Origin of the sequence: Buchnera aphidicola (Pemphigus immunis), assembly GCF_964059115.1 — a bacterium.
Classification (GTDB): domain Bacteria; phylum Pseudomonadota; class Gammaproteobacteria; order Enterobacterales; family Enterobacteriaceae; genus Buchnera_C; species Buchnera_C aphidicola_C.
In genome coordinates this window covers 519,044-576,714 of record NZ_OZ060408.1, presented here as the reverse complement: position 1 = coordinate 576,714, position 57,671 = coordinate 519,044, and the positions used below count along the sequence as shown (strand labels likewise).

Annotated in this window: 54 protein-coding genes and 4 tRNA genes (2 of these 58 running past the window's edge); 39 read left to right on the top strand and 19 right to left on the bottom strand. The window is 23.2% G+C overall.

The features are described 5' to 3' along the window. On the bottom strand, nt 1-140 hold the start of the coding sequence (gene cyaY / locus AB4W77_RS02570; RefSeq protein WP_367681694.1) for an iron donor protein CyaY. 178 nt of this gene lie to the left of the window's left edge; only the first 140 of its 318 coding nucleotides appear in the window; it begins with the start codon at nt 138-140; the stop codon falls past the left edge of the window. A gap of 185 nt (nt 141-325) precedes the next feature. Here cyaY and dapF point away from each other — a divergent pair, with 185 nt between their 5' ends. Next, nucleotides 326-1,153, top strand: coding sequence for a diaminopimelate epimerase (dapF, locus tag AB4W77_RS02565; RefSeq protein ID WP_367681693.1), 828 nt, complete (start codon nt 326-328; stop codon nt 1,151-1,153). Nucleotides 1,154-1,359: 206 nt separating this feature from the next. After that, nucleotides 1,360-2,694, top strand: a complete 1,335-nt coding sequence (locus AB4W77_RS02560) for an MFS transporter (RefSeq protein ID WP_367681435.1) — start codon at nt 1,360-1,362, stop codon at nt 2,692-2,694. Nucleotides 2,695-3,443: 749 nt separating this feature from the next. Here AB4W77_RS02560 and AB4W77_RS02555 read toward each other — a convergent pair. Beyond that, nucleotides 3,444-4,136 (bottom strand): class I SAM-dependent methyltransferase, encoded by a 693-nt coding sequence (locus AB4W77_RS02555; protein ID WP_367681692.1) that lies wholly within the window; start codon nt 4,134-4,136, stop codon nt 3,444-3,446. A gap of 429 nt (nt 4,137-4,565) precedes the next feature. On the opposite strand from AB4W77_RS02555, the gene AB4W77_RS02550 reads away from it, so the two are divergent. After that, nucleotides 4,566-5,786 (top strand): hypothetical protein, encoded by a 1,221-nt coding sequence (locus tag AB4W77_RS02550; protein WP_367681434.1) that lies wholly within the window; start codon nt 4,566-4,568, stop codon nt 5,784-5,786. Between the two features lie 244 nt (nt 5,787-6,030). Here the strand turns inward: AB4W77_RS02550 and AB4W77_RS02545 are convergent, their stop codons facing one another. The 3 genes from AB4W77_RS02545 to hslV all read right to left on the bottom strand — a co-directional run bounded on the left by AB4W77_RS02545 (nt 6,031) and on the right by hslV (nt 9,053). Next, nucleotides 6,031-6,777 (bottom strand): FAD-binding oxidoreductase, encoded by a 747-nt coding sequence (locus AB4W77_RS02545; RefSeq protein ID WP_367681433.1) that lies wholly within the window; start codon nt 6,775-6,777, stop codon nt 6,031-6,033. 399 nt (nt 6,778-7,176) lie between these two features. Further along, on the bottom strand, nt 7,177-8,511 hold the full coding sequence (gene hslU, locus AB4W77_RS02540) for an HslU--HslV peptidase ATPase subunit (protein ID WP_367681432.1): 1,335 nt from the start codon (nt 8,509-8,511) through the stop codon (nt 7,177-7,179). Nucleotides 8,512-8,522: 11 nt separating this feature from the next. Further along, the gene (gene hslV, locus AB4W77_RS02535; RefSeq protein WP_367681431.1) at nt 8,523-9,053 is read right to left on the bottom strand and encodes an ATP-dependent protease subunit HslV; all 531 of its coding nucleotides are present in this window, start codon (nt 9,051-9,053) and stop codon (nt 8,523-8,525) included. Between the two features lie 539 nt (nt 9,054-9,592). Here hslV and rpmE point away from each other — a divergent pair. After that, the gene (rpmE, locus tag AB4W77_RS02530) at nt 9,593-9,805 is read left to right on the top strand and encodes a 50S ribosomal protein L31 (RefSeq protein ID WP_367681430.1); all 213 of its coding nucleotides are present in this window, start codon (nt 9,593-9,595) and stop codon (nt 9,803-9,805) included. 584 nt (nt 9,806-10,389) lie between these two features. Here rpmE and AB4W77_RS02525 read toward each other — a convergent pair. Further along, nucleotides 10,390-10,462: transfer RNA gene (locus tag AB4W77_RS02525), tRNA-Gly, on the bottom strand. A gap of 118 nt (nt 10,463-10,580) precedes the next feature. Then, the gene (orn, locus tag AB4W77_RS02520) at nt 10,581-11,141 is read right to left on the bottom strand and encodes an oligoribonuclease (RefSeq protein WP_367681429.1); all 561 of its coding nucleotides are present in this window, start codon (nt 11,139-11,141) and stop codon (nt 10,581-10,583) included. Between the two features lie 656 nt (nt 11,142-11,797). Here orn and pgi point away from each other — a divergent pair. From pgi to dut, 11 genes are all read left to right on the top strand, one after another. Continuing rightward, a complete protein-coding gene (gene pgi, locus AB4W77_RS02515; RefSeq protein WP_367681428.1) occupies nt 11,798-13,468 on the top strand; it encodes a glucose-6-phosphate isomerase in 1,671 nt (556 codons plus the stop codon). Nucleotides 13,469-13,691: 223 nt separating this feature from the next. After that, nucleotides 13,692-15,452: a DNA mismatch repair endonuclease MutL gene (gene mutL / locus AB4W77_RS02510; protein WP_367681427.1), complete on the top strand. Its 1,761-nt coding sequence runs from the start codon at nt 13,692-13,694 to the stop codon at nt 15,450-15,452. Continuing rightward, nucleotides 15,449-16,408, top strand: coding sequence for a tRNA (adenosine(37)-N6)-dimethylallyltransferase MiaA (gene miaA / locus AB4W77_RS02505; RefSeq protein WP_367681426.1), 960 nt, complete (start codon nt 15,449-15,451; stop codon nt 16,406-16,408). Before mutL ends, miaA begins: the two co-directional genes overlap by 4 nt. Nucleotides 16,409-16,763: 355 nt before the next feature. Beyond that, nucleotides 16,764-17,708, top strand: coding sequence for an FtsH protease activity modulator HflK (gene hflK / locus AB4W77_RS02500; RefSeq protein ID WP_367681425.1), 945 nt, complete (start codon nt 16,764-16,766; stop codon nt 17,706-17,708). A gap of 266 nt (nt 17,709-17,974) precedes the next feature. Then, a complete protein-coding gene (hflC, locus tag AB4W77_RS02495; protein ID WP_367681424.1) occupies nt 17,975-18,946 on the top strand; it encodes a protease modulator HflC in 972 nt (323 codons plus the stop codon). 163 nt (nt 18,947-19,109) lie between these two features. Next, nucleotides 19,110-20,411 (top strand): adenylosuccinate synthase, encoded by a 1,302-nt coding sequence (locus AB4W77_RS02490; RefSeq protein WP_367681423.1) that lies wholly within the window; start codon nt 19,110-19,112, stop codon nt 20,409-20,411. 555 nt (nt 20,412-20,966) lie between these two features. After that, nucleotides 20,967-21,323: a 30S ribosomal protein S6 gene (rpsF, locus tag AB4W77_RS02485; protein ID WP_367681422.1), complete on the top strand. Its 357-nt coding sequence runs from the start codon at nt 20,967-20,969 to the stop codon at nt 21,321-21,323. Nucleotides 21,324-21,431: 108 nt separating this feature from the next. Beyond that, on the top strand, nt 21,432-21,659 hold the full coding sequence (rpsR, locus tag AB4W77_RS02480; protein WP_367681421.1) for a 30S ribosomal protein S18: 228 nt from the start codon (nt 21,432-21,434) through the stop codon (nt 21,657-21,659). 31 nt (nt 21,660-21,690) lie between these two features. Beyond that, nucleotides 21,691-22,143 (top strand): 50S ribosomal protein L9, encoded by a 453-nt coding sequence (gene rplI / locus AB4W77_RS02475; RefSeq protein WP_367681691.1) that lies wholly within the window; start codon nt 21,691-21,693, stop codon nt 22,141-22,143. Between the two features lie 62 nt (nt 22,144-22,205). After that, nucleotides 22,206-22,997, top strand: coding sequence for a 3'(2'),5'-bisphosphate nucleotidase CysQ (gene cysQ / locus AB4W77_RS02470; protein WP_367681420.1), 792 nt, complete (start codon nt 22,206-22,208; stop codon nt 22,995-22,997). Nucleotides 22,998-23,010: 13 nt separating this feature from the next. Further along, nucleotides 23,011-23,472, top strand: coding sequence for a dUTP diphosphatase (dut, locus tag AB4W77_RS02465; RefSeq protein WP_367681419.1), 462 nt, complete (start codon nt 23,011-23,013; stop codon nt 23,470-23,472). A gap of 8 nt (nt 23,473-23,480) precedes the next feature. On the opposite strand, the gene pyrE is transcribed toward dut, so the two are convergent. Both pyrE and AB4W77_RS02455 read right to left on the bottom strand, forming a co-directional pair. Further along, nucleotides 23,481-24,137, bottom strand: coding sequence for an orotate phosphoribosyltransferase (pyrE, locus tag AB4W77_RS02460; protein ID WP_367681418.1), 657 nt, complete (start codon nt 24,135-24,137; stop codon nt 23,481-23,483). Between the two features lie 154 nt (nt 24,138-24,291). Then, nucleotides 24,292-24,364, bottom strand: a tRNA-Ile gene (locus tag AB4W77_RS02455). A gap of 168 nt (nt 24,365-24,532) precedes the next feature. Between AB4W77_RS02455 and AB4W77_RS02450 the strand changes: the two genes are divergently transcribed. Both AB4W77_RS02450 and sbcB read left to right on the top strand, forming a co-directional pair. Further along, nucleotides 24,533-24,608: transfer RNA gene (locus AB4W77_RS02450), tRNA-Asn, on the top strand. A gap of 233 nt (nt 24,609-24,841) precedes the next feature. Then, nucleotides 24,842-26,281, top strand: a complete 1,440-nt coding sequence (gene sbcB / locus AB4W77_RS02445) for an exodeoxyribonuclease I (protein WP_367681417.1) — start codon at nt 24,842-24,844, stop codon at nt 26,279-26,281. A gap of 244 nt (nt 26,282-26,525) precedes the next feature. On the opposite strand, the gene AB4W77_RS02440 is transcribed toward sbcB, so the two are convergent. Then, nucleotides 26,526-26,762 carry an oxidative damage protection protein gene (locus AB4W77_RS02440; protein WP_367681416.1) on the bottom strand — a complete coding sequence of 79 codons (237 nt, stop codon included), beginning with the start codon at nt 26,760-26,762 and terminating at the stop codon, nt 26,526-26,528. A 3-nt stretch (nt 26,763-26,765) separates the two neighbouring features. Next, the gene (mutY, locus tag AB4W77_RS02435) at nt 26,766-27,824 is read right to left on the bottom strand and encodes an A/G-specific adenine glycosylase (protein ID WP_367681415.1); all 1,059 of its coding nucleotides are present in this window, start codon (nt 27,822-27,824) and stop codon (nt 26,766-26,768) included. A gap of 145 nt (nt 27,825-27,969) precedes the next feature. On the opposite strand from mutY, the gene trmB reads away from it, so the two are divergent. Beyond that, nucleotides 27,970-28,689 (top strand): tRNA (guanosine(46)-N7)-methyltransferase TrmB, encoded by a 720-nt coding sequence (trmB, locus tag AB4W77_RS02430; protein WP_367681414.1) that lies wholly within the window; start codon nt 27,970-27,972, stop codon nt 28,687-28,689. Nucleotides 28,690-28,691: 2 nt separating this feature from the next. On the opposite strand, the gene hemW is transcribed toward trmB, so the two are convergent. The 4 genes from hemW to dnaB form a co-directional block, all read right to left on the bottom strand. Continuing rightward, the gene (gene hemW, locus AB4W77_RS02425) at nt 28,692-29,828 is read right to left on the bottom strand and encodes a radical SAM family heme chaperone HemW (protein ID WP_367681413.1); all 1,137 of its coding nucleotides are present in this window, start codon (nt 29,826-29,828) and stop codon (nt 28,692-28,694) included. 91 nt (nt 29,829-29,919) lie between these two features. Beyond that, nucleotides 29,920-30,351 (bottom strand): Holliday junction resolvase RuvX, encoded by a 432-nt coding sequence (gene ruvX, locus AB4W77_RS02420; protein ID WP_367681412.1) that lies wholly within the window; start codon nt 30,349-30,351, stop codon nt 29,920-29,922. A 28-nt stretch (nt 30,352-30,379) separates the two neighbouring features. After that, nucleotides 30,380-31,354 carry a glutathione synthase gene (gene gshB / locus AB4W77_RS02415; RefSeq protein WP_367681411.1) on the bottom strand — a complete coding sequence of 325 codons (975 nt, stop codon included), beginning with the start codon at nt 31,352-31,354 and terminating at the stop codon, nt 30,380-30,382. 405 nt (nt 31,355-31,759) lie between these two features. Then, nucleotides 31,760-33,157: a replicative DNA helicase gene (gene dnaB / locus AB4W77_RS02410; RefSeq protein ID WP_367681410.1), complete on the bottom strand. Its 1,398-nt coding sequence runs from the start codon at nt 33,155-33,157 to the stop codon at nt 31,760-31,762. 1,161 nt (nt 33,158-34,318) lie between these two features. On the opposite strand from dnaB, the gene AB4W77_RS02405 reads away from it, so the two are divergent. Beyond that, nucleotides 34,319-34,843 carry a single-stranded DNA-binding protein gene (locus AB4W77_RS02405; RefSeq protein WP_367681409.1) on the top strand — a complete coding sequence of 175 codons (525 nt, stop codon included), beginning with the start codon at nt 34,319-34,321 and terminating at the stop codon, nt 34,841-34,843. Between the two features lie 125 nt (nt 34,844-34,968). On the opposite strand, the gene bioH is transcribed toward AB4W77_RS02405, so the two are convergent. Further along, nucleotides 34,969-35,739: a pimeloyl-ACP methyl ester esterase BioH gene (bioH, locus tag AB4W77_RS02400; RefSeq protein ID WP_367681408.1), complete on the bottom strand. Its 771-nt coding sequence runs from the start codon at nt 35,737-35,739 to the stop codon at nt 34,969-34,971. A 204-nt stretch (nt 35,740-35,943) separates the two neighbouring features. Here bioH and AB4W77_RS02395 point away from each other — a divergent pair, with 204 nt between their 5' ends. Continuing rightward, complete coding sequence (locus tag AB4W77_RS02395) at nt 35,944-36,519, top strand: NfuA family Fe-S biogenesis protein (RefSeq protein ID WP_367681407.1); 576 nt, start codon at nt 35,944-35,946, stop codon at nt 36,517-36,519. 92 nt (nt 36,520-36,611) lie between these two features. On the opposite strand, the gene ansA is transcribed toward AB4W77_RS02395, so the two are convergent. After that, entirely contained in the window at nt 36,612-37,628 is a 1,017-nt protein-coding gene (gene ansA, locus AB4W77_RS02390) for an asparaginase (RefSeq protein WP_367681406.1), read from the bottom strand. Between the two features lie 181 nt (nt 37,629-37,809). Here ansA and prfC point away from each other — a divergent pair, with 181 nt between their 5' ends. The 3 genes from prfC (at nt 37,810) to deoD (ending at nt 41,526) form a co-directional block, all read left to right on the top strand. Continuing rightward, a complete protein-coding gene (gene prfC / locus AB4W77_RS02385) occupies nt 37,810-39,417 on the top strand; it encodes a peptide chain release factor 3 (protein WP_367681405.1) in 1,608 nt (535 codons plus the stop codon). Between the two features lie 123 nt (nt 39,418-39,540). Further along, the gene (locus AB4W77_RS02380) at nt 39,541-40,764 is read left to right on the top strand and encodes a phosphopentomutase (protein WP_367681404.1); all 1,224 of its coding nucleotides are present in this window, start codon (nt 39,541-39,543) and stop codon (nt 40,762-40,764) included. A gap of 54 nt (nt 40,765-40,818) precedes the next feature. Further along, nucleotides 40,819-41,526, top strand: a complete 708-nt coding sequence (gene deoD / locus AB4W77_RS02375; RefSeq protein WP_367681403.1) for a purine-nucleoside phosphorylase — start codon at nt 40,819-40,821, stop codon at nt 41,524-41,526. A gap of 76 nt (nt 41,527-41,602) precedes the next feature. On the opposite strand, the gene AB4W77_RS02370 is transcribed toward deoD, so the two are convergent. Further along, nucleotides 41,603-41,688: transfer RNA gene (locus AB4W77_RS02370), tRNA-Ser, on the bottom strand. A gap of 868 nt (nt 41,689-42,556) precedes the next feature. On the opposite strand from AB4W77_RS02370, the gene aroK reads away from it, so the two are divergent. The 4 genes from aroK (at nt 42,557) to trpS (ending at nt 46,474) form a co-directional block, all read left to right on the top strand. Then, nucleotides 42,557-43,084, top strand: a complete 528-nt coding sequence (gene aroK / locus AB4W77_RS02365) for a shikimate kinase AroK (RefSeq protein WP_367681402.1) — start codon at nt 42,557-42,559, stop codon at nt 43,082-43,084. Nucleotides 43,085-43,115: 31 nt separating this feature from the next. Next, a complete protein-coding gene (aroB, locus tag AB4W77_RS02360; RefSeq protein WP_367681401.1) occupies nt 43,116-44,207 on the top strand; it encodes a 3-dehydroquinate synthase in 1,092 nt (363 codons plus the stop codon). 535 nt (nt 44,208-44,742) lie between these two features. Next, on the top strand, nt 44,743-45,429 hold the full coding sequence (rpe, locus tag AB4W77_RS02355; protein ID WP_367681400.1) for a ribulose-phosphate 3-epimerase: 687 nt from the start codon (nt 44,743-44,745) through the stop codon (nt 45,427-45,429). A gap of 40 nt (nt 45,430-45,469) precedes the next feature. Continuing rightward, complete coding sequence (trpS, locus tag AB4W77_RS02350; protein ID WP_367681399.1) at nt 45,470-46,474, top strand: tryptophan--tRNA ligase; 1,005 nt, start codon at nt 45,470-45,472, stop codon at nt 46,472-46,474. 52 nt (nt 46,475-46,526) lie between these two features. On the opposite strand, the gene tsgA is transcribed toward trpS, so the two are convergent. Continuing rightward, nucleotides 46,527-47,690 carry an MFS transporter TsgA gene (gene tsgA, locus AB4W77_RS02345; protein WP_367681398.1) on the bottom strand — a complete coding sequence of 388 codons (1,164 nt, stop codon included), beginning with the start codon at nt 47,688-47,690 and terminating at the stop codon, nt 46,527-46,529. 1,469 nt (nt 47,691-49,159) lie between these two features. Between tsgA and fkpA the strand changes: the two genes are divergently transcribed. From fkpA to rplW, 12 genes are all read left to right on the top strand, one after another. Further along, complete coding sequence (gene fkpA, locus AB4W77_RS02340) at nt 49,160-49,921, top strand: FKBP-type peptidyl-prolyl cis-trans isomerase (protein WP_367681397.1); 762 nt, start codon at nt 49,160-49,162, stop codon at nt 49,919-49,921. A gap of 112 nt (nt 49,922-50,033) precedes the next feature. Further along, nucleotides 50,034-50,420, top strand: a complete 387-nt coding sequence (gene tusD / locus AB4W77_RS02335) for a sulfurtransferase complex subunit TusD (RefSeq protein WP_367681396.1) — start codon at nt 50,034-50,036, stop codon at nt 50,418-50,420. A gap of 9 nt (nt 50,421-50,429) precedes the next feature. After that, a complete protein-coding gene (tusC, locus tag AB4W77_RS02330) occupies nt 50,430-50,789 on the top strand; it encodes a sulfurtransferase complex subunit TusC (RefSeq protein WP_367681395.1) in 360 nt (119 codons plus the stop codon). Nucleotides 50,790-50,801: 12 nt separating this feature from the next. After that, nucleotides 50,802-51,089, top strand: a complete 288-nt coding sequence (gene tusB, locus AB4W77_RS02325; RefSeq protein ID WP_367681394.1) for a sulfurtransferase complex subunit TusB — start codon at nt 50,802-50,804, stop codon at nt 51,087-51,089. A gap of 117 nt (nt 51,090-51,206) precedes the next feature. Continuing rightward, nucleotides 51,207-51,581, top strand: a complete 375-nt coding sequence (gene rpsL / locus AB4W77_RS02320; RefSeq protein WP_367681393.1) for a 30S ribosomal protein S12 — start codon at nt 51,207-51,209, stop codon at nt 51,579-51,581. Between the two features lie 46 nt (nt 51,582-51,627). Further along, nucleotides 51,628-52,098, top strand: coding sequence for a 30S ribosomal protein S7 (gene rpsG / locus AB4W77_RS02315; protein WP_367681392.1), 471 nt, complete (start codon nt 51,628-51,630; stop codon nt 52,096-52,098). A gap of 105 nt (nt 52,099-52,203) precedes the next feature. Beyond that, nucleotides 52,204-54,315 (top strand): elongation factor G, encoded by a 2,112-nt coding sequence (gene fusA, locus AB4W77_RS02310; RefSeq protein WP_367681391.1) that lies wholly within the window; start codon nt 52,204-52,206, stop codon nt 54,313-54,315. 38 nt (nt 54,316-54,353) lie between these two features. Further along, nucleotides 54,354-55,538: an elongation factor Tu gene (gene tuf / locus AB4W77_RS02305; protein ID WP_367681390.1), complete on the top strand. Its 1,185-nt coding sequence runs from the start codon at nt 54,354-54,356 to the stop codon at nt 55,536-55,538. Between the two features lie 512 nt (nt 55,539-56,050). Continuing rightward, on the top strand, nt 56,051-56,362 hold the full coding sequence (gene rpsJ / locus AB4W77_RS02300; protein ID WP_265196774.1) for a 30S ribosomal protein S10: 312 nt from the start codon (nt 56,051-56,053) through the stop codon (nt 56,360-56,362). Between the two features lie 31 nt (nt 56,363-56,393). Continuing rightward, nucleotides 56,394-57,023 (top strand): 50S ribosomal protein L3, encoded by a 630-nt coding sequence (gene rplC / locus AB4W77_RS02295; protein WP_367681389.1) that lies wholly within the window; start codon nt 56,394-56,396, stop codon nt 57,021-57,023. A 10-nt stretch (nt 57,024-57,033) separates the two neighbouring features. Next, the gene (gene rplD, locus AB4W77_RS02290; RefSeq protein ID WP_367681388.1) at nt 57,034-57,639 is read left to right on the top strand and encodes a 50S ribosomal protein L4; all 606 of its coding nucleotides are present in this window, start codon (nt 57,034-57,036) and stop codon (nt 57,637-57,639) included. Further along, on the top strand, nt 57,636-57,671 hold the beginning of the coding sequence (gene rplW / locus AB4W77_RS02285; RefSeq protein ID WP_367681387.1) for a 50S ribosomal protein L23. 267 nt of this gene lie beyond the right edge of the window; the window shows 36 of its 303 coding nt (coding positions 1-36); its start codon is at nt 57,636-57,638; its stop codon lies off the right edge, out of view. The genes rplD and rplW overlap by 4 nt, the downstream gene beginning before the upstream one ends.

The window sequence follows — 57,671 nt, the reverse complement described above, 5'->3', positions numbered from 1 at the left end:
ATAATTTTATTTTTGTTATCAAAAAGTATCGTCATAGTATGGTATTGTATTTCACAATCTATATCAGCGTTACCAAGGTAATTATCTAATACATCTTGTATCGAGAACATTAATTTATCTGCTATTTTATGGAATTTAATTATATTAATTTTTTCCCCCTTATTCTTTGTAATTATATATCTTTTAATTTATTGTGTTATAGATATACAATATTTTTATATTTAAAATAAAATATTTATGAAATATATTCATTGGAAACAGAATAATTGAAAAATAAATTTAAGTAAAGGATGAAATAATACTAAATATGTTAAAAAAAAATAAGATATTTTTTTCAAAGATGCATGGTTTAGGTAATGATTTTATGGTAATAAATAATATTACTCAAAAAATAGTTAATATTACACCAGCATTAATTCGTAATTTATCTAACCGAAATTTAGGAATAGGTTTTGATCAATTGTTATTGGTTAATCAATCAAAAGATCCTACTATAGATTTTTATTATCGTATTTTTAACGCAGATGGAAGTGAAGTGGAACAATGTGGTAATGGTGCGAGGTGTTTTGCTTATTTTGTGTATCTAAAAGGATTAACAAAGAAAAAAAAAATATCTGTTAGAACCAAAAAAACACATATGATATTAGAAATATTGGGAAATAACCAAATAAAAGTCAATATGGGAGAACCTATATTTAATCTTTCATTAATTCCATGCGAATGGACAGTACAAAAGAATTATTATTCTATAAAAATTTTTGATAAAAATTTAAAATTTGGAATAGTATCTATGGGTAATCCTCATTGTGTAACTATCGTTAAAAATTTATCTACTTATGAAGTAGAATCGATAGGTTCATTAGTATCTAATAATGTTGTTTTTCCTAATAAAATTAACGTCGGTTTTATGGAAATAGTTAATAATAGTCAAATAAATCTAAGAGTATATGAAAGAGGAATTGGAGAAACAAAAGCTTGTGGTAGTGGAGCATGTGCAGCTGTAGCAACGGGGATTTATAATAAATTGTTATCTGAACAAGTAAAAGTGTCTTTATCTGGTGGTGATTTATATATTACTTGGAAAGGATTAGGTAATGATATGTATATGACAGGACCTGCGACACATGTATATGATGGATATATTTTCTTGTAATAACTTTTACTAAAAATTGAATTTTTAATCTTATCTCAATTTTTTAATAAAAAACTATATATTTTAAATATATATTTATAAAATTAATCAACGTATATAAAAGAGAAAACAGTAATATTTATAGATTTTTTAAAATTTTGATATTATTTGTTATAATAAAACATTTTAATTTATATTTATCAATAATTTATATTAGAGAATATATTATGTGTTGTTTCCTTCCTATGAGGATTCTTAAGAAGAAAATTCTTCTGTATGTAAAAAAAAAGTATTTAAATTTAAAATCAGGAATATATATTCAAAAAAATAAAATACCGTTAAAATTAAATCGATCCATTGCAAAAAAAGAAAAAGTATATATAAAAAAAGGAACTAAAAAATTTAAAGAAGTAATTTTAGCGTTTTTTTCAGCAGGTTTATCTACATTTGCTATTTTATATTGTGTACAGCCTATTTTACCTTTATTTTCTGAAAAATTTCATTTAAGTCCAGCTCAAAGTAGTTTATCTTTATCTTCAGCAACTAGTATGATGGCAATTGGTATGCTTTTTACAGGACCTTTATCGGATTTTTTAGGTCGTAAAAAAATTATGTCTATTTCTTTATTTCTGGCTGCTTTTTGTACTATATTTTGTTCAACTGTGCATAGTTGGGAAGCTATGATTATCATGAGATCTTTAACTGGATTGGCTTTAAGTGGAGTAGTAGCTGTTGCTATGACGTATTTAAGTGAAGAAATAGATCCAATTTTTTTAGCTTTTTCTATGGGTTTATATATTAGCGGAAATACTATAGGCGGATGTTTAGGTAGATTTTTAACGAGTATTTTAGCTACTTATTTTTCTTGGGAAATTGCTTTAAGAGTAATAGGAATTAGTGCTTTAATAACTGCTGGTTTATTTTTATATTTTTTGCCGAATTCAAAAAATTTTAACAGTTCTCCTTTAAATACAAGAAAATTGTTTTTTGATTTTTTATTACAATGTAAAGATCCAGCATTATCAAAACTATTTTTTATAGGTTTTATTATTATGGGTAGTTTCGTTACTTTATTTAATTATGTCGGATATCGATTGATGTTATCTCCTTTTTATATTAATCAAACTATTATTGGATTTTTATCTTTATTTTATTTGATAGGTGTATATAGTTCACCACAAGCTGGTATTTTAACTGAGAAATACAATAAAGGAATTGTATTAATTAGTGCTTTATTGTTAATGATATCAGGTTTGTTTATAACATTATCTAATCAATTATATTTTATTTTTACCGGTTTGATATTATTTGCAGCAGGTTTTTTCGCAGCACATTCTGTAGCCAGTAGTTGGATAGGACATCACACCACTGTTAGTAAAGCACAAACATCATCTTTATATTTATTTTTTTATTATTTAGGATCCAGTATTGTTGGTACTTGCGGAGGTTTCTTTTGGTTTTCCGGTGGATGGACTAGTATTTCTTTATTTATTTTTAGTATTTTAATTTTAGGAATTTTTTTAGCTATACGATTAGATCGCATAGAAAAAAATAATCAATGATATTTATTTTAAATTTAATTTTATTTAATAAATAATATGATTTACGTAAAATTATTTTTTTATATATAAAATAATGATATAAATAATAATTTTATTTGCTTGTTAAAGAATATTTTTTAAATTAATTTTATTTTTATATAATGATATTATTAAGAAAGCTACTCATTCAAAATATAATTTTTTTTATTTTTTAAATAAAAGTATAACTATATATGTAATTTTTTAGCGTATTAAGAAGTAATTAATATCTTTAATTTTTTAATAATTAAAAGTAATTTTATTTAATATTACATTTATAATATGGAAAATAATTAAATTGTTCTTGTTAATATTATTTAATTTGTAATATTAACAAGAAAAAATGTATAATCCATGTTATCTTTAAATTATTATCTACTTTTTTATGAGCTAAAAATTTTTTATTTAACGATATTGTTGATATAAAAGATTATTCTTTTTTAAAAAAAATAGATAAATTAACAAAATATTTATAGATATTTTGTATCACTTAATTATTTTACTTTTTATGAATAAATTTTCACATATATTTTTATACGTATATGTAAATTATAATTTTAGAATATTAAAAATATTTTTTAAAAACTTTTAAGTAAAAATGACATTTTAAAAAAATACTCTCACTATTTATTTTTTGTTTAAGTAAATAAAATACGAAAATTGATATTTATTTTAAGAAATTCAATTTTTTAATATGAAATATATTTCATATTGGTACAAATATAATCATATTATTGTAATGGAGAATAAATATCGAAACGATGTTTTCTCGACAGAATACTAAATGTAGATTTTATTCCTGACAGATAATTGGCATGACGTGGTCTTTTTACAATTACACGTTTTTTAGAAAATTTTCTAGATAATTTTAATAATTTTTCAGAGTCTTGATCATTTCCAATTAATGATCTTAAAAAATACATATCTTTTTTAACTGTATTTTTTTTTGAAATAGGATACATTGGATCTAGATATATAATATCTGGTTTTAATTTCAATATTTTTATTATATTAAAACTAGAGTCATAAATCAAGCTCATTTTTTTTTTAAGTAACGTATTAATCGTATGATTTTTATAATTTCTTTGTAAGGCATCATCTAATAAAGCAGCAATAATTGGATTTCTTTCTATCATACAAACTTGACAACCTAAAGCAGCTAATATAAAAGCATCTTTACCTAATCCAGCTGTTGCATCTAAAACGTTAGGATGATAATTATCTTTAATTCCAACTGCTTTTCTTATAGCCTCTTTCTTAAGTAAGCAACTTTTTATTCGATATACCATTTTTTTGTTAGCAAAATCGATCCAAAAATTACCTAAATGAGGTTCATCTCTTTTAAATATTTCTAATCTATTTTTTTTTATAATTAAAGCCATAATTGATGATGGATCATGTTTTAATCCCCATTTATTTGTGATATTTTTTTTTTTAAAGATTCATCTATTATATAAATTTTCATATTTTAAATATTATTAATTATTAATTTTTATCTAAGAAAATTAGTTTTTTAATTGTATATGATAAAAAATATAATTTTATTATATTTACATATTTTGAAAATATCAAATTTTAAATAATTAATTTTTATTATCATATATGAATATTAATTCAATTAAAATTTATATTTATTAAAAATTAATTATTAAAAAAAATAATATTGTATATATATAAGAAATCCTTTTGTTAGTAAATGTTTTTGCATCAAAAGAATGTAAAAAAAGTATTAATTTTATTTAATTTTAAAAAAAAAAAGAATATTTTTAATTAATTCGATCTCTGATAACTTGACTAAAAAACTAAATTCAAGTAAAAAGGAAGAATAAAGAATAAAAAGAGGACATAACATTATGTCATCCGTAACATTTTCAAGTCAAACACAATTCTTTGATTTAAAACATAAAGTAAGAATAGAAGAAAATAAAAAAATTAAAGCATACATTAAAAATAAAGATGAAAAAGATTCTTCATCTATTTCTTTGCAAAAAGATACTTCAGTAAACTTAGTTTCTGAAAATAAATCTGATCTTTATAGTATATCTACTAGTAATATGCCTTTAATTAAAAAACATAAAATTGTAAGAAAAGATATTAGTCGCTACAGTTCGTCAAATGCGGATATATTAAAAATAAAAAAATATATAAGTGATTTTATTTCAGATGATCCAACTCATAAATTCATTTCACTTACATCTACAGAAATAAACAAAAATAATAATAAAGTTACAAAGGTTGCTAAAAAATTAATAAATTTAGGAGAATTGACTTTAAATTCTTCTATTTCTTTTACTAAGAAAATAATTCATAAATTTATACATCATTTTAATAAACCATCAGTAAACAAAATATTTGATGAAAAAATGATTAATAAAATATTAGGACAGAAAGAAAATATATCTACAAATAAAAATCATAATAATAAAATAAAATTTACAGATGATATAAGTAGCAACAATATATTACCAGAGAAAGAAAATTCCATAAATAACGTATCTCTTTATGAACCTGAATATCAAAAAGAAATTTTTACAGGTGAAAACCGAAAATATCTTGTTATTTGGAAGCCACTAAATAAATTAAATTCATCCGTACAAGCTGTAAATTTTGCAAACCAATATCAAGATAATTTTTATGCATTAAAAAATACAAAAAAATTAGATAAGAATTTTATTTATTTAGGAGATAACGCGTTATTGACTGTTAATGGAAATAAAGTTCGTAAATCATCACCAATGTCAATGTTATATTCATTTAAGAAAATAATACCAAATCTTGAATCTAGACAATTGCTTTCTGCATATTTAAACCCTGATATTTTTACTCAAGCTTATTATGACGTTTATTCTAGACATCCAGATTTATCTGAATGTGAACAAAAAAGACCTGTAATTTCATATAATGTTCAAGAATTAAACAATGGAAAATTTGAATTAACAGCAACAAATACAGCAGAATTAATGCCTCTTGATAAAAATTCTGTTAGTAGATATAATATTCTTGGTATTAAAACAAAAATTTTAATATCAAAAAATTCTGAACCTGAAATTACATATGCTGCTTTTATTGAATAAATAAAATAAATTAATATTTTATATTAATTTTTTTAAAATATTAATATTAAAAAATTTATATATATTTATTAAATAAAAAAATAGGAATATAAAATGGAATTTATATTCCTATTAGACTAATTTTATATTATTAAAATAGTTAGATATTTATTATCAAAAATTTATTTAAAAATTATATCTTAGATAAACTTAATAATTTTAGATATAATATATCTGGATCAGTCAGAAAAACAAAATTTATAAGTTACCAATAATTTTCACTAGTTATATGTCCAGGATTACGACGATAATGTTTTCGCATATTCTTAATTTCTAAAAGAATTTTTTGCGTATCTCGAACCATGTTGGGATTTCCACACAACATAACATGCGAACAATTAGAATTTAATTCAAGTCCTACTTTATTTTCTAATTCTTGATTTTTTATTAAATTTGGAATTCTACCCATAAGCGAGTTATCTGTTTTTTCTCGACTGATAATATTATGAGTATGTAATTGCCCTTCATATTTTTTTTTCAATTTATTTATAAGAGGAGTGTAATTCAATTCATCAATGTATCGTACAGCATGTATTAATATAATATTTTTAAATTTTTTAATTTTATCTTTTTTATCTTGTAATATCGATAAATAAGGGCCGATACCTGTTCCTGTTGCAAACATCCATAAATTTTTACATTCAGGTATTTCTGATATAGTAAAAAAACCAAAAGATTCTTTTGTAATTAAAATTTCATCATTTGGTATTAAGTTGTATAGTTTGTGCGTCATTTTCCCTGATTTAACTAATATTATATAAAATTCTATATTTTTATTATCAGGTGCATTAACATATGAATAAGCACGTTGTATTTTTTTTTCGTTTTTAAAAGATAATTTAGTAAATTGTCCAGCAACAAATGGTTTAATTGGTGCATGTAATACTATGCTAAATAAATGTGAATTCCATTTTTTTATTTTTAATATTTTTCCTGTTATCCATTGTGTCATTTTAAATTCCTATTTTTATATAATATTAAATTAAAAATATATTTAAATTTTATTTTTTATATAATTTTCACTAATAATATTGTTATTAAAAATACAATATAATATTTAAAAAATTGATAATAAATATTGTTATCTAAAAAATGATGTTAATCATCATGTAAAACAATTAGCAAAGGAAATATAAAATCTAAAAAATAGGAATATTTTTATATTTATTAAGAAAAAATAAATTAAATATATTTTATTTAGTACTGATTAATATTTTTGATATTAGATTTAAAATATAAATTATTAATTTAAACTTATTTGTTTTGAATATATTTTATTCTTTTAGGAATAACTTTCCTATTTTAGATAAATCACTAATATAGGAAAGCTAATAATAGTTTTATTAAAGAATTACAAAACAAATTTACTGAGATCTTCGTTTGATATTAATTTATCTAAATGTTGTCTTACATAATCATGATCAATATTAATAATTTCTCCATTTTTTTCACTAGCATGAAACGATATATCTTCGGTTAAACGTTCTAATACAGTGTATAAACGACGAGCTCCAATATTTTCCATGGATTCATTTACTTGCCATGCTGTTTCAGCTATACGACGTATTCCTTCAGGAGTAAAATTAATCGTTACTCCTTCTGTTTTCATTAAAGCTTTATATTGCATAATAATGGAAGTAGTAGGTTCTATTAATATTCTTTCAAAATCGCTTACAGTTAGAGCTTTTAATTCCACACGAATAGGTAGTCGACCTTGTAATTCTGGAATGAGATCAGATGGAGTAGTAGTTTGAAAAGCACCAGAAGCAATAAATAAAATATGATCAGTTTTTACCATACCATATTTAGTTGATATTGTACATCCTTCTATCAAAGGTAATAAATCACGTTGCACTCCTTCACGTGAAACATCTGGTCCTGAAGAAGAACTACTACGTTTGCAAATTTTATCGATTTCATCGATGAATACAATACCTTGTTGTTCTACAGCGTTTATAGCAGATTTTTTTAATTCTTCTTGATTAATTAATTTATTTCCTTCTTCTTCTTTCAATAATTTAATAGCATCTTTTATTTTTAATTTTCTAATACTCTTTTTATTCCCTCCTAGATTTTGAAATAGAGATTGTAATTGACCTGTTAATTCTTCCATACCAGGCGGAGCCATAATTTCAACTCCCATTGGATGAGTTGCTATATTAATTTCAATTTCTTTTTCATCTAATTCACCGTTACGTAATTTTTTTCGAAAAATTTGAATAGTACTGGAAGGTTGATTGGAATCGTCGGATTCTTTCCAATTTTTTTTTACAGTGGGAACTAATATATCTAATATTCTATCTTCTACTTTTTCGTTGACATGGTTGTTATTTTTTTTTATAGTTTGCATACGTACTATTTTAATAGCAATGTCTGTCAAATCGCGAATAATAGAATCGACTTCTTTACCAACATATCCAACTTCTGTGAATTTAGTAGCTTCTATTTTTATAAATGGAGAATCTGCTAACTTTGCTAATCTTCTAGCTATTTCTGTCTTACCAACACCGGTAGGTCCAATCATTAATATATTTTTAGGTGTAATTTCACATTTTAGTTCATTATTGAGTTGCATGCGTCGCCAACGGTTACGTAAAGCGATGGCTACAGCACGTTTTGCTTTTACTTGACCGATAATGAATTTGTTAAGTTCTCTGACGATCTCGCGAGGAGTCATTTCAGACATGGGGATAATCCTTACTTTTCTGAAGGTAATTCTTTAATAGTAAAATTATTATTTGTATATATGCAGATATCAGCGGCAATATAAAGTGATTTTTTTACAATTTGGTTAGCGGAAAGCAAACTATTTTCTAGTAAAGCTATTGCTGCTGCTTGTGCATAAGGTCCACCTGAACCAATGGCTATTAGATCGTTTTCTGGTTGAATAACATCTCCATTTCCTGTAATAATTAATGATGTTTCTTTATCTGCGACAGCTAATAAAGCTTCTAATTTTCGCAATATACGATCAGTTCTCCAATCTTTTGCTAATTCAATAGCTGATCGTAATAATTTTCCTTGATACATCGCTAATTTTTTTTCAAATAATTCAAATAATGTAAAAGCATCAGCAGTTCCACCAGCAAATCCCGCTATTATTTTTTTATGATAAAGAGATCTTACTTTTTTCACGTTTCTTTTCATAATAGTATTGCCTAAAGTAGCTTGTCCATCTCCACCAATAACTACTTTATCTTTTAATCGAATGCTTAAAATAGTTGTCACGAATTAAATCCTGAATTATAAAAATAATGTATCTAGTATACTTGAAATTTAATTTAATATTGTAGTGAAATATAAAAATATAATTAATCTAATGATCTAAATTAATCTAAAAAAATTAAAAGAAAAAGTACATAAGATATAAATTTCAAAAGATTGTTATTATTTATATAAATTTACATATTTTATTTTTGAAAAAAATGATTTTTAATTTTTCATTTTTTAGAATTAATTAAATATTAATTTTTATTTTTTACTTTTAAAAAATAAAAAAAAGTAACTATTTTTAAAAGTAATTATTTAATTAGTATTAATATACTAAGTATTTTTATAATTTATTATTATTTTCACTCAGATATAAATTTTAATTTTATTTTTTATAAATATACAATTTTTACTATATTATTTTATTTGCAGTTTCTTTCTTAAGATAGTATTAATATACTATATTAATGTTTAGATATGTATTAATTAATATTAATTTTATATGAGTAAAATATATATATATTATATTTCATACATAATTTCAATGTAGGTGTGATATGAAAAAAAAAATTCATCCCAATTATCAAAAAATTACAGCAACATGTTCTTGTGGTAATATAATTTTATTTTTTTCTACTGTTAACAAGAATATTAATCTTGACGTATGTTCTAAATGTCATCCTTTTTATACAGGAAAACAGAGAATATTAGATACAGGAGGGCAAATAGAAAAATTTAATAAACGTTTTAAAATGATTAACAAGATATAATTTTTTTATTAAAAAAATATTTTCAACAAAAATTAAAAGAAATATAACAATATATTTTTATTAAGTATAAAATATTAATTACAGATATTGTTTATTATAAAATAATTTCTAATGTTTCGTATATAGTATTTTATAGAATTTTATTTTGAATATTTTGAATAAAACTTATTTTTAAATAAGTAAGTACGGAAGATCTGGGTTTATGTAATTAAGAAATCCAGATCTTTTCAGATAAGATTTATGTATAAATCTAAAATTTTTAAATATCTTGATTTTTTTAAATATTTTATATATAACGAGTTTTTTAATTAAAATAAAATTTTTTATTTAAAATGTAATTATTGATTTTATACATAATATTTTTTTAAATTTTATTGTATATTTAATTAATAATTATTTTTTTATTTTTTAGTTACAAATGATAAATAAGATATTTTTATGATATAAAACTAAGAAACCAATGTTATAATTTTAATAAGTTAATTTTTTTATTTATAAAATGGAATTTCAATTCAAAATAAATTAAAGTACGTAATATTTTACATATTTTATGTTAAATACTATCATTTAACGTAAAAATTAATAGCGGGAAACGAGATTCGAACTCGCGACCCCAACCTTGGCAAGGTTGTACTCTACCAACTGAGCTATTCCCGCATAATTTTAATATTTTTATTTAAAAAATCAAAAATTTTATTAAATATGTTTAATATTATATAAAAATATTGATATGTATTCAAGTTTTATTAATTATAAATAAATTAAAATTAATTTTTTAATGTGATTTAAGGATATTATTGTTTAAAAAGTACTTACGATAATACAATAATTCTTGTATTGAACTTTTAACGTCTTGCAATGCTGAATGATTATTTTCCTTTACATATTTTTTTACAATATCGGGTTTCCATAAAAGGATTATTTCTTTAATAGTACTGACATCAATATTCCTGTAATGGAAATATTTTTCTAATTTTGGCATATATTTAGATAAAAAACATCTATCGTGATGAATACTGTTACCACACATTGGAGAAGTATTACACAAAGTCCATTTTTTTAAAAAATTGATTGTTTTATTTTCGGCGAATTGTTCGTTATATAAACTTTGTTCTACTTTTTTAATTAAACCATTTTTTTTGTGTGTTTTTATATTCCATTTATCCATATTTTTTAGTGTTATTGAAGATTGGTGAATTGCTATTTCAGGTCCTATAGATAAAGTATTTAATTTTTTATCTGTAATTATAGTGGCAATTTCAATAATTCTATTTTTATTTGGATCAAGTCCTGTCATTTCTAAATCAAGCCAAATAAGATTATTTTTTTTATCCATTTTTATTTTTAATTCCTTGTATATACTTATATAATTTTATTTTACTAAACATTACTTAATATATTTATTATATAAATATATCTTAAATATAAAATTATTTTATGTATTTAAGTATATAAGAAGTGTTTTTTAATCATTAATAGTTTAGTATTTGTGTATAAATTTTATTATAAAAAATATTTATTATTGAATTTTCTAATAAAATTAATAGAATTAACATAAAAAAATACATAAATATAGTTTTTTATTTTATTAAAAATATTGAGTTTAATTAATGTTGATATATATTAATTGATTTTAGTAATAATAAAATAAAAACGTGTATATTTTAACGTAAGAATATAAAATAATTTATTTATAAGATAATTAAAAATATCGGGAACGTTGTTTTATTATATTTTTCCTGAATAAAATAAAGTGTATATAGGAAAATTTTAATGGTATTAAATGTTTTATTTTATTAATTTTCATTAATATAAAATTTTATTTTTATTTTACATTTATGCATTGATCATTACAATATAAAATAGTTATTTAAATAAATTAAAGATTGATATCTAGTATAATATTAGAAAATATTTTATAGATATAAAATTTGATATTTATTTTAAATGAATATGTACATCAATAGCTATTTTAAATATTAAAGAGTAAGTATGAAAAATATTAATCCTGTTGAAACTATTGCTTGGAAAGAATTAAAGAATCATTATAAAATTATAAAAAATATGCATATATCGGATTTATTTTTAAAAGATAATCAACGTTTTAAAAAGTTTTCGTTATGTTTTAATGATGAAATTTTAGTTGATTTTTCTAAAAATTTAATTACTGATGAAACTATACTAAAACTGTTAAATTTAGTTAAAGAAATAAATTTATATAGTGCCATCAAAGCTATGTTTCAAGGAGATAAAATAAATAGAACTGAAAATCGTGCTGTTTTACATATAGCTTTAAGAAATAAAATTAATTGTCCAATTATGTTAGATGGTAAAAATATTATGTTAGATATTAATTTTATTTTAAAAAAAATGAAGAATTTTTCTGAAAAAATAATCAACGGTGATTGGAAAGGATGTACCGGTAAAAAAATTACTGATATAGTAAATATTGGAATTGGAGGTTCTGATTTAGGTCCCCGTATGGTTACAGAGTCTCTTCGTCCTTATAAGAATCATTTAAATATGCATTATGTATCAAATATAGATGGTATAGAGATTTCTGAAGTACTAAAAAAAATATCTTATGATACTACATTATTTATTATTATTTCGAAAACTTTCACAACTCAAGAAACAATGACAAATGCATATACTGCTAGAAATTGGTTTTTAAAATTTACAACTGATAAAAATAATATCAGACAACATTTTGTTGCTGTATCGACGAACACTGAAAAAGTAATAAATTTTGGAATTCATGCGAAAAATGTTTTTACATTTTGGGATTGGGTAGGAGGTCGTTATTCTCTTTGGTCTTCTGTTGGTTTATCTATTGTACTATCTATTGGTTTTAAAAATTTTTCCAAATTATTAAAAGGTGCTTATGATATGGATATGCATTTTTATCAAACTCCATTTGATAAAAATATTCCAGTATTGTTGGCTCTTATTGGTATTTGGTATAATAATTTTTTTTGTGCAGAAACAGAAGCAATTTTCCCATATGATCAAAATATGCATCTTTTTCCTGCTTATTTACAACAAGGTAATATGGAATCTAATGGAAAAAATATAGACCGTAATGGGGAAAATATTTCGTATCAAACAGGACCAATTATTTGGGGAACACCTGGAACAAATGGTCAACATGCTTTTTATCAATTAATATATCAAGGTACTAAATTAATACCTTGTGATTTTATTGCTCCGATTATTAGCCATCATATGTTACATGATCATCATGAAAAATTATTGTCTAATTTTTTTGCACAAACTAAAACGTTGGCATTTGGCAATATAGCGAAAAATATTCAAAAAAATGATGAAAAATTTTCTAATGTTGATTTGAAAGAATCAACACATATGTTTCAATATAAAAATATTAAAGGAAATATTCCAACAAATTCAATTTTATTAAGAAAAATTACACCTTATACTTTAGGAGTATTAATTGCAATGTATGAACATAAAATTTTTACTCAAGGTATAATATTTAATATTTTTAGTTTTGATCAGTGGGGAGTTGAATTAGGTAAAAAAGTAGCTGATAAAATTTTATACGACCTCAAAAAAAATAAAAAAAATATAAATTATGATATATCTACAAATGGTTTAATTAATTTTTATAATATATGGATAAATAAAAATCAAAAACGGAATTAAAATAACAAATATATTCAATATTATTAATTTTAATATATTTATTGATTAAATATGTTTTTAAAATATAAAAAATAAAAAATATTTTTTTTTTTAGAAAAATGTTTTTTATTAGAAATAATTTAATTTTTTTAAATTTAAAAAAAAAAATTTTAAGATATTTTTTTTAACAAAATTATTAATTTTTTATTAAGTATAAAGATGAATATTTTTATGAGAATTTATCATGGTTATTCGTATTCTTCCTGTGGAAATAATTAATCAAATTGCAGCAGGAGAAATTATTTATAGTCCTAGTTCAGTTATCAAAGAACTTATAGAAAATAGTATTGATTCTGGTGCTACTAAAATTTTTGTTAATGTTGAAGAAAGTGGATTGCAATCCATTAGTGTTTCTGATAATGGTTCAGGTATGGATAAAAAAAATTTAAAAATAGCTATATTACAGCATACTACTAGTAAAATATCTTCTTTGAATGATTTAGCAAATATAAATAGTTTAGGTTTTCGTGGTGAAGCTTTATCAAGCATTACTTCAATATCCCGTACTACTTTAATTTCTTGTACTAAAAAAAATGAAGAAGCATGGTCATTATATACAGAAGGATATAATAATCCATTAATATTCAAACCAACATCTCATCCTGTAGGTACCAGCGTAATAGTATGTGATTTATTTTATAATGTTCCTGTTCGTCGGAAATGTACAAAAAACACAAAAAATGAATTTCTTAAAATTCATGAAATAGTACGTCGTATGGTGTTATCTAAAAATAATATTGATATTACATTAAAACACGATAATAAATTAATTAAACATTACACTAAAATAGATAATATTAATCAAGAGAAGAATAGATTACAAAATGTATTTGGATTTGATTTTGTACAAAGTTTAATACCAATAGATTTGAAAAATGAATTTATGCGTGTTTATGGTTGGATTTCATTATCTAAAAAAAGTTCTTGCTACAACAATAAAAGATATCATTATGTAAATAATCGTATTGTAAACAATCATATTATTCGTCATGCAATACATCAAGGTATTAAAGAAATATTTAATAAGAATGTTTTTTATTCTTCTATTTTTTATGTTTTTATTTCTAATGATCAAATAGATGTCAATATTCATCCTAATAAATCTGAAATAAAATTTCATCAATCTCGTTTAGTTCATGGTTTTATTTATCAGGCAATAATTTATGCTTTTAAAAAAAGTAATAGGAAAAATGCAGTTATTAAATCTACTGATTGGATAATAGATAATTCTAAAATATCTGGTAAAAATTATTTCAGAAAAAAGGAAGAAGAAAAAAATATAATTTTTAAAAAAAAATATTTTAAAAACATATCAAATGATAGTAAAATTATTAAAGAAGAAAGGAAAGAAATGTATTTTTTTAAAAAAAATGTTTTATTTAACAATTTTTATAAATGTTTTGGGTATTTGTTATCTTTAATTTATGATTCTTATTTAATGGTTGAAAATATTAAAGGATTTGCATTAATTTCTCTTCCTATGGTTGAAAGATTAGTTTTTATTAGCAATATAAAAAATACTAAAAATAATAAAATAAAATTGTTTATTTTACCTAAATTTTTTAAAGTTAAAATTACTTCTGTAGAATACGAGTCTATCATAAATAATAAAAATATTTTATTAAAATTTGGATTAAATTTTTTTATTACTTCTCATTTTTTTTATTTAAAATCTATACCTTTAATTTTAAAAAAACAAGATTGGAAAAAATTGTTTTTATGTTTTTTAACATATATTTTTTTAAAAAAAAATATTACTTATGAAACATTATTAAGATGGTTTGCTTTAAATATAAAAATATCAAAAACAAAATGGGATAATTTTAAAATTATGAAAGTATTATCAGATATGGAAGAATTTTGTCCTATTTTTATAAAACATCCGCCTTCAGAATTATTTCAACCAATAAATTTCGATGAAAAAATAAGATTTTTAAGAACATGATAAAAATTATATCAAATAAACCTATAGTTATTTTTATTATGGGTCCAACTGCAAGTGGAAAAACTAAAGTAGCTATTTCTTTGCGAAATTATTTACCTGTAGATATTGTTAGTGTAGATTCAGGTTTAATATACAAGGATTTGAATATCGGAACAGCTAAACCTACTGAAAAAGAACTTTTAAAGGCACCGCATAAATTGATTAATATTAAAAATTCAGAAGAAAATTATTCGGTAGGTGAATTTAAAGAACATGCTTTAACAGCAATATCAGATATTGTTCATCATAACAGAATCCCTTTATTGGTAGGTGGAACAATGTTGTATTATAAAGTATTGTTAGAAGGTTTGGCATTATTACCATCTGCTAATATGGAATTACGTAATCACTTATTGAAAGAAGTAAAAATCATTGGTGAGATTGCTTTACATAAAAAACTAAAAAAAATAGATCCGATTTCGGCAAACAGAATTCATCCTAATGATTTACAAAGAGTTATAAGAGCACTAGAAGTTTTTTTAATTTCAGGAAAAACATTGTCTGCATTAATAAAAAAATCTACTTATAATTTTCCTTATAGAGTAATTCAATTTTCATTAATACCAAGAAATATGTTTTTATTATATGACAATATTGAATTGAGGTTTAGAGAAATGTTAGATTTAGGATTTGAAAAAGAAGTTGAATGTTTATTTAATAGAAAAAATTTAAATATTAATTCATGTTCTATTAATAGAATAGGATATTATCAGATGTGGAAATTTTTATCTGGTGATTTAAGTTACAGAGAGATGATAGAACAATCTATCAGAGCTACCCGTCACCTAGCCAAACATCAAATGACATGGTTAAAAAAATGGAATAATATTCATTATGTATATAATGATAGTGTTAGTTTATCTGTTAATCGAATATTAAATATTTTTAAAAAATTTAAATCTAATATGATTATTTAGTATATATTTTTTTATAGTTTAAAATATATTTATTTTTTATCAACAATAATGTTGTTATATATTAATTATATATTTAAATAAATTTGAAATCTATTGTATATAAAACGTTTTAAAATTATCACAAATATGAAAGAATAATATATTTCATTAATCAATGCATTTTTTTATTTATTTTAAATATTAATTAATTTTTATTAAGTATTTAATTAATATTATAGCTTGATGTAAATAAATTTAAAATTAGAATTTTAATTGATGATTTAATATTGTAGATAAAATTTTATTTTAGTAAATTAACTTAGATATAAATAAGCTTAATAATATGTAATTAATTTTATAAGAATGGAGTATTAATATGGTTTGGAATGAACCTAGTGATGATAGATCAAATCGTGATCCATGGAGAAAACAAAATAATAAATTAAAAAAAAATGTGAAAAAATATAAATCAAACAAAATATTTTTTTTTAATTTAAAAAAATATTTTATTATATTAAGTAAATTAATAAAAAATTATAGTAAAAACTTTAGTTTATCTAAAAATATTAAAATTCCAATTATTATTGTATTAATATTTGTTCCATTATTATTATTTTTTAAAGGATTTTACGTTGTAAAAGACACTGAACAGGGAGTAGTAATTAATTTGGGTAAATTTAGCCGTATAGTAAATCCAGGATTACATTGGAAAATAATTTTTATTGAACAAGTAAAATATATTAATGTTGCAACAATAACAGAAATAACATTATCTAATTTATTATTAAATGCAGAAGAAAAACTGTTAAATATAGAAACAAATATAGCATATAAAATTGTAAATGCTAAAGATTATTTTTTTTCAGTTAAAAATCCTGATGAAATTATGCGGCAAATAATTAATGGTACGTTATACCATGTAATAGGAAGTTTTAATACAGATAAAATTTTAATAAAAGATAATGATTTTATTGAAAAAATTATACAGAAAGAAATAGAAAAAAAAATAATATTATTCAAATTGGGTATAAAAATCATAGATATACATTTTAACAAAATTACTTTTCCGAAAGAAGTAAAAAATTCATTTGATGCAATGCAATTAGCTTTAAAAAATAAAGAAAAATATATTAAAAAAGCTAAAAGTTATGCAGATGAAGTTATTTTTTTAGCTAATAATAAAGCCAGTTATATTTTAAGACTGTCTAAATTATATAAAATGTATAAGATAATAAAGTTAAATAGGAATATAGTTCTTTTTTCTAAAATATTCTATAAACATGAAGTAAAAAAAATTTTTTTTATAAAAAATTTATATTAAATTAATGGAAAATACGTTAGTTATTATTAATACATCTTAATAAATAAAAAATAAAATTAAATTAATTATTTCATAAAATAATTTATTACTAAATATTTATCAATTTAATTCATATTTTCATTATCCATTCAGTATTAATACGAAATCTTATTCTTTTTTTTTTAAATATCAATCATATTGGTTATTTTTTATAAAATTTCAAAAAAATTTTCTTATAATTTAAAAAATATAGAAAATATTATTAAATATATAGGTATACGAAACATATGAATAAAATTTATATTTCATTATTAGGTATTTTTTGTTTTTTTTTATGTACTGGTTTTTTTTTAATAAAAGAAGAAGAACGTGGAATTATATTGCGGTTTGGAAAAATAATGCAGGATAAAGATGAAAGAGTAATAATTTACAAACCAGGATTACATTTTAAATTTCCTTTAATAGATTCAGTAAAGAAAATAGATATTCAGCTTCATACAACAGAAAATAGATCTTATTTTTTTATTGCTAAAGAGAAAAAGAATTTTATTGTAGATTTTTATATTAGATGGAAAATAAATGATTTTGGTCGTTATTATTTAGCTACTGAAGGTAATAAAATTTATTCAACAGAAATGATTTTAAAACGTAAATTTAATGATATATTAAATCAGAACATGAAAAATTTAAATAAAAATCAATTTATTTTGTGTAAAAAAAATTTGTTTAATCGAAATACACATAGAATTTTTAATTTTTATCCATTTTTTTTTAATGATTCTTTTTTTAAATCATATTTTTTAAAAAATAATATGATTTCAGAAAAATATATCTCCTTTGAAAAATTAATAAGCAGTATTAATTCAACAAGTTTAGGAATCAAAATAATTGATATATCCATAAAAAAAATGAATTTTTCTGTTGAAACAATGAATAAAATATACTTGATGATGATATTAGAAAACGAATTAGTTTCTAACAATGAAATGTTAAAAGGACAATTTACAGCTAAAAAAATTAAATTGGATGCTGATTATAAAGTTATGAAAATATTATTTAATGCACAAAGAAAAGGATTACTTATTCGAGAATTAGGAAAAGTTACTTCTTTAAAATTGTTCTCTGATGTTTGTAAAAAAGAACCTTATTTTTATTTTTTTCTTAAAATATTTGAATCTTATAAAAAAAATTTTTGTGGTGAAAGAAATTTAATAATAAATAAAGATAATATTTTTTTTAATACATGTAACAAAAGTTAAACATAGTTAATTTATATTAATCAAAAATTATCATTTAAAAATAAAAATATGTAATAATCATAAAAATGTTATTAAAGTATATTTATTGAAAATATTTTATATATTAATACATATTATATTTTTATATAAAAAATAATTTTTTAAAATAGGTTATTTAAAATTTATGTATAAAAACATTGTTATATTAGGTGCCCAATGGGGTGACGAAGGAAAAGGTAAGATTGTAGATGTGTTAACTAAAAAAGCTAAATATGTTGTACGTTATCAAGGAGGACATAATGCAGGACATACTTTAGTTTTAAATGGTAAAAAAATTATTCTTCATGTTATTCCTTCGGGTATATTACATAAAAATGTAATAAGTTTATTAGGAAATGGTGTTGTAATTTCTCCTTCTGCATTAATAGATGAAATTGAAGAATTAGAAAAACAAGGTATTGATACTAAAAATAAAATATTTATTTCTGAAAACTGTTTTTTAATTTTACCTTATCATGTTCAGTTAGATATAGCCAGAGAGAAAAAAAATGGGGAAAATGCTATAGGAACAACCAAACGGGGAATTGGTCCTGCTTACGAAGATAAGGTTGCAAGACGTGGATTACGTATTGGTGATTTACGAGATAAAAAAAATTTTTCTATTCATTTAAAAAAAATAGTAGATTATTATAATTATCAGTTAATACATTTTTATCAAGCAAAACCTGTAGATTATAATGATATTTTAACAGGTGTTTTAACTTTATCTGATAAATTAATAAATATGATATCGGATATTCCAGATCTATTATATACTGCTATTAAACATAATGAATTAGTAATATTTGAAGGAGCACAAGGTACTTTATTAGATATTGATCATGGAACTTATCCTTATGTTACATCATCTAATAGTACTTCTGGAGGAGCTAGTACTGGTTCTGGAATTGGTCCTTTAAATTTTGATTATATACTTGGAGTTGTAAAATCATATACAACTCGTGTAGGTTTTGGTCCTTTTCCAACAGAAGTATTTAATGAATTAGATGATTATTTTTGTGAATACGGATCTGAATTTGGTTCTACAACAGGAAGAAGAAGAAGAACTGGTTGGTTAGATATAGTTGCGTTAAAAAGGTCTATAAGAATTAATTCTTTGTCAGCTTTATGTTTAACAAAATTAGATGTATTAGATAAATTAAAGGAAATTAAAATTTGTACAGCATATAAATTGTTAAAAAATAATTCTATTGTTACTAATACTCCATTCTCTATTAATGATTGGAATAAAATAAAACCAATTTATGAAATTATACCAGGTTGGCAGGAGAGTACTTTAGGTATTAATTCTTTATCTAAATTACCTTCAGCAGCAAAAAATTTTGTTAAGAGAATAGAAGAATTAACAGAATTACCGATTGATTTTATATCTACGGGTCCTGATCGTAAAGATTTAGTAATATTAAATTATTTATTAAATTTTTAAATAATGAAAGATGATATATAATTGGTTATATGTTCCATATATAATATGATTTTTAAAAATAATATTGGGAATTTGTGTTCTATTTTTTATTTATATAAAAATGTTAATTTAAATGTAATCTTTTTTTTAATAAAAATCTTAAATTATAATTTTGAAATTAGATAGATAATCAAACATTTTTGATAATTTTATTAATTTTTATAAAAATCTTTATTTTTATAAATTTAATTTATATAATTTTTTGTTATTAATTTTTAAATTAATTTCATTAAATTTATCATTTAATATTATATAATATAATAATTATTTTTTAAAATTTTCATGTAGATAAGAATAAGATAAAGATATCAAAATTTTTATATTTTTGTAATATTTTATTTTTAATAATATATAAACTTTTTATATAAAATAATTTTTAATTTTATGAAATATCATGTATTGAGTTTTTTCGTTTACTGAGATATATTATGTTTATAACGCAATTATTTTTTAATACAGTTCCTTTTTTTATAAAAATTTATTTTAAAATAAATAATCTTTAAAAGGATCAATATAATGAGTTTTTATGAAATAATATTTATGGTTCATCCTGATCAAAGTGAACAAGTGCCAACTATGATAGAAAAATATAAGCGTTTAATAAAAAAAAATAGCGGTACTGTTCATCGATTAGAAGATTGGGGAAGACGTCAGTTAGCTTATTCTATTAATAAATTACATAAAGCACATTATGTACTAATGAATATTGAAATTGATTCTAAATTTATTCGTACGTTAGAAAATGATTTTAGATTTAATACTGCCATTATACGTAATATTATTATCAATATGAAAAAGGCAATAATAGAACCTTCTCCTATGGTAAAAGCAAAAGAAGATAAAAAAGATAAAAAAGAAGATTTGTTAGCGTAATTATAATTACGTGTATTTAATTATATATATGACGATAAAATATTAATGAAATCATTAGTGTTATTATTACTACTACTATTTTTGTGTTAAAAAAAGGAATATATTAAGATGGTTCGTTATTTTCGTCGTCGTAAGTTTTGTAAATTTACAGCAGAAAAAATAAAAGAAATAGATTATAAAGATATCTCTATCTTAAGAAATTATATAACTGAAAGTGGTAAAATTGTGCCTAGTAGAATTACTGGAACTAAAGCTAAATACCAACGTCAATTATCTCGTGCTATCAAAAGAGCCCGATATTTATCTTTATTACCATATACAGATAAACATCAGTAATTATTTTGTGAAAAATAAAGAGGATTCATTAATGCAAGTTATTCTTCTTTCTAAAGAAAAACAATTAGGTAATTTAGGTGAGTTAATTGATGTAAAATCAGGTTATGCAAGAAATTATCTTTTACCTAAAGGAAAAGCAATTTTAGCTACTAAAAAAAATATTGAAATTGTTGAGTTGCAAAAAATTAAATTAAAAGAAAAAATAGCTAATAAATTAGCTATTGCTCAATCTAAGGTAAACAAAATAAATTCGATCGAATCAATAATAATAAAATCTAAATCTGGAGAAGAAGGTAAATTATTTGGTTCCATAGGAACTCGTGATATTGCAGAAGCGATAACTTTATTAGGTGTTCCAATTAATAAGAATGAAATTCGTTTACCAAATGGTAAATTACGTTATATAGGTGAACATCAAGTAATATTTCATCCTCATAATGAAGTAACTGTAATGATTACTATACATATTGTTTCTAACTCTTAAAATAAAATATACATATTTTAAACTGTACTATCATACTATTCTGAATAAAAGAGTTTAATTAAATGTTAAATGAAATTTTTAAATTAGTTAAAGAAGTAGGTAGTGTGATAATGCAACATTATAGCAAAACAAAATTAATTAATGTCTCTTATAAATCAGATGGATCTCCTGTAACTACAGTAGATAAAATAGCGGATGATATAATTAAAAATAGATTAAAAATTATTAATCCAGATATTCCTTTATTATCTGAAGAAAGTTTTTCCAATTGGAACAAAAATAGAAATTGGAATAAATATTGGTTAATCGATCCATTAGATGGGACCAAGGAATTTTTAAATAAACGATGTGAATTTACGGTTAATATTGCATTAATTAAAAAAGGAATTCCTGTCTTTGGTGTAATTTATGTTCCTTTTTTTAAAACATTGTATTATACAAATAATAATAAATCCTGGAAAGAAGAAAAAGGACATACAAAAGAAATTCATGTTAGTGATAATACTCCATCACGTATTGGGTTAAGTTATTCCCATACAGACAATAATATTTATAATTATTTAGAAAAATTAGAATCTTATAAAATAATCAAAATAGGTTCTTCTTTTAAATTTTGTTTGGTTGCAGAAGGTAAAATACAGTTTTACCCTCGTTTAGGGAGAACTAAAATTTGGGATACAGCTGCTGGAGATGCTTTAGTAACTGCTGCTGGAGGTATAGTAAATACGTGGAATCGAATACCATTGAATTACTATCCTAAGTTTAATTTTTTTAATCCAGGATTTTTTGCTGCAACTAATGCAAAATTATATGATATAATATTTAGTGAATATAAAATTAATAATGAACTATGATAAAAATCATATTATGAATAAAAAAATTGATATTAGAATTTTAGATTCTAGAATTGGTACAGTTTTCCCATATTTAAATTATGCCACTAAAGGATCTTCTGCTATAGATTTACGAGCATGTATAAAAAAAAAATTAAAATTGTCATCTTTGGAATCAATTTTATTACCTACTGGAATTGCTATTCATATTTCTGATCCTGAAATTACTGCTATGATTTTACCTCGTTCCGGTTTAGGACATATTTTTGGTATTGTTTTAGGTAATTCAGTCGGTTTATTAGATTCTGATTATCAAGGTCAGATAATGGTTTCTATTTGGAATAGAAGTGACAAAGAATACACAGTGCAACCTGGTGATAAAATAGCACAAATGGTTTTTGTACCTATAATTCGTCCAGTATTTAATATAGTAAATAATTTTACTATAAGTACCGAACGAGGTAAAAAAGGTTTTGGTCATTCTGGAAATCAATAATTTTAAAATTATTCTGTTTTATTTATACCATACCTAAGACGATAATTATATAATTTATCTAAATTATATTTCATATCTTTTTTTTCTGATAGATAATTAATTAAATCTTGCATATTAATAATAGATATTACTTTACAACCATATTCGTCTTCTATTTCTTTTACAGCAGAATAAGTTTTGTTACCTATTTCTTGACGATCTAACGCCACAATTATTGCTGAAATAACAATTTTACTTTTTTGTTGAATATGTTTCATTGCACTTTTAATAGCTGTACCAACTGTAATTACATCATCTATAATTATAATATTTTTTTTTAATTCATGACCTATTAGTGTTCCTCCTTCACCATATTTTTTAATTTTTTTTCTGTTAAAACAAAAAGGAAGATTGATATTATAATATTGATTTAAAGAAAAAGATGTAGATGTTACAATAGGAATTCCTTTATAGGCTAATCCATAAAGAATGTTGCACTTTATTTTTGATTCTATTATAGCATGAGCATAAAATTTACCTAATTTAAATATATCTTTCCCAGTACAGAATAATCCAGAATTAAAAAAATAAGGACTTTTTCTTCCTGATTTTAAATTAAAATTACCAAATTGTAATACTTTCTTTTCTAAAGAAAACTTAATAAATTCTTTTTTCCAATTGATCATTTTACTTACCTTGTTATTTTATAAAAATTTTATTAAAGATATATATATGCAGTATATAAAAATTTTTATAAATATAAAAAAGATAATTCTATCTGATATAAAATAAAAATTTTATATCAAAAGTTTTAAATTTAAATAATTTATTAAATATTTTTGGCCCCTGCTGGATTTGAACCAGCGACCAAGCGATTATGAGTCGCCTGCTCTTACCTCTGAGCTAAGGGGCCAAATTTCTTATTTTAAAACTAATATATATTATTATTTTAATGATAATATTTCAAGTGATATTCTTTATATTTTATAAATTTTATATGTAAAAGTTTTTTTTAATATGTTTTTATGTATGTAAATAAAATTTATTGATTTATAAAAAAAATAATGATAAAATACAATTTTCCTCTGTAGTTCAGTTGGTAGAACGGCGGACTGTTAATCCGTATGTCACTGGTTCGAATCCAGTCGGAGGAGCCATAAAAATTTTTATTAATATATTTTATAATTTTTAAAATTTAAATTTGATATATGATATGATAAATTTAATTGTATTAAAATTTATTTTTAGTTTAATATATATTAAATATTTTTTTTTAATTGGTAACAGTGCATAAATTAATGTAATATATTTTTTAGATTATCTATATTTTATTTTAAATATTTTTTTTGATAAAAATTATTTTTATTTATTAATAGTAAGTAATGTGATTATGACAAAATTTCTTAAAAAATATAAAAAAAATATATCAACATTTATTTTTTATGATTATGAAACTTTTGGAACAAATTCTGCTTTAGATAAACCTGCGCAATTTGCATGTATTCGTACTGATATTAATTTTAATATTATTGATAAACCAAAAATATTATATTGTTACCCTCCAATAGATTATTTACCAAATCCTGAATCAATATTAATTACAGGTATTACTCCACAAAAAACATTTTTAGATGGTTATAATGAATTTTATTTTTCTAAATATATCTATAATATTCTTAATGTAGGTAATACTTGTGTTATAGGTTATAATAATATTCTTTTTGATGATGAAATTACTCGAAATATTTTTTATAGGAATTTATTAGATCCTTATTCTTGGAGTTGGAAGAATGGTAATTCTCGTTGGGATTTATTGGGTGTTTTGCGTACATATTACGCACTTCGACCTAATGGAATAAATTGGCCGATAAATGACACAGGAATGCCTAGTTTTAAATTAGAGGATATTAGTAAAGAAAATAACATTTCCCACATTACAGCGCATGACGCTCTATCGGATGTTTATGCAACTGTTGCGTTAGCAAAATTGTTAAAAGAAAAAAATGCAAAATTATTTCAATTTTTATTTGACATACGTACTAAAGTACAATTATTAAGTTTAATAGATACAAATAATATGACGCCAATATTTTATATATCTGGATTATTTGGTGCTTCTCGGAGTAATATTGGTTTAATATCTCCAATATTACGACATCCTAAAAACAATAATATATTAATAGGTATTGATTTAAGTAAAAATATACTTCTTTTAATTAATTATTTAAAAAAAATATATACTAAAAAATTAAATTATAATGAATTATTTTCATTAGGATTGTTATTTATATATTTAAATAGATGTCCGATATTTGTTCCTTTAAATTGTCTTTTGAAAAAAGATTTAGATAGATTAAATATTGATAAGCAAAATTGCTATAGTAATTTATATATTTTAAAGAGAACATTATCAATTAAAAACTATATTTTATTTTTTTTAAATTATAGTTATGATGTATTACCAAAAGATATTGATTTAAAAATTTATGATTCTTTTTTTTGTAATCAAGATAAAAAAATTATAGAAAAATTACATGTACAACTTCCATTAGATGATGTTGATGAGAATTTTTTTTTTCGTGATAATAGAATTGAAAAAATATTATTTCGTTGTAAAGCTCGTAATTTTCCTATTTTTTTAAAAAATAATGAAAAAAAAGTATGGTTTAAATATTGTAGCACAGTTTTAAATAAGAAATTAATATCTAAATATAGATTAAACATAAAATTTTTATTAAAAAAACATAATGAAGATGAAAAAAAAATTTTTTTATTAAAAGAGTTGTTAATTTATTCTGAAAATTTAGAAAGTTATATTTTTTGTTGTTAATTCATTAATATTATCTTTTAATTTCCTTGTTAATTAGTAATATTATATTTATTTTATTATCTTTAATTTTATGTTTTAAATAATTAGTAATGAATGTAAAATGAAATTTTTATTTAATAATTTACATTTTTATAGTAGTGGTTATAATATCGGTTCATATTAAAGTATTTTTAACAAAATATATTTTTAAAAAAAGTATTTTGTTATTATTAATTGATTGGTATTAGTACTATATTTCATAAATTTATTTATTTTTAAATAAGAAATTTTCCATATGTTTTTCTATTATTTTTCTGTCATTTAAATTTAACATATTTAATTTTTTTTCATTGATTATCATTGTTTGTTTAGACATCCATATTTTCCAGGCTGATTTAGAAATTTCATTATATATACGTTTTCCTAATATTCCTGGGTATATTTGGTATTCTTGTCCTTCTGCTTCTTTTTTTAAAAATTTACAAAAAATGATACGATTCATTGGCTATTTTACCTCATATTTTTTAAGAATGGTTATAATTTTTTTAACAGGACTGGATAAACCAATTAATTGTGGATTTATAAGGTTATACCAAATTGCATAGTTATGATGAATATTTTTTTTTTGCGATAAAGTTACAGTTATATGTATAGGTATAATATGTAATTTTAAATGGGTAAAATAATGGTAAAAAGGATTAATGATTTGTTTTTTACTTTTTTTAATATTTTTTTCATTTATCCAAGATTGAGCATTTATTTCTTTATAAAATTCCGGGAAAGAAAATAAATTAGCCCATATTCCATATGATGGTCTTTTTTTTAAGAATATAAAATGATTATATTGTAAAATTAAAAAATAAAAAGTTTTTTTTAAAATATTTTTGTAACTATTTTTTTTAGGGTAATCTTCACAATTTTTATTTGATAATGATATACAATTGATATTTAATGGACAAATATGACATTTTGGTTTTATTCTTGTACAAATTAAAGAACCTAAATCCATCATAGCTTGATTAAATTTTCCAGTATTATGTATTGGAGTAATGTTATTGATAATTTTCCATAGTTTACTTTCTGTTTTTTTTTCATTTATTTTTATATTAATTGCATAGTAGCGAGTAATAATTCTTTTTACATTACCGTCTAAAATAGGATAATAATATCCGAATGCTAATGACAAAATAGCTCCAGCGGTAGATTTTCCTATTCCAGGTAATTGAATTAGTTCAAAAAAATTATCTGGAAATTTATTTTTATATTTTTCAGAAATAATTTTGGTTGTTTTATATAAATTTTTTGCTCTAGCATAATATCCTAATCCGCTCCAAAGAAAACATATTTCATTCATAGAAGCTTTTTTTAAACTGTTAAAGTCTGGAAATTTTTTAATAAAGGCATTGAAATAAGGAATGACAGTTTTTACTTGTGTTTGTTGTAACATTATTTCTGATAGCCAAATTTTATAAGGTGTTTTTTTTATTTGCCAAGGTAATTTTTTTCTACCATGAATGTGGTACCAATTTATAATTAATTGATAGAATTTATAAAAAGTATTCATATATTTCTAATCCTATTGTAATATAATTTTTATTAATTTCGTGTAAGTTTTTATGTTTGTTAAACAATATTATTTAAATAAAATTCAAATTTTTATATTATAATATTTTTATGTAATTTTAAAAATAATACATAAGGATTTTAATATGATTGAGAATATTATAATTCCGAAATATAATAATAATGGTATATTTTTACGTCAGATTCGTAGTTTTGTTCTTAGAAATAAAAAAATTAATGATTCTGGTATAAAAATTATAAAGAATATTTTCCCTATTTTGGGTTTATCATTTAAGACAGAAAAAATAGATTTGAATAAGATTTTTGATTCTATATCTCCTATAGTATTAGAAATTGGATTTGGAACAGGAAAAACGTTAGTAGATACTGCTTTAAAAAACAGTAAAAAAAATTTTTTAGGTATTGAAGTGCATCAAAATAGTTTTTTAAAATGTTTAAAATATGCATTTTTTAAGAAAACAAAAAATTTAAAGGTTATATATCATGATGCAGAAGAAGTAATGTTATATATGATTAAAAATAGAACATTGTCTACAGTACAATTATTTTTTCCTGATCCGTGGCATAAAAAAAGACATCATAAAAGAAGAATTTTGAAAAAAAAATTTATTAATTTAATTTTAAAAAAATTAGTTATAGGTGGTACATTACATGTAGCTACTGATTGTCAGAGTTATGCAGATGATATTATTGAAATAATAAATCACATTCCAGAATATAAAAATTTGTCAGAAACAAATAATTATATTATAAGACCAAAGAGTCGTCCTGTAACTAAATTTGAAAAAAAAGCTATTGTTTTGAATAAAGTTATATTTGATTTATTTTTTGAAAAAATAAGATGATATCAATCATGTAAAAACATTTCTAACAAAGTATTTAAAAATAATTTTCCCTTTTCTGTAGTTTTCCAAGTAAGTAATGTTTCTTGCAAATAATTTTGAGAGATAGCAGATTCAATATTTTTTTTAATATATTTTTCTTTAAGAAAAGTATATTTACTAAAGTTTTTTCGATATATGGGTTGGAATAATCTCAAAGTGTTCATAAAATATTCAAAAGGTTTATCTTGGTCTTTTACTGTATATATTTTATTTATGTATTTTCCATTTATAAAATCGAAAATACCCTTATTTTTAATCACTCTAATTAGAGTACCATTTTTTTGTGTTAGTTTACCGTGAGCACCACAACCTATACCTATATAATCACCATATTTCCAGTAGTTGATGTTGTGTTTACAATGGTATCCTTTTTTCGAATAAGAAGAAATTTCATACTGTTGATAACCTGATAAAGTTAATAATTTTCTTCCTTTTTTCCATATTTTCCACATATTTTCTGAGTTTGGTAAATTAAGTTTTTTACTATAAAAAACAGTATTGGGTTCAATAGTTAATTGATACCATGAAATATGGTGAGGATTTAAAGAAATGGCTTTTTTTAAATCTGATAAAGCGGTTTTTAACGATTGTGACGGAAGTCCGTACATTATATCAAAATTTACGTTTTCAAATTTAATATCATGTATGATAGTTTTAATGGTAGGGATATCAATACTTTCTTTATCTCGTGATAATAAGTGTAATTGTTTTTTATTGAAAGTTTGTATACCTACAGAAAGTCTGGTGATTCCAATTTCTTTATATTTTAGAATTTTTTTATATTCAATATCTTTAGGGTTAGTTTCAATTGTAATTTCTGCTGATGGAGAAACATAAACACATTTTTTTATTTCTTTTAATAATATGTGTATAGATTCATAATGAAACAAACTGGGTGTTCCTCCACCAATAAAAATAGTATTAATAATTCTATTTGAAGTTAAATGTATATCTTTTTTTAAATCTAATATTAGATGATGAATATATTCTTTTTCTGGAATTTTATGTTTTGTTACATAAGTATTAAAATCGCAGTAAGGACATTTTTTAAAGCACCAAGGAATATGAATATATAAACTAAGAGGAGGTAAAGTTATCATTTAAGTATTTTCAATTATTTTATAATTTATATATTTGTAATATAAAAATGGTAATTATTTTTTATTTTCATTTATAAATACTAATTTTAATTCAACAAAAATTATTTTTTTTATATTCAGTATTAAAAAACCAACTTTCTAATATAATTACTGCGGAAATTGAGTGGATGTTATTTTTTTTTAACGATTTAAAACCACCTTGTGCAAATAATATTGACTTAGCTTCTATTGTACTTAGACGTTCATCATGCAATTCTACATGTAAAGAAAATTTTTTTTTTATTAATTTTGCAAATTTTTCTGTTTTTTTTGTTATATTTTGTTTGCTTCCATCTATATTTAATGGTAATCCAACTACAATGAATTGTGGTTTCCATTCTAATATAAGAGCATTAACTTGATTCCAATTTGGAACTCCAAATTTAGCTTGAAGAGGTTTTAACGCATGTGCTGTAAAAGTTAACTTTTGTCCTACAGCTACACCGATATTTTTTATTCCAAAATCAAAGGATAATATAAGCATGTTTAAATCTCTTAAAATAAAAATATATTTATATATTAATTGATTTATTTTTTATTTTTAGTATTTTTTTTTCAATGGTATCGATAATTAAATCTGTGATAGATTTATCACAACATGATTCAATTTCACAAATTCCAGTAGGACTGGTGATATTAATTTCTATTAATTTATTTCCAATAATATCGATTCCTACAAACAGTAATCCCATTTTTTTTAACGGATTAGAAATATAATTAGCTATTTTAAAATCTTCTTGATTTAATTTTTTTGGTTTTCCAATACCGCCAGCAGCTAAATTGCCTCTTGTTTCACCAGATTTTGGAATTCTAGCTAAACACCATGGAAATGGTTTTCCATTTATAATAAAAATACGTTTATCTCCTTCTTTTATTTCAGGTAAATAATTTTGTAATACGCAATATGATTTTTCATATTTAGTCATAGTTTCGATAATTACCGATATGTTAGGATCATTTTTTTTTACACGAAAAACTGATTTTCCTCCCATACCGTCTAGCGGTTTTATAATTATATCTTGGTGTTTATTTAAAAATTGACGTATTAAAATAGTATTACTTGTTATTAAAGTGTCAGGTATAATTTCAGGAAAATGAGTTGCAAATATTTTTTCATTAAATTTTCTTAGACTTTTAGGTTTATTAATAACTAGTACTCCTGATTTTTCTGCAGATTCTAAAATATATGTTGCATAAATGAATTGGATATTTACAGGAGGATCTTTGCGCATTAAAATAACATTTAAACTAGATAATGGAATATATTCTTCTTTTCCTAAGAAAAACCATTTTTTTTCATTTTTTTCTATTCTTAATAGACGACTTTTGGCATAACTTTTATTTTTTATTAAAAATAAATCATGAATTTCTATGTAATAAATTTTATATTTTTTTTCTTGTGCTTTTAGTAAAATAGCAAAACTAGAATCTTTTTTTATGTTGATAGTAGAAATGGGATCCATTACTATACCTAGCTTTATGTTCATTATTTTTCAGTCTTTTTGTTTTTAAAGTAAAAAAGTTATTAGAATTTTTTTGAATATAGTTTATACTATTATTTAATATCAGTAATGCTATTTTATTTGAAAAATATGATAAAAATGTTACTTTAACACAGAATATGTTTGATAAAAGTTTATTTTAATTTTTATAAATTTTTGTTTATTTATAAAATATATATTTAGATTAACATTTATTAATTTAATATGCATATTCCATTTTTGAAATAACATAAAAAATACCATTATTTTAATAATAAAAATTAGTTAAAAATAATTTAAATATATATTCTTTATATTTTTTTTATTATAATATATGTAATATATAGATTTATAGCAAGTTAGAATTACAGATAAAATTAATGTTTAGTAAAAATAATACCAATATATCTTTTATTCTTCATTATATTGAGGTCCGGCATAGTTATCAAATCTAGACCAATGACCATTAAAGGTTAAGCGTATTTTTCCGATAGGACCGTTTCTTTGTTTTCCTATGATAATTTCTGCAATACCTTTAAGATCACTATCTTCATGATATACTTCATCTCTATATATAAACATTATAAGATCAGCATCTTGTTCGAGAGAGCCAGATTCTCTTAAATCCGAATTTACCGGTCTTTTATCAGATCTTTGTTCTAAAGATCTGTTAAGTTGAGATAATGCTATGACAGGAACCTGTAATTCTTTTGCTAAAGATTTTAAAGATCTTGAAATTTCTGCAATTTCCAATGTTCGATTATCTGATAATGAAGGTACTCTCATTAATTGTAAATAATCAACCATAATTAAACTTAAACCATTATTTTCACGATATATGCGACGGGCTCTTGAACGAACTTCACTGGGAGTTAAACCAGAAGAGTCATCGATATACATATTTTTCTTTTTTAATAAAATGTTCATTGTACTAGAAATTCTAGACCAATCTTCATCGGTTAACTGTCCTGTACGAATACGAGATTGATTTACTCGGGATAATGAAGCAAGCATACGCATCATAATTTGTTCAACAGGCATTTCGAGACTAAATATTAATACTGGTTTGTCATAAATCATAGCGGAGTTTTCGCACAAATTCATAGCGAAAGTAGTTTTACCCATGGATGGTCGTGCAGCTATGATAATTAAATCGGAACGTTGTAATCCTGATGTTTTTTTATTAAGATCTTGGTATCCTGTATTAATACCTGTGACACCATCATGCGGATTTTTGAATAATTTTTCTATATTTTCTACAGTCATATTAAGGATTTGTTCGATATTTTTAGGTCCGGAATCTTTTTTAGATCTTTTTTCCGCAATTTTGAAAACGCTTGATTCCGCATAATCTAATAATTCTTCGCTTTTTCTTCCTTGAGGATCATATCCTGCATTAGCTATTTTGTTAGCTACTAAAATCATTTCTCTCACTACAGCACGTTCACGTACTATATCTGCATAAGCGGTAATATTAGCAGTACTTGGTGTATTTTTTGATAGTTCTGCTAAATAGGCAAATCTACCAACTCTTTCTAAAGTTCCTTTTTGTTCTAGAGATTCTGATAAGGTTATCAAATCAATAGGATTTCCAAGATCTAGTAATTTTTGCATTTCACGAAAAATTAAACGATGGGGAAGGCTAAAAAAATCATCAGCTACAATGCGTTCTGAAACTGTATCCCATCTTTCATTATCTAACATTAATCCTCCTAATACAGATTGTTCTGCTTCAATTGAATGAGGAGGTATTTTAAATTGATGAATTTGGTTTTCTTTTATTTTTTTATAGAATTTATTTTCTGACATAATTAATATTATAATATCATGTAATGAATAGATTTAAAATTATAACCTAATTTTAATATAAGAAACTATATGATAATGAATCTATTTATATTTAATGTTTGAAATATATTTTCATTTTTATTAATTATTTTTATTATTATAAAAAAAAATTATTTATTTTTTTATAATAATAAAAATAACATTCAACTTTGTAAATTTATTTTTTAATTAATGTTGATATTAGATATCAATAGTATAATTTTGCTTGATTGGTATAGGTTTTTTACTTTATTTTTAGTAAGTATTTTTTTAGAAGAATGTTTTTCTTAAATTATAATATATATGTTTTAAAATTTTTTAATAGGTATCAAAAAGGACTGTTTATATAAATAAAAATTTTATGTAACATTTTTTTTATTGGTTTTGTATTAAATATTAAAAAATAGATATAATATTAAAGAAATTAATTTTTACAAATTTTTCATATTTAATATTTTTGGATAATTTTAAATGTAAAAATTATATTTTTATTTTTTTTTGATTGAATTATTTTGAAATTGTTAGTATTAATTAATTTTATTTTTTTACTATATATCATAAATATATTTTTATTTTAGATATTTTTAACTATGTTATTTTATGAAATATTTGTCATATTTATCAATATTATCATTTTTAGAGAAATAATAAGTAATATTTAAAATATTAATTTTATTAATTTTTTGTCGATAATAATATCATATTTTTTAGTTTAAATTATTTGTGGTTAGATATTAATTTTTATAACAGAGTTTTATCCAATGAATAAAGAACGATTTCATGTTTCTTATTTTTGATAAGATAATTTCATTTATTTTTCAACAAAAAATTATTTAGTTTATTTATGTAGAATATAGAACATGTTAACGAGTTGAATTTTCTATATTCTATGAAATTAAATTAATTTTATATTTCTTTTTTTAATAGATTATATGTTATTATTATTTTGCAAAAGAACTTCAATGTTTTTTTTATAAAGATTGACATTTTATTGAATTTATTTTTATTTCATTAATATTTTATTGTAGTATACAAAAATTTAAGTATTTACTTATGTAATACAATTTTCGATATATGAGATATGTTCATTATATAAATGTTAAAAAAATGTTATGTAATTAAATTTACTGAGTAGGTAAACAAATGGCAAGCAGAGGTATAAATAAAGTAATTCTTATTGGTAATTTGGGTCAAGATCCAGAAATTCGTTATATGCCTAATGGTGGAGCTGTAGCAAATATTACTTTAGCTACTTCTGAAACATGGAGAGATAAAAATACAGGAGAAATGAAAGAAAAAACGGAATGGCACAGAGTAGTATTATTTGGAAAATTAGCAGAAATAGCCAGAGAGTATCTTAGAAAAGGTGCACAAGTATATATAGAAGGTGCATTGCAGACAAGAAAATGGCAAGATCAAAATGGTGTCGATCGTTATACTACAGAAATCATCGTAAATATTAGTGGCACAATGCATATGTTGGGAAATAGGAATATTAATAATTCATTTTCTAATGAAAATATGCAAAAAAATAATATGATATTACAAGAAAAAAATAAATTAGAAAAAGGTGATGTAAAATTTAATCAATCTAGTGCTTATAATAAAAAAGAGATTTCAATTAATGATGAGTCTCAAATTGATTTTGATGATGATATCCCTTTTTAAAAATATATTTATTAAAAAAAATAATTATAGCACCCCGTATTTAGGGGGCTAGTGGTTTATGTATATATTTTTTATTCATTAATTTAATTAATGTAAATATTATATTTTTATAATATTATTATAAATTATAATAATTTTTTAAATTTTAATAAACATTCGCAAAATTCTTGAGGTTGTGAGATAAAAGGTGCGTGAGCGGATTGATTTATGGTAATAGAATAACTATATGGTACTATTTTATCTAAAATACCAGATATTTTATTAGGAATAAAAGGATCTAAATTACCATATATTCTTAATAATGGAACAGTTAATTTTTGTATATTTTCTCTTAAATCGATAGAACATAATATTTTTAGTCCTTCTATTAAAGCTATTCTTTTAGGATAAGGATATAATAATATTTTTTTTTTTAATATTGAAAAATATTGATAAGGTTGAGATAAATTAAAATTTTGTAAATCTATAAAATTTTCAACAGTTTTCGCATAGTTATTACTTAAAGAATTATAAATATTTTCAAATATTTTAGGATTAATACCAGGCCATTGATGACGAGTTGTAAAACAAGGAGAAGAAGATACGTTAATAATTGCTCGTGTATTTTTAGGATAGTTTAAACCTATCATGTTAGCAATTAAACCTCCAAGAGACCAACCTAACCAGATAGAATTTTTAGGCATATAGTAAGATAAAATTTCTATCGTAGATTTAATTTTTATTGCTGAACAATGTTTGCTTTTACCAAATCCTGGTAAATCAACTAAATATAATGTAAAATGTAAATTTAATTTAGAAATAATATGATACCATATTTTTATATTAAATCCCCATCCATGTAAAAGTATCAGATTGATGTCTCCTGATCCTATTTTTTCCCAATATAATTTATTCATAATTTTTTTTAAAAAATATTATATTTTAATGTAGTAAATATGATGTAAATCATTACTAATATTATATATATAGTGATGTTAATTTAACATAAATTATTTCATTTCATGGATATTGAATTTAAGGATAAATTTTTTCTTGTTATAAAATAAATAAGTATTATAATAAATTATTTTTAATCAATACCTTACCTAAGTATTTTTATTATGATTTATATTTCTATACCAGCTCAAAAATATTTAAAAAAATTGTTAAAAGATGAAGAAAAAGGTACTCATATTCGAGTTTTTGTTGTCAATCCAGGTACACCTAAAGCAGAATGTGGCGTATCTTATTATTCTCAAAAAGAAATACAAGATAATGATTTAGAAATAAAATATACTGATTTTAACGTTTATGTGAACATATCTGATATAGAGTTTTTAAAAAAAACAAAAATTGATCTTGAAATAGAAGGTACAAATTCAAATTTGACTTTAAGTGCTCCTTTTGCTAAATATAAACAAAGTAAAAAAAATTTATCTTTAAAAGATCGTATACAGCATTTTTTAGATATTGAAATTAATCCTGTTTTATCTTTGCATGGTGGTCAAGTTTTTTTAATTGATATTACTAAATTGGGATATGTTATATTAAAATTTAGTGGTAGTTGTAATGGATGTTCAATGATTGATGTAACTTTAAAAGAAGGTATAGAAAAAAAATTGTTGCAAGTTTTTCCAGAAATCAAAGGAATTACAGATTTAACAATTCATCAACATGGTCACCATTCTTACTATTAATTGTAGGAATATGTTTATATATTTAGTATCATATATTATTATGCGATATAATAATAGAATTTTATTCTTCAATTTATTGATTAAATGTATTTTTATTTTTTTGGAGTTAATTCTCCTCTTATATTTTTTTGCATTATTTTTCTTATTTTGTTATTAGATAAATTTTGGCTAAATAAAAAATGAAGTTTTGTAAGGGCAGCTTCTATAGTCAGATCATAACCACTAATAACACCTACATTAGCTAGTGAATTTCCTGTTGCGTATCCTTTCATATTGACTGAACCAGAAATGCATTGCGTTAAATTAATAATGATAATATCACGTTGATAAGCTATCTTTAGTTCATTTAAAAATTTTTTATCTTGAGGAGCATTGCCTACTCCGTAAGAACATAAAATTAATGCTTTAACTGGTTGAAGTAAAAAATTGTGAATAATTTTAGCAGAAATTCCTGGATAGATAATTATTATTCCAATAGGTTGTGGAGTTACATGATATGTTCTGAAATTTTTACGAATATTTGTTATTAAAGGTTTAAATATATATCTAACTTGTATACCTATCTCAATTAGTTGAGTAAAATTAGGAGAAATAAAAGCATTAAATCCATCAGCATTAGCTTTAGTGGTTCTATTACCTCGATATAATTTATTATTAAAAAAGAGAGTTACTTCAGAGATAGGGTAATGAGCTGCTATAAGTAAAGAGTTAAGCAAATTTTGTCTACCATCAGATCGTATTTCATACAGAGGTATTTGAGAACCTGTAATAATAACTGGTTTTTGTAAATTTTCTAACAAAAAAGATAATGCTGATGCAGTATAAGACATTGTATCAGTACCATGTAAAACAATAAATCCATCATATTTTTCATAGTTAATAGAAATATCATTGGCTATAATTTGCCAGTCTATAGGACTCATATTAGATGAATCAATTAATGGTTGATACTCATTAATAATGAAATTAGGTATTTCTGGTTGGTGAAAATCAGGCATGTTATTTATTTGTTTTTGCAAATAACCAGACATGGGAACATAACCATTTTTAGAATTTTTCATTCCAATAGTACCACCTGTGTAAGCAATATATATAAATTTTTTATTCATTTTTATCTCTTAGGTTAAAAATTAAAATATTACATATTTGTGTATATTACTACAATATAAATGTTTATAGTATATTAAATATGTACTGTATATTTTTTAAAATAAGTCTTTTTTTTATATAAAATGTTGTTTTTAATTATTGTATAATAATTTAAGTGTTAACGTTAAATGATAAATAATAATGATCAAAAAAAAATCAGATTTGAATTTTTTATCGGAAATAGAAAAAAGAAGAACTTTTGCAATTATTTCTCATCCAGATTCAGGAAAAACAACTATAACTGAAAAAATATTGTTATTAGGAAAAGTTATTCATAAATCTGGTACTGTTAAAGCTAGAGGTTCAGGAACTTATGTTACATCTGATTGGATGAAAATTGAAAAAAAGAGAGGCATTTCTATTACCAGTTCTGTTATGCAATTTTATTATAAATTTCATTTAATTAATTTATTGGATACTCCAGGTCATGAAGATTTTTCAGAAGACACTTATCGTATCATTACTGCTGTTGATTGTTGTTTAATGATTATCGATGCAGCTAAAGGAGTAGAAGAGAGAACTAAAAAATTAATTAATATAACCAGATTGAGAAATACTCCTATCATTACTTTCATTAATAAATTGGATAGAGATGCTAAAGATCCTATAGAGTTATTTGATGATATTGAAAATAAATTAAAAATATCTTGTACTCCTATTACTTGGCCAATAAATTGTGGACGTTTATTTCAAGGGATATATCATATTTATGATGAAGGAATATGGATTTATAAAAAAAGTGTAAAAAAAACTGAAAAAAAAATATTTTTTTTAAAAATGCCAGATTTAAATAATATTTTGTTAGATGAAAATATTGGTTCAGAATCAGCTCATAAATTACGTGAAGAAGTGGAATTAATCAAAGAGTGTTATTTAAAATTTAAACGTTCTTTTTTTTTACAAGGTAATTTGACTCCAGTATTTTTTGGTAGTGCTTTAAATAATTTTGGTGTAGATCACATGTTACATGGTTTAATAAATTGGGCTCCATGTCCAACGTATAAAACATCTGATATGAGAAAAGTAGAACCCAATGAAGACAGTTTTTCTGGTTTTATTTTTAAAATACAAGCAAATATGGATTCTAAACATAGAGATCGTATTGCTTTTATGAGAATAGTTTCAGGTAAATATATTAAAGGTATTAAATTATTACATGTTAGGACAGGGAAATATATTGTTGTTAATGAAGCACTTATATTTTTAGCCGGTGATAGATTTTCGGTAGATAATGCTTATCCAGGAGATATTATTGGGATACATAATCATGGAAAAATTAGGATAGGTGATACTTTTACTCAAGGTGAACGAATTAAATTTATTGGTGTTCCTAATTTTGCTCCTGAAATATTTCGCTATATTCGATTAACTAATCCATTTAAACAAAAACAGTTATTGAAAGGATTAAAAGAACTGTCAGAAGAAGGTGCTGTTCAAACATTTCGTCCAATATTAAATAATAATTTAATATTAGGAGTAATAGGTGAATTACAATTTGATATAGTTATTGAAAGATTACAAGAAGAATATTTTATTGAAGCTGTATATGATAGTGTAAATATTGTAGCTGCGCGATGGATATCATCTTCTGATAGTAAACAGTTAAATAAATTTAAATTAAAATATATATCTAATTTAGCAATTGATGGTAATAATCAATTAACGTATATTGCTCCGAGCTTAGTTAATTTAAATATTGTTATTATGCGTTATCCAAATATTATTTTTTCTAAATTTCAAGAAAATTAATATTGTTACGACATTCAATTTTTATTAAATAATTTAATTCCAGGTAATATTTAATTTTTATTGATCAAAATCAAAATATATTTTTTAAATAATTTTTAATGTTATTGGGATATATAATAATATATGAAACGCGCATTTATTTTAGTATTGGATTCTTTTGGAATTGGCTATAGCCGTGATGCTTATAAGTTTGGAGATGAAGGAGCTGATACTTTTGGACATATACAACAAGCTTGTTTGAGCGGAATAGCTAATAAAAATAGAATAGGTCCATTAAAAATTCCTAATTTAATGTCTTTAGGTTTAGGTAAATTGGTAGAAAAATCTAAGAGTAAATCGTTATTCTTTACTGATAATGATACTAATATTATAGGTAGTTATGCATATGCCAGTGAGATTTCTTCTGGTAAAGATACTATTTCTGGACATTGGGAAATTGCAGGTGTTCCTGTATTGTTTAATTGGGATTATTTTAAAAAAAAAGAAAATAGTTTTGATAAAAATTTGCTGAAAGAAATTTTTATGCGTTCTCATTTAATCGGATCATTAGGTAATTGTCATGCTTCTGGAACAACAGTATTAGATGATTTTGGAGAAGAACATATTTGTACTGGAAAACCTATTTTTTATACTTCTCAAGATTCAGTATTTCAAATTGCATGTCATGAAAAAATATTTGGTTTAGAAAAATTATATAATTTATCTAAAATAGTACGAAAAACGTTAAACGATAAGAAATATAATATTGGTAGAGTTATTGCTAGACCATTTATTGGTAATAAAAAATATCAATTTTTAAGAACAAATAATAGAAAGGATTTATCCAATTCACCGACGTCTTCAACTGTTTTAAAGAAGTTAATAGACGAGAAATGTGGAATTGTTGTCGGTATCGGTAAGATTTATGATATTTATGCTGGTGTAGGTATAACATATAATGTAAAGGCTAATGGATTAAATGATTTATTCGATAAAACTATAAATCAAATAAAAATATCTTTGGATAATACCATTGTTTTTACTAATTTTGTCGATTTTGATTCTTCTTGGGGACATCGTCGAGATATTTCAGGATACGCAAATGGATTAGAGTTATTTGATTCTAGATTACCGGAATTGTTAAAATTAGTAAAAAAAGGGGATATTTTAATTATAACAGCAGATCATGGTTGTGATCCTACGTGGTCAGGAACTGAACATACAAGAGAAAATGTACCTATTTTAATTTATAGACCGGGTATGGTTTCTAAATATTTAGGTTATCGTAAAACTTTTGCAGATATAGGACAAACATTAGCTAAGTATTTTGGTTTATCTAACATGGATTACGGAACCAGTATGTTATAAATATCTTATTTATCATAGGATTATTAATAAATTGTTTAATAAGAGGAAATTGATATGGTTACTCCTCATATGAATGCCAAAGCAGGGGATTTTTCAGATATAGTTATTATGCCAGGTGATCCTATTAGGGCAAAGTATATAGCCGACAATTATTTAAAAAGTGTTACTGAAGTGAATAATATTAGATCTATGTTTGGTTATACTGGAATTTATAAGAATAAAAAAATTTCTATTATGAGTCATGGTATAGGAATACCTTCTTGTTCTATTTATGTTAAAGAATTAATTACAGAATATTTAGTGAAAAAAATTATACGAGTAGGGACATGTGGTGCGATAATAGAAAATATGGCATTGCGTGATATTGTAATTGGTATGGGAGCATGTACTGATTCAAAAGTAAATAGATTAAATTTTAAAGATAACGATTTTGCAGCTATTTGTAGTTTTCCTATGCTTTTTAATATAGTTAAAGTAGCTGAAAAATTTAATATTAAAATTAATATAGGAAATTTATTTACAACTGATTTATTTTATTCAGATGATCAAGAAGTTTTAGATGTAATAGAAAAATATGGAATTTTAGGTATAGAAATGGAAACAGCGGGATTGTATGCTTTAGCAGCTAAATATAAAATTGAAGCTATTTCTATTTGTACAGTGACAGATCACATAAAAAAATTAACTAAAATTTCATCTGCAGATAGACAGTCAAGTTTGGATACAATGATTCATTTGGCCTTAGAATCTACTTTATTATAAAATATATAAATGCACATCTTTGTAATATAAATGTACAATATAAATTGAGTACTAAAATAAAGTAATTTTATTTTTTTGGTGAGGAAGGGATTCGAACCCTTGATACGTTTCCATAATACACGCTTTCCAGGCGTGCTCCTTAAGCCTCTCGGACACCTCACCTCTTATTTATATATTCTTTGAATCTGAAAATATAATAATTAATATGAAAAATAAGGTCAAGTTATTTTATGTTTTAAATTTTTTTATATGTTGATAATATTAGATATCGGTTTTTTAGAAAAAGTTTATCATTGTTAAAGTAGTTTTTAGGAATGAATACATTATTTTATTTGATAAAATCAAATCAAGTTTTTATCATAGATGAGATATTATATTTTACGTAGTTTATATCATGTATTAAATTATTATTTTTTAGTAATGATATGTATGATTGATATTAATAAATTTAAAAAATATAATTTTTTAAATTTATTTGGTAAAATTAATACTTTATTATTAATAAAATTTTTTTATTAAATATGGTGTAATTTTTCTATTTTATATTTATATATATACATTTTTATCTAAAAAAAAGAATATGAAAGATAGATATTTTTTTTTCGATAAAAAACATGTTTTTTAAAAAATAATTTTTTACTTTTAAAAAAAATTATGCTTATTAAAGATATATTAATAAATAAAATTTATTAATTAAACTCATAATGTTTAAAATAAATACAATTAAAACTATTTAACATATAAAAAAATTGTATATTTTTAATAGTTTGTTTACTAAAGATATTTTTAATTTTTTTTTAAAATTAAAATATTTTATTAATGAATATGAAACAGTTTATATGTTAATTATATTTTATAGACAAAAAGGTAAAAACAAACTGTAAAATTGAAATTTTCAATTGATCAAATTTTTAGTAATGTTATAATGTAAATATATTATAATTTTTATTTTTACAATTTATGTCCTACTAGCATATTTTTTATAAATGTAGGTATTATTAACACATTATATTTCATAATATTTAAAAAAATGGCAGAAAAAAGAAATATCTTTTTAATTGGACCCATGGGTGCAGGTAAAAGTACCATTGGTCGTCAATTATCTCAACAACTTAGTATGGAATTTTATGATTCTGATCAAGAAATTGAGAAGCGCACTGGTGCTGATATAAGTTGGGTTTTTGATGTAGAAGGTGAACAAGGATTTCGAGATCGAGAAAAAAAAATAATAGATGAACTCACTCAACTTCACGGTATCATATTGGCTACAGGAGGTGGCTCTGTACTATCTCGAGAATCACGTAATCATCTTTCTGCTCGTGGTACCGTAATTTATTTAAAAACAACGATTGAAAAACAATTATTACGTACTCAACGAGATAGAAAACGTCCGTTATTACAAAAAGATATATTAGCTCGTAAAAAAACATTAGAAAATTTAGCATATGAAAGAAATCCTTTCTATCATGAGATAGCAGATATAGTAGTAAATACAGATGAGAAAAGTGCAAAAATTGTTTCTAATCGTATTATCTATTTATTAGAAAAAAACCATTAATTTTTTTATATTGTATGGAAATTGATTAAATATGGAAAAATTAAACGTTAGTTTAGGGGAAAGAAGCTATACTATTAGTATAGGTTCTAATTTATTGGATAAAAAAAATATATTTTATCCTTTAAAGACAGGTAATAAAGCAATGTTGGTAACAAATAAAACATTAGCTAATATTTGGAAAGATAAAGTACTACGTTGTCTTTTTGAACAAGGAATTAAAGTTGATGAAGTGATTTTATCAGATGGAGAAAAATATAAAAATCTATGTGAAATGGAATCAATTATTTCTTCTTTATTGGAAAACACCCACGGAAGAGATACAACTTTAATTGGATTAGGGGGTGGAGTAATAGGTGATATTACTGGTTTTAGTGCAGCTATATATCAGAGAGGAGTAAGGTATATTCAAATTCCAACGACTTTGTTATCTCAAGTTGATGCCTCCGTAGGAGGAAAAACTGCTGTTAATCATGTTTTAGGAAAAAATATGATTGGTGTTTTTTGGCAACCGGCTTCTGTTTTAATTGACATACAATTTTTACATACTTTACCTAAAAGAGAGTTAGTTTCAGGAATAGCTGAAGTAGTAAAATATGCTATCATTTTTGATAGTGATTTTTTTGTTTGGTTAGAAAAAAATATTGAAGGAATATTAAATCTCGATATTAAATTAATGAAACATTGTATTCTAACTTGTTGTAAATTTAAGTTAAGATTAATAGAATTAGATGAAAGAGAGTCAGATTGTCGTGTTTTATTAAATTTAGGACATACTTATGGACATGCTATAGAGTCTCATGTAGGATATGGAAATTGGTTACATGGGGAAGCAGTATCAGCTGGTATCATTATGGCAGCTCGAACTGCAGAAAAAATAGGATTATTAAAAAATAAGGATGTTAAACGTATAGAAAAATTGATGAGTAGAGTAGGTTTACCAATTAGGGGACCTAAAAACATGTTACCTTCTTCTTATTTTCCTTATTTTATGAGAGATAAGAAAGTAATTTCTGGTGTTATAAGAATGATTTTGCCAGTAAAAATTGGTGAAGCTAAGGTATTTACTGGAATTGATGAAGATATTATTAAATCTGTAATTACAGATTGTATTCAAAATAACTAAGTAGAAATATAATTAAAATTATATTTTTTATTGTTAATTTATTTTTGTACATAAACACAAGTAGTTATTTTATTAGATAAAAATTTTAATTTTATTTAACAATAACATATTAAGAAGTTTGTCTCTTATTGATAAAATAAAAGTAAAACATGTTATTTAAATTAATATTTATATGTAATCAGAATAATTTTTAATAAAGATATAAGATAATTACTTATCAGAATGAAATATGCAAGATAATAACCTTTATTTTAAAATTTGTTTCTATTTGTGATAACAATATCATGTTAAGATCAAAAAAAATGCAACTATTTTTTTTATTTATTTTTTTAATTTTTTTATTTTATTTTTTAAAAATAATTATTTTAATATTTTTTATATTACTTTTTTTATTTTTTTTAAGACTATATATTTAATATTTGTATTGTATTATTATTTAATATTAAATGTAATAAAATACATATTGTACAAGTTATCTTTATTACTTATAAGTCTTTTACTTAGTGATAAATAATATCATCCTTATGGGATAATTATGAAAAAATTTTTTCTGGCATCTTCAATTTTATCAGCTGATTTTGCTCGTCTTGGTGATGAAACAAAAAAAGTTTTAGATTTAGGTGTTGACATGATTCATTTTGACGTCATGGATAATCATTTTGTTCCTAATTTAACTATGGGTCCTATGATTTTACGATCATTACGACAGTATAAGATCAATGCAGATATTGATGTACATCTTATGACAAAACCTGTGGATAATTTAATTCCTCAATTTGCGTTAGCTGGAGCTAATTATATAACTGTTCATCCAGAATCGACAGATCATTTAGATCGTACTTTGGATTTAATAAAATTTCATGGTTGTAAAGTAGGTCTCGGTTTTAATCCAGCAACGCCAATCAGTTTTATGGATTATGTAATGGATAAACTGGATATGATATTATTAATGTCGGTAAATCCAGGATTTGGAGGACAAGATTTTATTCCTTCTGCTTTAGAAAAACTACGTGAGATTAGGAAAAAAATCGATAATAGTGCATATGATATATTATTAGCTGTAGATGGAGGTATAAAAGTAAATAATATTGCTAATATAGCTTTGGCTGGTGCAAATGTTTTTATTGTTGGGTCGGCAATTTTTAATTCTAAAGATTATCAAAAAACTATAAGAAATATATATGAAGAGTTAGATTCAGTTCACCATGGAGCTATTCATTAATTTTAAATATAATGATATTATTTAATAATAGAAATTCATAATGGAAAATAATAAATCAATTTTATTTAGTGCTGTACAACCAACAGGTAATTTAACAATTGGTAATTATTTAAGTGTTTTATCTAAATGGAGCACAATGCAGAAAGAATACAATTGCATTTATTGTATAGCTGATTTACATGCAATTACTGTTAAAAATGAAAGTAAAGTATTACGTAAAAATATATTTGACACTTTATCTTTATATTTAGCTTGTGGTGTAGATCCAAAAAAAAGTATTGTTTTTGTACAATCTCATGTTTATGAACATGCTCAATTAAACTGGATATTAAATTGTTATTCTTATTTTGGAGAATTAACACGTATGACACAATTTAAAAGTAAGTCAAAAAATATTAATAAAAACGTTAATATTGCTTTGTTTAATTATCCTATTTTGATGGCATCTGATATTTTGTTATATCAAACTAATTATGTTTTAGTGGGTTTGGATCAAAAACAGCATTTAGAATTAACTATTGACATTGCTAATCGTTTTAATACTATATATGGTAAAAAAGTATTTACTATTCCTTCTATATTATTATCTCAACAAGGGTCAAAGATTATGTCCTTGTTGGAACCTGTAAAAAAAATGTCAAAATCTAATTTTAATAAAAATAATTCTATTTTTTTATTGGAAAAAATAGATTCAATTCGGAAAAAAATAAAACAATCCGTTACTGATTCAGAACAACCAGCAAAAATTTATTATAATATAGAAAAAAAACCAGGTATTTCTAATTTATTAACCATTTTTTCTTGTATTACAGGAAAAACTATTTTTGAATTAGAAAAAGAATTTTCTGGAAAATTATATGGAGAATTTAAGGAATCATTATTTGATGTGTTATCTAATTTAATATTGAAGATACAAAGATCTTATTTTTTATATCGTCAAGATGAATCTTATTTAGAAAAAATTATGATAAAAGGTGCTTTAAAAGCACGTACATATGCAAAAAAAACGTTAAAAAATGTATATAATGTTTTAGGTTTACGGTAATATATATTATTAATTATTTTTATAATATAACATATAAATAATTTACTATTAATTATTTTCTATGTTTTGTAAAAAAACCTAAAACAAAGCTCAATATAAATACTATTAAATATAAAATATTTGCAGTTATTAATGCTGCTTTAATTCCAAATTGAGAAACAATAGGACTGGTTATAATAAAAGTTAATAACGTTCCTATTGTTCCAGAAGTTAAAATAAAATTAATAACTTTAGGAGAAGTTTTTTTAGTTTGCAAAGATCCTAATGTAATTATTAGAGTATAAATAGCGCTAGAAAAAAATCCCAATAAAATTATTATCCATTTTAAATATTCATAATTTGTATTTTTAATAAATAAATACATTAATACACAAGAAATACCTGTAAGAAAAAACATCATTTTTTGTAAATCAAAAAATTTTAAAATACCACTAAAACACCACATACCAAACATATATGCCATCCAGAAATTGCTTACTAATTTTCCAGCATCGACAATATTTGTCCCTATCAATTTTATTGAAAATTCTGGAATCCATGAAATAAATCCTAATTGTCCCAAAATATAACATAATGCTGATAGAGATAATAAAAATATACTGGTGCTATATTTTTCTTTTTGTTTAATTTTTTTTTCTTGATTAGTAGAATTTAAATTTGGAAATTTTGAGTATATTGTTAATAAGAAGATAAATAAGTAAATAATTCCTATTAATGTATATACCCAGTACCATTGAAAATTTTTCTTTAATAAAAAAGTAGTACAAACAGGAATGAACATACCTGACATACTGAAAAAAGAATCTGTTAATAATAATAGAGAAGCTCTTTTATTTCCTGTATATAAATGAGTAATTAAAAAAGTTCCTATCGACATTGTAATTCCACTTATAATACCAAGCATAAAAATACTAAATGAAAAAAATATTAAATTATGCGTGAATATCAATACATATATTGATAGTACCATAAGAAAAAAACCTACAATAATTTGTTTTTTTAATGGAATAATTTCCATTAACCAAGCATTTAAGAAAATAGATATTAAAATACCAGCATTTAAAAAAGTAAAAATATTGCTGGTGTATGATAGAGATATTTCAAAGTATTCTGATACATTTCCCATTATCAATCCTGTAACAACAATTAATGCGCCAGTTAAAGCATAAGAAAAAAAACTAATCCAAATTAGACTTATACGATTTGTTCTTGTCATATTTTCGTATCCTGAAATAAATTTATTTAATTTTATTTATTTTTTTATGAATTTAAAATTCATATTTTAGTTTTAATTAAATAGAACATATATGATGTTATATATAATTTATTTTTTAATATATCAGCAGAAAAGTTCAATTTTTAAAAAATATAATTGATATTAAGTTATATCAAGATAAAATTTTTATAGTAATTTTGTTGTATGTAATATGTTATTTATATATATAAAATATTTTACTGCATATACGATATATATTTTTATTACTAATGATATTGCCAATATTAATTTTTTATTTTAGTTAAAATGTATGCTTACTTATATTAAAAATAAAAACAATTTTTATTTTCCAGTGTAACATTTATCTAAAATAAAAAATTAATTTTAAGCTATTTGCATTTCATATAAAGACTAATTCTGTTATTTTAAAGCTAAATTTAATATGTATTTTTATATTTATATATATTTTATCAGTTTGTGTTTTATATATATAATATAATATCAAAAGAAATTCTTAAAAATTAATTATTATTTATAATATTTTTTTTGATGTCTTTTTATTTATTTAGATTGTTTTGAAGTAAAATAGGTTTTTTGCGGAATAAATTAGGAAATAGAAAATACTTTTTTTAGGAAAAAATAAATTTTTGGAAATATGATTAACAAATAATTTTTAATTTATTTATATTTGGATAAATATACTTTTATTTTAATTATTAATATTTTTTTTATTAAAAATCAATAGTTTTGCTATATTTTATAATGTCATTAAATTAATTTTTTAATTATGTTTAAAAATCAAATAAATATGAATATGTAATATTCTCTTATTTTTAGATAAATTTAATTTATTTTATAAAGTTTGTAATGTATATACCTTAGTATTTTATACTGATTTATAATATTTTATATTTTTGATTTATTTTTTTTATTTTTAGTTCTTTACATGTTTCTTTGTAAGAAAATAAGTTTTATTAAAAATCAATATTACTGGAAACAATTTTATATCGTATTTTATGTATCAATTGCATTTAGTTATATTAATAGAGTTAATTATAATATAAAATGTATGTACTGATGTCATTAGTATAACTTTTAATTAAAAATTATTTTTCGTATTGATAAAAATTCCATTCTTTTTTCTTTAGAGCATAAAGATATCATTTTTATTTTTTATTAGAAACAAATTTTATATTTTTAAAAATATGTATTTATAATTATAGTTTAAATAATTATTTTTATTTAAAATATTTTTAAAAATTGATATCAATCATGATTTAATGTTTATTTTTATATCACATGTGTCGGATTAGTTATTAAATGAACATTTTTTACAAATAATTTGAAACTGTAATGTAAAATGAAGATTTTATACTGATAATCAAGTATAATATTTATTATTGTAAAAATATAGAAATAATATAATTATGAACTGTAAAAAAAACATTTTTTTAAAAAAATTTTTCAACATGATTACGTTGATTTGTATAATATATACTTTATTTTTTAGTTCTAGTATTTGCTTAGCATCTAATTTTTTTAAATTAATTGAAGAAAAAGAAAATATGTCTCAAATGAATCGTACTTCTATTTTTAAAAATAATAATGAAAAAATATCTTATGCGTTAGGAGCTTCATTGGGTAGTTATATGGAACGTTCATTGATAGATCAAGAAAATTTAGGATTTTTTTTAGATAAAACACAATTTATTTTAGGGATAAAAGATACAATGTTTGGAACATTAAAATTATCTAATGAGGAAATTGCTAATAGATTAAGAAATTTAGAATATAAATTGAAAGATGCAGAGATAATGATGTTAAAAAAAAGAGCTGAAGAAAATTATACTCAAGGAAAAGTATATATATCTAATTTTGTAAAAAAAATAGGTGTAAAAAAAACTTCAACAGGTTTATGTATTTTAATAAAAAAATTAGGAGATGGTCAATTTCCTAAAGATAATGATATGATTTTGGTAAATTACAAAGGAACGTTAATTGATGGTAGTGAATTTGATAATTCATATACAAGTGGACCAATATGGTTATCTATAAAAGATGTAATTCAAGGTTGGCAAGAAGGTATAAAATATATTAGTAAGGGTGGAAAGATTAAATTAGTGATACCGCCTCAATTAGCTTATGGAGAAAATGGAGTTCCAGGAATTCCTGGTAATTCAATATTAATTTTTGATATAGAATTAATCGATATAAAATCTGTATTGAAGTAAATTAATTTTTATTTTTATGTAGTTAAAAATTTTACATTTTTAAAAATTATTTAAATTATGTTGTTCGTTTATAAAATATAATTTATTTTTTCAATTTTATGGTTTAAATTATATGAATTATGTAGTTTTAGTTACAGGTTCAGCATACGGAAAAGAAAATTCTAAGACAGCTTTATCTTTTTCTCATGCTTTAATTGATTGTGGACATAAATTAGATAGTGTTTTTTTTTATTTTAGTGGTGTATTAAATGCTAATAAGATGGTATCTCCAGCTGAAGATGAATGTAATTTAGTTAATTCTTGGCAAGATTTTCATTTTCAATTTAAGATAAAATTAAATATTTGTATTAGCGCAGCTTCTAGAAGGGGAGTAATAAGTGATGAACAAGCATTACGATTTGGTATTCAAATAGGAAATTTAGCAAAAGGTTTTACATTAACTGGATTAGGTGAATTATCTGAATCTATTCGAAAATGTGATCGTATTGTACAATTTTAATATAATTTTATGAAACATATGGCTTTTATTTTTTCTTATGCACCGCATGGTACTGCTTTTGGTAGAGAAGGTTTAGATTTAATTTTATCTATTTCTTTAACAATTCAGAATATTTCCATTTTTTTTATTGGTGATGGAATTTTTCAATTAATAAAGAATCAAAAACCGGAACATATATTGTCACGAAATTACACACCTGCATTTTTTATTTTGCCTTTGTATGGTATAAACAAATTTTATTTTTGTGCTGATTCGTTAATAGAACGAGGTTTTTTTGAAAAAGATATTTTTTTATTGGATGTTCAGGTTTTAAGTAAAAATGTTCTTCAAAAAAAAATAGATGAATGTGACGGAATTATTAATTTTTAAGAGGTGTTTAGTATGTTACATACGTTAATGAATTCCCCTTTTAAAAGTAATATGATATTATTATTTAATATTTTAAAGAAGTCGGATGATTTATTAGCATTACAAGATGGTGTAATTATTGCTGTAGATAAAAACTATTTTTTGAGAGATTTATTAAATTCGTCAGCTAATCTCTATGTTTTAAAAGAAGATGTAACAGCGCGCGGTCTTTGTAAAAAAATTGCAACTGGATTTATGATGATTGATTACCATAAATTTGTGTTTTTGACAGAAAAGAATCAGCAGCAAATGAATTGGTAAGCAATTAGTTTTTTATTCTAGAATATTTTTTAACCAGTCTAAATTCTGCATAATAATAGTATATTCAATTTAATTTATTTTATTAGAAATCATAAAAATTTTATAATAGGAGATTTCATGGCCACAGTTAATCAGTTGGTCCGCAGACCCCGTGTTCGTAGAAATATAAAAAGTAATGTACCGGCATTGGGTAAATGTCCTCAGAAAAGAGGAGTATGCACAAGAGTTTATACAACTACTCCTAAAAAACCTAATTCAGCTCTTAGAAAAGTTTGTCGTGTTCGGCTAACTAATGGTTTTGAAGTGACTGCTTATATAGGTGGAGAAGGTCATAACTTGCAAGAACATTCGGTAATTTTAATAAGAGGTGGACGAGTAAAGGATTTGCCAGGAGTTCGTTATCATATTGTTAGGGGTTCTTTAGATTGTTCAGGAGTAAAAGATCGTAAAAAAGGTCGTTCTAAATATGGTGTAAAAAAATCAAAAGTATAAATATAAATAAAAATAAAAAATAATTTTTTATCAAAATGGAGCATTTATGCCTCGACGTCGTGTAATTGGAAATCGTAAAATTTTACCAGATCCAAAATTTTCATCAGAAATATTAGCTAAATTTATTAATATATTAATGGTCGATGGAAAAAAATCCATTGCAGAAGTGATTGTTTATAAAGCATTAAAAAAATTATCAGAACGTATAGGTAAATTAGAATTAGAAATTTTTAATCTTGCGTTAGAGAACGTTCGTCCAACAGTAGAAGTAAAATCTCGTCGTGTTGGTGGTTCTACTTATCAAGTTCCAGTGGAAGTTCGTCCGGTTCGAAGAAATGCTTTGGCTATGCGTTGGATTGTTGAAGCAGCACGTAAACGTCCAGATAAATCTATGTTTCTCAGATTATCTAATGAATTGCAAGATGCTTTTGAAAATAAAGGGAATGCTGTAAAAAAAAGAGAAGAAGTACACAGAATGGCAGAAGCTAATAAAGCTTTTGCGCATTATCGTTGGTAAAAATAGTTTATTGCAGTAATAAGTTATATTTACGTTAATCAACAGGTAAAGCCATTCTTTTTTATTGATTAATCATTTAGACTATTAGGTAACTAGAGGAATAAAATGGCTCGTACTACTCCTATTACTAATTATAGAAATATTGGAATTAGTGCTCATATAGATGCTGGAAAAACAACTACGACTGAACGAATTTTGTTTTATACAGGAATTAATCATAAGATTGGGGAAGTTCATGATGGAGCAGCAACTATGGATTGGATGGAACAAGAACAGGAAAGAGGTATTACTATTACTTCTGCTGCAACAACTGCATTTTGGTCAGGAATGGCTGATCAATTTACACCGCATCGAATTAATATTATTGATACACCAGGACATGTTGATTTTACTATAGAAGTTGAACGTTCTATGCGTGTATTAGATGGTGTTGTTATGGTTTATTGTGCAGTTGGAGGTGTTCAATCTCAATCTGAGACTGTTTGGCGTCAAGCAAATAAGTATAAGGTACCTAGAATTGCATTTATTAATAAAATGGATCGTATGGGAGCAAATTTTTTAAAAGTAGTTAAACAAATAAAAAATCGTCTTACTACAAATCCTGTTCCTATTCAGTTAGCGATAGGTAGCGAAGAAAATTTTGTAGGAATAATAGATTTAATAAAAATGAAATCTGTTAGTTGGAATGATAAAGATCAAGGAGTAACTTTTACTTATTCAGATATTCCTGTTGATATGTTAGAGTTATCTGAAAAATGGCATCATAATTTAATTGAATCTGCTGCTGAAGCAAATGAAGAAATTATGGAAAAATATTTAAATGGAGAAAAACTTTCTGAAGAAGAAATAAAATTAGCACTACGACAAAGAGTTTTAAATAATGAAATTGTTATTATTACTTGTGGATCTGCATTTAAAAATAAAGGAGTACAAGCTTTATTAGATGCAGTAATAGAATATTTACCATCTCCAATAGATGTAGGATTAAAAAAAGAAATTTCAGATAAAACAGGAAAGACAATTGTTTTACCTAATTTCAATGATGAAGAACCTTTTTCAGCATTAGCATTTAAAATTGCCAGTGATCCATTTGTTGGAAATTTAACGTTTTTTAGAGTGTATTCTGGAGTAGTGAGATCGGGAGATACTGTATTTAATTCTGTAAAATCTCAAAAAGAAAGATTTGGACGAATTGTTCAAATGCATGCAAATAAAAGAGAAGAAATAAAAGAGGTAAGATCTGGTGATATAGCTGCAGCTATTGGTTTAAAAAATGTAACAACAGGTGATACTTTATGTGATCAAAATTCTAGAATTATTTTAGAACGCATGGAATTTCCTGAACCAGTAATTTCTATTTCTGTAGAACCAAAAACAAAATCTGATCAGGAAAAAATGGGTTTAGCTTTAAATAGATTAGCAAAAGAAGACCCTTCATTCCGAGTATGGACGGATGAAGAATCTAATCAAACTATTATTGCAGGTATGGGGGAATTACATTTAGAAATTATTGTTGATCGTATGAAAAGGGAATTTAATGTTAGTGGAAATATTGGCAAACCTCAAGTTGCTTATAGGGAAACTATCAAGGAATTAGTGAAAAATATAGAAGGTAAACACATTAAGCAATCTGGAGGACGAGGTCAATATGGACATGTAGTAATTGATTTATTTCCATTAGAACCAGGAAGTGGATCCAGTTATAATTTTATAAATGATATAAAAGGTGGTGTAATTCCAGGAGAATATATTTCAGCAATAGATAAAGGTATTCAAGAACAGTTAAAATATGGACCGTTGGCAGGATATCCGGTTGTAGATATAGGTGTACGTCTGCATTTCGGATCTTATCATGATGTAGATTCTTCTGAAATAGCATTTAAATTAGCAGCATCAATAGCATTTAAAAATGCTTTTAAACAGGCTAAACCGATTTTACTAGAACCTATTATGAAAGTAGAAATAGAAACTCCAGAAGATTATATGGGAGATGTTATTGGTGATATAAATCGTCGAAGAGGCATTATCGAGGGTATGAATAATATGATAAATGGGAAAATTATTTTTGCCAAAGTACCTTTATCTGAAATGTTCGGATATGCTACTGATTTACGTTCTCAAAGTCAAGGAAGAGCAGCTTATTCTATGGAATTTTTGCAGTATGCAGAAGCTCCTAATAGTGTAGCTAAAAATATTATTTTAGAAAGAGAGAAATGATTTTTTATATTTTAAAAATTTAATAAAGGTTATATTTTATGTCTAAAGAAAAGTTTGCAAGATTAAAACCCCATATTAATGTGGGAACAATAGGTCATGTTGATCATGGTAAAACAACTTTAACAGCTGCTATTACTACTGTATTGGCTAAAAAATATGGAGGATCTCCTCGTGCTTTTGATCAAATTGATAATGCTCCTGAGGAGAAAGCAAGAGGTATTACCATAAATACTTCTCATGTTGAATATGATACTCTTAGTAGACATTATGCACATGTTGATTGTCCAGGGCATGCAGATTATATAAAAAATATGATAACAGGAGCTGCGCAAATGGATGGCGCTATTTTAGTAGTAGCTGCTAGCGATGGTCCTATGCCACAAACACGTGAACATATTTTATTAGGTCGTCAAGTAGGTGTACCTTACATAATTGTATTTTTGAATAAATGTGACGCTGTTGATGATGAAGAATTATTGGAATTAGTTGAAATGGAAGTTAGAGATTTATTGACACAATATGATTTTCCGGGTGATGATACTCCTATTGTAAGGGGTTCGGCTCTAAAAGCATTAGAAGGTGTTCCAGAATGGGAAGAAAAAATTATCGATTTAGCTAATTTATTAGATAGTTATATTCCAGAACCAATAAGATCAATTGAAAAACCATTTTTACTTCCGATAGAAGATGTATTTTCTATTTCTGGTAGAGGTACAGTTGTGACTGGTAGAGTAGAGCAAGGTATTGTAAAAGTTGGTGAAGAAGTTGAAATTGTTGGAATAAAGAATACTATAAAAACAACATGTACTGGTGTTGAAATGTTTCGTAAATTATTAGATGAAGGAAGAGCTGGAGAAAATGTTGGAATTTTATTACGAGGCACTAAACGAGAAGACATAGAAAGAGGACAAGTATTAGCAAAACCAGGAACTATTCATCCTCATATCAAATTTGAATCAGAAGTTTATGTACTTTCAAAGGAAGAAGGTGGTCGTCATACACCTTTTTTTAAAGGATATCGACCTCAATTTTATTTTAGAACCACAGATGTAACCGGTTTTATTGAGTTACCTCAGGATATAGAAATGGTTATGCCTGGAGATAATATTAAAATGACAGTAACATTGATTCATCCTATTGCAATGTCTGAAGGACTGCGTTTTGCAATTCGTGAAGGTGGTCGTACAGTTGGAGCTGGTGTGGTTATTAAGGTAATTAGTTAATTAATATTTTATTGAATATGATAATTAAAAGGTTGATTTATATTAAATACGGAAGAGCCGATAAAGCTCTTCCGTATTTAATATAAAATATAGACATATGATTTTTAAATACTATAGTTTACAAAATAAAATATATTTTTTATAATAATAATTTAATAATTATTAAAAAAATATTTAGATAATTTTATTATGTGTAGGAATTTTTTACAATATTAAATGTTGATTTTTTAATAAAAATTATTATAAATTTTTAAAAAATATATTTTATTTTAATTTTTAAAAACTACGTACGTTTGTTTTTTAAAGAATGTTATAATATCTTCCTTATTTTATAAGCATTTTAATTTTTAATTGATATGGAATTTTTATTTTAAATTATTTAAATTTCTTATATAATTTAAATACTTAATACTCCTAATTTTGGAGTTATGAATTAAACTATTACGCTGACTTACTAATTATTTAGTAAGAAAGGTGTTTTTTAGTTTTTATAAAATTGGAGTTCTGGTCTTATGCAGAACCAAAGAATACGTATTCGTCTTAAAGCTTTTGATCATCGTTTAATAGATCAATCAACTTCAGAAATTGTTGAAACTGCTAAAAGAACAGGAGCGCAAGTCCGTGGTCCTATACCACTTCCTACACGTAAGGAACGTTTTACTGTTTTAATTTCTCCTCATGTTAATAAAGATGCACGTGATCAATATGAAATTCGTACTCACAAGCGATTGATAGATATTGTTGAACCTACTGAAAAAACAGTAGACGCTTTAATGCGATTAGATCTTGCTGCTGGTGTAGACGTACAAATCAGCCTTGATTAATAAGATAATTACATGATCAAAGGGTTGTAAAATGATAGGTTTAGTTGGAAAAAAATTAGGTATGACACGAATTTTTAGTAAAGAGGGTGTTTCTATACCTGTTACAGCAATTGAAATAAAAGAAAATCGTATTATCCAAATTAAAAATTTAGATAATGATAAATATAAAGCTATACAAGTTACTACAGGAATTAAAAAATTCAATCAGTTAAAAAAACCTGAATCTGGTCATTTTATTAAATCAGGAGTAAAAGCTGGTCGTGGTTTATGGGAATTTAGAGTTTCTGATTTAAAAGATTTTAAAATTGGAAATATAGTTAATGTAAATATTTTTATTAATGTAAAAAAAGTTGATATTACTGGTATTTCTAAAGGAAAAGGATTTTCTGGTACGGTAAAAAGATGGAATTTCAGAACTCAAGATGCAACTCATGGTAACTCATTATCTCATCGTGTACCTGGTTCTATTGGTCAAAATCAAACTCCAGGAAGAGTTTTTAAAGGTAAAAAAATGGCTGGTCATTTAGGCAACGTTCGCGTTACAGTTCAAAGTTTAACAGTAATTAGAATCGATGCTAATCAAAACTTGTTATTAATCAAGGGTTCTGTTCCTGGTGCAACTGGTAGTGACCTTATTGTTAAACCAGCTATAAAAGCATGAGGACTATAATATGGAATTATTACTTAAAGATGAATCAACGTCACTTTATTTGTCTGATGTTATATTTGGTCGAGATTTTAATAAGTCTCTTGTCCATCAAGTTATAATGGCTTATAGATCAAGTGCTAGACAAGGAACACGAGCTCAAAAGAGTCGTGCAGAAGTTTCTGGTTCTGGAAAAAAACCATGGCGTCAAAAAGGAACAGGAAGAGCAAGAGCTGGATCAGTTAGAAGTCCTTTATGGCGTTCTGGTGGTGTTACATTTGCATCTAAACCTCAAGATTATGAACAGAAAGTTAATCGTAAGATGTATCGTGGTGCTATGCAAAGTATTTTTTCAGAATTAGTACGTCAAAATCGTCTTATAATTTTTAAAAAATTTTCTTTAGATTTACCTAAAACCAAATTATTAGTAAGAAAATTAAAAGATATAGGATTAAAAAATGTACTAATTATTATTAAAGGAATAGATAATAATTTATTTTTAGCTTCTCGTAATTTGTATAAAGTAGATGTTTGTGATGTTAATTTAATTAATCCAGTTAGTTTAATTTCTTTTGAAAAGATTATTTTAACAACGGAAGCTATTAGTAAAATAGAGGAAATGTTTTCATGACACATAAAGATCTTATTTTTAAAGTATTGCTT

Excerpts from the sequence above, each read along its gene's own strand:
- rpsR (WP_367681421.1), top strand. The coding sequence starts at position 21,432 with ATGGTTCGTTATTTTCGTCGTCGTAAGTTTTGTAAATTTACAGCAGAA.
- pgi (WP_367681428.1), top strand. The coding sequence starts at position 11,798 with ATGAAAAATATTAATCCTGTTGAAACTATTGCTTGGAAAGAATTAAAG.
- rpmE (WP_367681430.1), top strand. The coding sequence starts at position 9,593 with ATGAAAAAAAAAATTCATCCCAATTATCAAAAAATTACAGCAACATGT.
- aroB (WP_367681401.1), top strand. The coding sequence starts at position 43,116 with ATGGAAAAATTAAACGTTAGTTTAGGGGAAAGAAGCTATACTATTAGT.
- AB4W77_RS02405 (WP_367681409.1), top strand. The coding sequence starts at position 34,319 with ATGGCAAGCAGAGGTATAAATAAAGTAATTCTTATTGGTAATTTGGGT.
- pyrE (WP_367681418.1), bottom strand. The coding sequence starts at position 24,137 with ATGATCAATTGGAAAAAAGAATTTATTAAGTTTTCTTTAGAAAAGAAA.
- cysQ (WP_367681420.1), top strand. The coding sequence starts at position 22,206 with ATGTTAAATGAAATTTTTAAATTAGTTAAAGAAGTAGGTAGTGTGATA.
- aroK (WP_367681402.1), top strand. The coding sequence starts at position 42,557 with ATGGCAGAAAAAAGAAATATCTTTTTAATTGGACCCATGGGTGCAGGT.
- hslU (WP_367681432.1), bottom strand. The coding sequence starts at position 8,511 with ATGTCTGAAATGACTCCTCGCGAGATCGTCAGAGAACTTAACAAATTC.
- AB4W77_RS02545 (WP_367681433.1), bottom strand. The coding sequence starts at position 6,777 with ATGACACAATGGATAACAGGAAAAATATTAAAAATAAAAAAATGGAAT.
- mutY (WP_367681415.1), bottom strand. The coding sequence starts at position 27,824 with ATGAATACTTTTTATAAATTCTATCAATTAATTATAAATTGGTACCAC.
- hflC (WP_367681424.1), top strand. The coding sequence starts at position 17,975 with ATGAATAAAATTTATATTTCATTATTAGGTATTTTTTGTTTTTTTTTA.
- fkpA (WP_367681397.1), top strand. The coding sequence starts at position 49,160 with ATGATTACGTTGATTTGTATAATATATACTTTATTTTTTAGTTCTAGT.
- tuf (WP_367681390.1), top strand. The coding sequence starts at position 54,354 with ATGTCTAAAGAAAAGTTTGCAAGATTAAAACCCCATATTAATGTGGGA.
- sbcB (WP_367681417.1), top strand. The coding sequence starts at position 24,842 with ATGACAAAATTTCTTAAAAAATATAAAAAAAATATATCAACATTTATT.
- gshB (WP_367681411.1), bottom strand. The coding sequence starts at position 31,354 with ATGAACATAAAGCTAGGTATAGTAATGGATCCCATTTCTACTATCAAC.
- ruvX (WP_367681412.1), bottom strand. The coding sequence starts at position 30,351 with ATGCTTATATTATCCTTTGATTTTGGAATAAAAAATATCGGTGTAGCT.
- rpe (WP_367681400.1), top strand. The coding sequence starts at position 44,743 with ATGAAAAAATTTTTTCTGGCATCTTCAATTTTATCAGCTGATTTTGCT.
- AB4W77_RS02380 (WP_367681404.1), top strand. The coding sequence starts at position 39,541 with ATGAAACGCGCATTTATTTTAGTATTGGATTCTTTTGGAATTGGCTAT.
- AB4W77_RS02395 (WP_367681407.1), top strand. The coding sequence starts at position 35,944 with ATGATTTATATTTCTATACCAGCTCAAAAATATTTAAAAAAATTGTTA.
- rpsG (WP_367681392.1), top strand. The coding sequence starts at position 51,628 with ATGCCTCGACGTCGTGTAATTGGAAATCGTAAAATTTTACCAGATCCA.
- fusA (WP_367681391.1), top strand. The coding sequence starts at position 52,204 with ATGGCTCGTACTACTCCTATTACTAATTATAGAAATATTGGAATTAGT.
- hemW (WP_367681413.1), bottom strand. The coding sequence starts at position 29,828 with ATGATAACTTTACCTCCTCTTAGTTTATATATTCATATTCCTTGGTGC.
- prfC (WP_367681405.1), top strand. The coding sequence starts at position 37,810 with ATGATCAAAAAAAAATCAGATTTGAATTTTTTATCGGAAATAGAAAAA.
- miaA (WP_367681426.1), top strand. The coding sequence starts at position 15,449 with ATGATAAAAATTATATCAAATAAACCTATAGTTATTTTTATTATGGGT.
- tusB (WP_367681394.1), top strand. The coding sequence starts at position 50,802 with ATGTTACATACGTTAATGAATTCCCCTTTTAAAAGTAATATGATATTA.
- AB4W77_RS02550 (WP_367681434.1), top strand. The coding sequence starts at position 4,566 with ATGTCATCCGTAACATTTTCAAGTCAAACACAATTCTTTGATTTAAAA.
- tusC (WP_367681395.1), top strand. The coding sequence starts at position 50,430 with ATGAAACATATGGCTTTTATTTTTTCTTATGCACCGCATGGTACTGCT.
- rpsJ (WP_265196774.1), top strand. The coding sequence starts at position 56,051 with ATGCAGAACCAAAGAATACGTATTCGTCTTAAAGCTTTTGATCATCGT.
- hflK (WP_367681425.1), top strand. The coding sequence starts at position 16,764 with ATGGTTTGGAATGAACCTAGTGATGATAGATCAAATCGTGATCCATGG.
- rplC (WP_367681389.1), top strand. The coding sequence starts at position 56,394 with ATGATAGGTTTAGTTGGAAAAAAATTAGGTATGACACGAATTTTTAGT.
- mutL (WP_367681427.1), top strand. The coding sequence starts at position 13,692 with ATGGTTATTCGTATTCTTCCTGTGGAAATAATTAATCAAATTGCAGCA.
- rplD (WP_367681388.1), top strand. The coding sequence starts at position 57,034 with ATGGAATTATTACTTAAAGATGAATCAACGTCACTTTATTTGTCTGAT.
- rplI (WP_367681691.1), top strand. The coding sequence starts at position 21,691 with ATGCAAGTTATTCTTCTTTCTAAAGAAAAACAATTAGGTAATTTAGGT.
- AB4W77_RS02490 (WP_367681423.1), top strand. The coding sequence starts at position 19,110 with ATGTATAAAAACATTGTTATATTAGGTGCCCAATGGGGTGACGAAGGA.
- AB4W77_RS02560 (WP_367681435.1), top strand. The coding sequence starts at position 1,360 with ATGTGTTGTTTCCTTCCTATGAGGATTCTTAAGAAGAAAATTCTTCTG.
- orn (WP_367681429.1), bottom strand. The coding sequence starts at position 11,141 with ATGGATAAAAAAAATAATCTTATTTGGCTTGATTTAGAAATGACAGGA.
- AB4W77_RS02440 (WP_367681416.1), bottom strand. The coding sequence starts at position 26,762 with ATGAATCGTATCATTTTTTGTAAATTTTTAAAAAAAGAAGCAGAAGGA.
- trmB (WP_367681414.1), top strand. The coding sequence starts at position 27,970 with ATGATTGAGAATATTATAATTCCGAAATATAATAATAATGGTATATTT.
- ansA (WP_367681406.1), bottom strand. The coding sequence starts at position 37,628 with ATGAATAAAAAATTTATATATATTGCTTACACAGGTGGTACTATTGGA.
- dut (WP_367681419.1), top strand. The coding sequence starts at position 23,011 with ATGAATAAAAAAATTGATATTAGAATTTTAGATTCTAGAATTGGTACA.
- tsgA (WP_367681398.1), bottom strand. The coding sequence starts at position 47,690 with ATGACAAGAACAAATCGTATAAGTCTAATTTGGATTAGTTTTTTTTCT.
- dnaB (WP_367681410.1), bottom strand. The coding sequence starts at position 33,157 with ATGTCAGAAAATAAATTCTATAAAAAAATAAAAGAAAACCAAATTCAT.
- rpsF (WP_367681422.1), top strand. The coding sequence starts at position 20,967 with ATGAGTTTTTATGAAATAATATTTATGGTTCATCCTGATCAAAGTGAA.
- trpS (WP_367681399.1), top strand. The coding sequence starts at position 45,470 with ATGGAAAATAATAAATCAATTTTATTTAGTGCTGTACAACCAACAGGT.
- tusD (WP_367681396.1), top strand. The coding sequence starts at position 50,034 with ATGAATTATGTAGTTTTAGTTACAGGTTCAGCATACGGAAAAGAAAAT.
- rpsL (WP_367681393.1), top strand. The coding sequence starts at position 51,207 with ATGGCCACAGTTAATCAGTTGGTCCGCAGACCCCGTGTTCGTAGAAAT.
- bioH (WP_367681408.1), bottom strand. The coding sequence starts at position 35,739 with ATGAATAAATTATATTGGGAAAAAATAGGATCAGGAGACATCAATCTG.
- deoD (WP_367681403.1), top strand. The coding sequence starts at position 40,819 with ATGGTTACTCCTCATATGAATGCCAAAGCAGGGGATTTTTCAGATATA.